Below are 57,267 nucleotides of genomic sequence, written 5' to 3'. Positions count from 1 at the left end.
ATCAACCGGGTGGGCCGTTGCCGCTGCTGAGTCGGGATTTCCCTGAAGATTCGGCGATCCGGTCCGGCATGTCGACTGGAAGACCATGAAGCTTCGCGACCTCCTCGATCAGGACGTTCAGGGCAATGACGCCGCAATCGAGCCCGCGGTCGCGGCGCTCGACGTGAGCGGCGTTGCCCTCGACAGCCGCGCGGTCAATCCAGGCGATCTCTTCTTCGCACTTGCGGGCAGCAAGACCGACGGTGCGCGCTTCATCGATGCCGCGATTGCCGCAGGCGCGGTGGCGGTCGTCGGCGACCATGCGCCTGATGGCTGCAAGGTGCCGTTCATCACAGTCGCCAATCCGCGCCGCGCGCTGGCGCTGGCCGCGGCAAGATTTTTTCCCGCGCAACCCGCGACAATTGCGGCGGTGACCGGTACCAGCGGCAAGACCTCGGTCGCCGCATTCACCCGGCAGATATGGGAACGGCTCGGGCACGCCTCCGCCAGTATCGGAACCATCGGCCTGGTCTCGCTGAAGCGTACCGTCTACGGCTCGCTGACGACGCCCGATCCGATCGCGCTGCACCGGCAGTTGGACGAGATCGCGCGCGAGGGCGTCACGCATCTCGCCTTCGAGGCCTCCTCGCACGGGCTCGATCAGTACCGCCTCGACGGCGTGCGCGTGTCCGCCGGCGGCTTCACCAATCTCTCGCGCGACCACATGGATTACCATCCGACCGTTGCGCATTACCTCGCGGCCAAGCTCAGGCTGTTTCGCGAACTTGTCCCGCCGGGGGGCGCGGCCGTGATTTCCGCCGATCATGATTGCTCGGCGGAGGCGATCAGTGCTGCGAATTCGCGCGGCTTGCGCGTCATGGCGGTCGGTCGCAACGGCGACGGGGCGGGCGAGGGCATTCGTCTCGCCGGTGCGGAGGTCGAAGGGTTTTCGCAAGTGCTCGCGCTCGACCATCGCGGCAAGCGATATGCGGTCCGGCTGCCGCTGGTCGGCGAATTCCAGATCGAGAATGCGCTTGTGTCGGCCGGTCTCGCCATCGGCACCGGCAGCGACGCCGCAGACGTGTTTGCGAGTCTCGAACATCTCGAGGGCGCCAAAGGCCGGTTGGAGCGTGTCGGCGAGCGCAACGGTGCGCCGATCTTCGTCGATTACGCGCACAAGCCCGATGCGCTGGCGAAGGCGCTGCAGGCGCTGCGTCCCTACGCCAGGCGCAGGCTGGTCGTCGTATTCGGCGCCGGTGGCGACCGCGATGCCGGCAAGCGTCCGATCATGGGCGAGATCGCGGCTGGCAATGCCGACGGCATCATCGTCACCGACGACAATCCGCGAAGCGAGAAGCCGGAATCCATTCGCGCCGAAATCCTCGCTGCCGCCAAGGGTGCCCGCGAAATCGGCGACCGCGCCGTTGCGATCCGCACCGCGATCGCGGAATTGGAAGATGGCGATGCGCTGCTCATCGCCGGCAAGGGCCACGAGACCGGGCAGATCGTCGGCGGAGAGGTTTTGCCCTTCAGTGATCACGAGGCGGTCGCCGCCGCATTAGCGTCGAGGATTACATGAGCGCGCCCATATGGACGGTGGCCGAAGTGGCGCGCGCGCTGGGCGCTGCCGGATCGTTCCCGGACACGCCGATCGACTTCGTCACCCAGGACAGCCGGCTGGTGAAACCGGGCAGCCTGTTCGTGGCGCTGAGCGGCACCCCGAGCGGCGGCTTCATCTCGGCCTTCGCCAGCGCGCGTGACGGTTGGGAGTTCGCGGACAAGGCGGAAGCCTCGGGCGCGGTCGCGATGATCGTGCCGCACGAGATCGCGGGCGTCCGCATTCCCCAGATCGTCGTCAAGGACACGCTGATCGACGGTCTCTGGGGTCTAGCGCGCGCGGCACGCGCGCGCTTCAACGGGCCGGTGATCGGGCTCACCGGCAGCGCGGGCAAGACCAGCACCAAGGAATTCCTCGCGGCCTACCCCAATGCCTATGCCAGCCCGTCGAGCTTCAACAATTTCTGGGGCGTGCCGCTGACGCTGTGCAATGCGCGGCCCGATGCCATTCTCTGGGTCGTCGAAATGGGCATGAACCAGGCCGGCGAGATCGCGCGGCTCAGCGAACTGACGCGGCCGACGGTCGCGCTCGTCGTCAACGTCCAGCCGGTGCATCTGGAGAAGCTTGGCTCGCTCGAGGCCATCCGCCGCGAGAAGGTGTCGATTGCCCTCGGCCTGCCTTCGGAAGGCGTGCTGGTGCTGCCCGCCGGGATCAGGGCGCCGGATTGGAAGGGCAAGGTCATACGCTTCGGCGACAAAGCCGAGGTGCACGAGGTCGCGCACGCGCCACATGGCGACAGCTGGCAGGTCGTGGCCGCGCTCGGCAAGAAGGAGATCGCGTTTAGCCTGACGCCGGGCGCGCCGCACCGCGTTCAGAATGCGCTCGCCGCGCTCGCATCGATCCGTGCGGCCAACCTCGATGCGGCGACGCTTGCGATCAAGCTCGACCGGGTCGGCATCATGACCGGCCGTGGCGTCGAGCAGGCGGTCGGCGGCGTCACCGTGATCGACGACAGCTTTAACGGCAATCCGGCCAGCGTGGCTGCCGCGCTGCAAAGTCTGCAGGCGCGCAACACGACCGGCGGCCGCCGCATTGCGGTGCTCGGCGACATGCTGGAGCTGGGCGACGGCGCGCCGGCCTATCACACCGATCTCGCCAGGCATCTCGACGGCATCGACGGCGTCTATTGCGTCGGGCCCCTGATGCGTCACCTCTTCGAGGTGCTTCCAGCCGGTAAGGGTCTCGGCTGGCACGACGACCCCGTCACGCTGAAGCCGGGCGAGGTCGCAAATCTGCTGAGGGCAGGCGATGTCGTGGTTGTCAAGGGCAGCAAGAAGATGTTCTGGGTCAACAAGTTTGTGCCGGGCCTAGTGGCCGCCTTGCAGGCAAGGGCGTAAACTGCTTGGAAGGCGCTGTTCCCGAATCCCACCCTTTCCGGCGCGAAGCCGTTCGTTTTCTTTAGAGGTCGCCCGACCCCAGGATGAAGACCAGCGAATGCGCGTGAGACAGGTTGATAAGGCCAAGATCAAGGCGCGTGCAAAGGCGCCATAGGACCGTCTGAATGTTTTACTGGCTGATCGAGCTCTCCAACACATTTCCGGGCTTCGGTGCCGTTCGCACCTTCCTGAACGTCTTCCGCTACATCACCTTCCGCACCGGCGGCGCCGTCGTCACCGGCGCGCTGTTCGTGTTCCTGTTCGGCCCCTGGATCATCGACCATCTGCGCATCCGGCAAGGCAAGGGTCAGCCGATCCGGGCCGATGGTCCGCAATCGCATCTCGCCAAGAAAGGCACGCCCACCATGGGCGGGCTGATGATCCTGTCCGGGCTCACGGTGGGCACGGTGCTGTGGGCCAATCCGCTCAACCCCTACGTCTGGATCGTGCTGGCGGTGACGCTCGGTTTCGGCTTCGTCGGCTTCTATGACGATTATCTGAAGGTGACCAAGCAGACCACGACCGGGTTCGGCAGCAAGCTTCGCCTGCTGATCGAGGCGGCGATTGCGCTGGTTGCCTGCTACGCGCTGGTGCGGCTGAACCGCGATCCTGCGTCGACCGCGCTGACGATTCCTTTCCTGAAGGACACCGTGCTGCATTTCGGCTGGTTCTTCGTCGGGTTCGGCGCCTTCGTCATCGTCGGCGCCGGCAATGCGGTGAACCTGACCGACGGTCTCGACGGTCTTGCCATCGTGCCCGTGATGATCGCGACCGCGAGCTTTGCGATGATCGCCTATCTCGCCGGCAACGCGGTGTTCGCCGATTATCTCCAGATCAAATATGTCGCCGGAACCGGCGAGCTCGCCGTGCTCTGCGGCGCGCTGCTGGGCGCCGGTCTCGGCTTCCTTTGGTTCAACGCGCCGCCGGCCTCGATCTTCATGGGCGACACCGGCTCGCTCGCGCTCGGCGGCATGCTGGGTGCGATCGCGGTCGCGGTGAAGCACGAGATCGTGCTCGCGGTGATCGGCGGCCTGTTCGTGCTGGAGGCGGTCTCCGTCATCGTGCAGGTGGTGTCGTTCAAGATGACGGGAAAGCGCATCTTCCGGATGGCGCCGATCCATCACCATTTCGAGCAGCTCGGCTGGACCGAGCCGCAGATCGTGATCCGTTTCTGGATCATCTCGGTGATGCTGGCGCTGGCCGGCCTGTCCACGCTGAAGCTGCGGTGATCGGTCGATGATCCCCGTCACGTCCTTTGCCGGCAAGACGGTCGCGGTATTCGGCCTCGGCGGCTCGGGGCTCGCGTCCTGCCATGCCTTGAAAGCGGGCGGCGCCGAGGTGATCGCCGCCGACGACAATGCCGAGAACGTCGCCAAGGCGGCGCAAGCCGGCTTCATCACGGCTGATTTGCGCAACGTCTCCTGGGCCAATTTCGCTGCGCTGGTGCTCGCGCCCGGCGTTCCCCTGACCCACCCGGTGCCGCATTGGAGCGTGTTGAAGGCGCGCGAGGCAGCTATCGAGGTGATCGGCGACATCGAGCTGTTCTGCCGCGAACGGCGCCGGCACGCGCCGGATGCGCCGTTCGTCGCCATCACCGGCACCAACGGCAAGTCGACAACGACGGCTTTGATCGCGCATCTGACCAAGGTCGCCGGCTACGACACCCAGATGGGCGGCAATATCGGCACCGCGATCCTGTCGCTGGAGCCGCCGCGCATGGGCCGTGTCCACGTCATCGAGATGTCGTCCTACCAGATCGACCTCACGCCCTCGCTCGATCCCTCCGTCGGCATTCTGCTCAATGTCAGCGAGGACCACATCGATCGCCATGGCACCATCGCGCATTACGCCGCGGTGAAGGAGCGCCTCGTTGCCGGTGTGCAGGCCGGCGGCACCGCGATCGTCGGGGTCGACGACGGTTTTTGTCGCGACATCGCCGACCGGCTCGACCGTGCCGGCAAGAATGTGGTGCGCATCTCGGTCAAAAACCCGCTGGCCAGCGGCATCCATGTCGAGCATGGCAATATCGTGCGCAATTCCGGCGGCGCCCGCAGCGAAATCGCCAGGCTCGGCGGCATCGGTTCTCTGCGTGGCCTGCACAATGCGCAGAACGCGGCGTGCGCCGCCGCCGCCGCGCTCGCGATGGGCATCGGCCTCGATATGCTTCAGAACGGCCTGCGCAGCTTTCCCGGCCTTGCGCATCGCATGGAGCAGGTCGGCCGCCGTGGCAACGTGCTGTTCGTCAACGATTCCAAGGGCACCAATGCGGACGCCACCGCGCATGCACTGTCGTCCTTTTCGGACATCTTCTGGATCGCGGGCGGCAAGCCGAAGGCCGGCGGAATCACTGGCCTCACCGGCTACTTCCCGCGCATCCGAAAAGCCTATCTGATCGGCGAGGCCGCGCAGGAATTTTCCGGTACGCTCGGCACGAAGGTGCCGCACGAGATCAGCCAGACCCTCGACGTCGCGGTCGAGCAAGCCGCAGGCGATGCGGAGGCGTCGGGCATCACCGACGCGGTGGTCTTGCTGTCACCCGCCTGCGCCTCCTTCGACCAGTACCGCAATTTCGAAATTCGCGGCACTAGGTTCCGCGAGCTGGTGCAGGCGCTGCCGGGTGTGAAGCCGGTGGTGTGAGGCAATTCCAATCATCCGCGATTTCTTAACCTCCCGGTAACCAACCTCGGCGACCAATGGACCGACCTCTGTCCGAAAGTGGCCGCCATGCTCTCCCGTGAAGAACGCACCCCCTTTTCCGAGTGGTGGTGGACCGTCGACAAGCCGCTGATGGGAGCCATCCTGGCGCTGATGCTGACCGGCGTGATCCTGTCGCTGGCAGCGAGCCCGCCGGTTGCGACCCGCATCGGGCTCGATCCCTTCCATTTCTTCAGCCGCCACGTGATGTTCCTGGCGCCGTCCGGCCTGGTGCTGCTCGGGGTGTCCTTTCTGTCGCCGCGGGCGATCCGTCGCTCGGCGCTGATCATTTTCGCGGCCAGCATCGTCCTGATCGTGCTAACGCTCGCGATCGGTCCTGAGGTGAAGGGCTCGCGGCGCTGGATCACGCTGCTCGGCGTCAACATCCAGGCCTCCGAAATCGCAAAGCCGTCGTTCGTCGTCATCGCCGCCTGGCTGTTCGCGGAATCGACCAGGCGGCCGGAGATGCCGGCGACCTCGATGGCGCTCGCGCTGCTCTTGATGCTGGTCTCGCTTCTCGTCATGGAGCCGGATTTCGGCCAGACCATGCTGATCCTGATGGTGTGGGGCTCGTTGTTCTTCATCGCGGGCATGCGGATGATCTGGGTGTTCGGGCTCGCCGGCCTCGGCGCCGCCGGACTGTTCAGCGCCTATCTTTTTGTTCCGCACGTCGCCGGCCGCATCAAGCGCTTCATGAATCCGGCCTCTGGTGACACCTTCCAGGTCGATACCGCCATGGAGGCCTTCTACAATGGCGGCTGGTTCGGGCTCGGACCGGGCGAAGGCATTGCCAAGCGCAGCCTGCCGGACAGCCACACCGACTTCGTGTTCGCGGTTGCCGCCGAAGAGTTCGGCATCATCCTGTGCCTCGCGATGCTGGCACTCTTTGCTTTCGTCGTCATCCGCACGCTGTCGCGCGCCTATGCCAACGAGGACATGTTCTCACGCTTCGCGGCCTCGGGTCTTGCGATCCTGTTCGGCGTGCAGGCCGCGATCAACATGTCGGTCAATCTCCAGCTCATCCCCGCCAAGGGCATGACGCTGCCCTTCATCTCCTATGGCGGCTCCTCGATCGTGTCGCTGGCCTATGGTGTCGGCATGATGCTGGCGCTGACGCGGCTGCGTCCGCGCACTGAAGTCGAGGCGAGCGGCCACGCCGAGGCGATGCGCAGCTACGCGTAGTTTTTCGTCACTGCGAGCAGCGAAGCAATCCAGAATCCCTCCGCGGTAGCAGTCTGGATTGCTTCGCTTCGCTCGCAATGACGGGGGAGACACTGTAAAACTCCCCACCATGGACACCTCCCCCCTGATTCTTCTCGCCGCGGGCGGCACCGGCGGCCATCTGTTTCCGGCCGAGGCGCTCGGCGTCGAGCTGATCCGGCGCGGAATCCGCGTCCGCCTCGTCACGGACGAGCGCGCGCTGCGCTACAGCGGCCTGTTCACCAAGGACATGATCGACGTCGTCTCGAGCGAGACTGCGCGTGGACGCAATCCGCTGCAGCTCGCCTATGCCGGCCTGACGCTCGCAGCCGGCACGTTGTCCGCCTACAGCCTGATCAAGCGATTGAAGCCGGTCGCTGTCGTCGGCTTCGGTGGCTATCCGACGCTGCCGCCGCTGGTCGCGGCAAAATTCGCGGGCGTGCCCGGCATCATCCATGACGCCAATGCCGTGCTTGGCCGCGCCAACCGGTTCCTGTCGAGCCGCGTCCGCGCCATTGCGACGTCATTGCCCGGCGTGCTCGACCGTGATCCGGCGCTATCAGGCAAGACCACGACGGTCGGCACGCCGATGCGGCCGGCGATCCTCGCCGCAGCTGCCGTGCCATATGCTGCGCCTGAAGTGAACGGCCCGCTGCGCCTGCTCGTCGTCGGGGGCAGCCAGGGCGCACGCATCATGGCCGACATCGTGCCGGGCGCGATCGAGCGCCTCGAGCCCGCGCTGTGGAGCCGGCTCGTCCTTACCCAGCAAGTGCGCGACGAGGACATGGCGCGCGTGCGTGCGGTCTACGACAGGCTGAAGATCAAGGCCGAGCTTGCGCCGTTTTTCACCGATCTGCCGGCGCGGCTCGCCTCCAACCATCTGGTGGTGTCGCGCTCAGGCGCCGGCACCGTGGCCGAACTCGCCGCGATCGGACGGCCCTCGATCCTGGTGCCGCTGCCGGGCGCGATCGACCAGGACCAGTTCGCCAATGCCGGCGTGCTGGCCAAGGTCGACGGTGCGATCCGCATTCCGCAAACCGAGTTTTCCCCCGATCGCCTCGCCGCCGAGATCTCCGCCTTCGCCGCCGAGCCCGCGCGCCTTGCCGCCATGGCGCAGGCCGCCCGTGGCGCCGGCCGGCTCGACGCAGCGGAGCGGCTGGCCGATCTGGTGGCCAAAATCGCGGGAATCTGACGCGAAATCAGCCAGAATTCCTACTTTTGCCGTCATAGCCGGGCTTGTCCCGGCCATCCACGTCTTGCAAGAAGTGGTAAGGATTCGTGGATGCCCGGGACAAGCCCGGGCATCACGAGGGAACTGCGGGATACGCCATGAGACTGCCGCGCGAGATCGGACCCATCCACTTCGTCGGGATCGGCGGGATCGGCATGAGCGGCATCGCCGAGGTGCTGCTCAATCTCGGCTATTCCGTGCAGGGCTCGGACGCCTCCGACAATTACAATCTCGACCGTCTCCGCGAGAACGGCGCGAAGGTCTCTGTCGGCCACAAGGCGGAGAATGTCGATGGTGCCGAGGTTGTCGTGGTCTCCACCGCGATCAAGCGTGACAATCCGGAACTGACGGCGGCGCGCGAACGGCGCATTCCGGTGGTGCGCCGCGCCGAGATGCTGGCCGAGCTGATGCGGCTGAAGAGCTGCGTCGCCATCGCCGGCACGCACGGCAAGACCACCACGACCACGATGGTCGCGACGCTGCTCGACGCCGGCGGCCTCGATCCCACCGTGATCAACGGCGGCATCATCAACGCCTATGGCTCGAATGCGCGTCTCGGTGCGGGTGACTGGATGGTGGTCGAAGCCGACGAGAGCGACGGCACGTTCCTGAAGCTGCCGACCGAAGTCGCGATCGTCACCAATGTCGATCCCGAGCATCTCGATCACTTCAAGACCTTCGAAGCGGTGCAGGACGCGTTCCGCCATTTCGTCGAGAACCTGCCGTTCTATGGCTTCGCCGTGATGTGCATCGATCATCCCGTGGTGCAGACTCTTGTCGGCAAGATCGAGGATCGGCGCATCATCACCTATGGCGAGAATCCGCAGGCCGATGTGCGCTTCGTCGACCTGGCCCCGACGGGCGGCGGATCGAAGTTCAAGGTTGCGTTCCGCGATCGCAAGACGGGCGCCGTGCACGAGATTGCCGATCTCATGCTGCCGATGCCGGGGCGCCACAATGCCTCCAACGCGACGGCCGCGATTGCGGTCGCGCGCGAGCTCGGCGTCTCGGACGAGGCGATCCGCAAGGCGATCGCCGGCTTCGGCGGCGTCAAGCGCCGCTTCACCAAGACCGGCGAGTGGAATGGTGTCACCGTCATCGACGATTACGGCCATCATCCGGTCGAGATCGCAGCGGTGCTGAAAGCGGCGCGGGAATCCACCAACGGCAAGATCGTCGCCGTGGTGCAGCCGCATCGTTATACCCGGCTGCAGTCGCTGTTCGAGGAATTCTGCACCTGTTTCAACGATGCCGATGCGGTGATCGTCGCCGAGGTCTATGCCGCGGGCGAGACGCCGATCGAGGGCATCGATCGCGACCATTTCGCCGCGGGCCTGCGCGTCCACGGCCACCGCGAGGTGATCCCGCTGCCGGCGGCGTCCGATCTCGCCGGCATCGTCAAGGGTGTGGCGAAGTCCGGCGATCTCGTCGTGTGCCTTGGCGCCGGCAACATCACGCAATGGGCATATGCCTTGCCGGATGAGTTGAAGGCGCTGGGGTAGGGCAGTGGGCTTCCCCGACATCACACCCGATCTCAAATCCGCGATGCCCGATCTTCGCGGCCGGCTGCTGGCGAACCAGTCGCTCGCCGAGCTCACCTGGTTTCGCGTCGGGGGGCCCGCGCAGGTGCTGTTCACGCCGGCGGACGAGGACGATCTCGCTTATTTCCTCGCGCATCTCGCAAGCGACATTCCCGTCTATGTCGTCGGTGTCGGCTCCAACCTGATCGTGCGCGACGGCGGCATTGCGGGCGTGGTGGTCCGTCTGGCGCCGCGCGCCTTTGGCGAGGCGAGCGCGAGCGGCGATGTCGTCACCGCAGGCGCGGCCGCGCTCGACAAGCGCGTGGCGGAAGTCGCCGCGGGCGCGAACATCGGGGGGCTCGAATTCTACTTCGGCATTCCCGGCACGATCGGCGGCGCGCTGCGCATGAACGCGGGCGCCAACGGCGGCGAGACCAGGGACGTGTTGATCGAGGCGCGAGGCGTCGGGCGCGACGGCAAGAAGCACGTCTTCTTCAATGTCGACATGAAGTTCGTCTACCGCAACAGCGGCGTCGATCCCTCCATCATCTTCACCTCCGCGCGTTTCCGTGGCGAGATCAGGGATGCCGACGCAATCCGCGCGCGCATGGCGGAAGTGCAGAGCCATCGCGAGACCGCGCAGCCGATCCGCGAAAAGACCGGCGGCTCGACCTTCAAGAACCCGCCCGGCCATTCCGCCTGGAAGCTGGTCGATGCCGCCGGCTGCCGCGGCCTGCGCGTCGGCGGTGCAGAAGTCTCTGAGATGCACTGCAATTTCCTGATCAACACGGGCAATGCCACCGCGCACGATATCGAGGCGCTGGGCGAGACCGTTCGTGAACGGGTGAAGACGAATTCCGGAATTGAGCTACACTGGGAAATCAAGCGGATCGGAATTCCCGGCTAATCTGGACAAGCGACGAGAGAACATGCGCATCACCATCCTCTTCGGCGGCTCCAACCGCGAACGTCTGGTTTCGGTCGCCTCAGCCCAGGCGCTGCATCAGGCGCTGCCCGAGGCCGATCTCTGGTGGTGGGACGTTGAGGACAAGGTGCATGTCGTGCAGTCCAGACAGCTGCTCGAACATGCCCGCCCGTTCGAGGACGAGTTCAAGCCGGGCACGTCAGGCATTCCGTTGGAGCAGGCGCTCGACCAGGCTAGGGCGGAGAACCGGGTGCTGGTGCTCGGCCTGCACGGCGGGCGCGCCGAGAACGGCGAATTGCAGGTGATGTGCGAGGCGCGCGGCGTGCCGTTCACCGGATCGGGCTCGGCCTCCTCGCACCTCGCGTTCGACAAGTTCGCGGCCAAGCATTTCGCCGCGCTCGGCGGCGTGACGCCGCCGGCCAACATTGCGCTGGACCAGATCGACGAGGCCTTCGCGGAATACGGCCGGCTGATCGCAAAGCCCGCCAGGGATGGCTCGAGCTACGGCCTGATCTTCGTCAACGCCAGGCAGGATCTGGTCGCCGTCCGCAATGCCGCCAAGCACGAAGAGTACGTGATCGAGCCCTACATCGCCGGCGTCGAGGCGACCTGCGGCGTGCTGGAGCGGCCGGATGGCTCGATCATCTCGCTGCCGCCGATCGAGATCATCCCGGGCGAGGGCAGTTTCGACTACGCGGCGAAATATCTTTTGAAGTCGACCCAGGAGATCTGTCCAGGCCGCTTCACGGCGGAGATCACCGCCGCACTGAAGCAGCAGGCGATGCTGGCGCACCGGGCGATGTCCTGTACCGGCTATTCGCGTTCGGACTTCATCGTCTCGGACAAGGGGCTGGTCTATCTCGAAACCAACACGCTACCCGGCCTGACCAAGTCCTCGCTCTACCCCAAGGCGCTAAAGGCCGAGGGCATCGCGTTCGTCGAGTTCCTGCGCGGCCTGGTCGAGCTCGCCGTGGCCGGTGTGCGAAAATAATTAGGACTGGTTAACGGCCGAACTGGCGAAACGGCCGGTTTTGGAACCCAAAACCGGTAAAATGCCGGATATTGCGGCATAAATGCCTCACAGGCCTGGGCAAAACGCTCACGTCGTTAACGAACTTTACCTTTTGTTTACCAGGACGTCCGAAGGTTAACGCTGGCGGCGCATATGACGCTTTGGCTGCCGGCGCGTGGACCGTTGCGGGTGTTGTCACTCCCAGCGAACGCTCTGAAGGGGAGAGGTTTTCTTCTGCTGAAGACCAGCACCCGGCCCGGCAAGTCCGAGACGTCATGTTCGCCAGGACCCGCGCGATGTCGCGGGCAAACTGTTGACGAGCTCGTGCAATGGATGGAGCAGGAAGCCTCACTCGGTCGCTTTTCAGATCGCTGAGGCCCCAAGCTGACCTGAAGGCGGCCGCTATCGGAGCGGTCGTGCTTCTGCGCGAGTGGGTGCAGGACAAGCGTCTGGAACGAGTTCACGGCGCGCGTGCTGCGGCCAACGAAAAGATTAAAACCAAAGCCCGGGCCAAAGCCATCATCGAGCGCGAGCCGACGCCGCGGTTGGTCGCGCTGGTCGAGCGCTATCTGCCGCGCCGGGTCGGGATCAGCATGACGGTGCTGCTCCTGATCGGAAGCTGCGGCTTCGGTATCGTCAAGGGCGGCCATCTCCAGGATTTCATCACGGCGGTCAACGACACCCGCAACGCGCTGGCCAATTCCGCCGGCTTCCGCATCACCTCCGTCGTGATCAACGGCCGCAAGCAGCTCAGCCAGGACGAGATCCTCGCGATCGGCGGCGTCAGCGGCCGATCCTCGCTGCTGTTCCTCGACGCCGACGCCGTGCGCGACAAGCTCAAGGCCAATCCCTGGATCGCGGACGCGACCGTGCTGAAGCTCTATCCGGGCCAGCTCATGATCGAGCTCACCGAGCGCAAGGCTTTCGCGCTGTGGCAGGAGGCCGGCCGGCTCTCCGTCATCGCCGACGACGGCGCCGTGCTCGAACCCTATGTCTCTCGCCGGTTCCTGTCGCTGCCGCTCGTGGTCGGCAAGGGCGCCGATACGCAGGCCCGCGATTTCCTCGCTTTGCTGGCGCGCTATCCGCAGGTCAATTCGATCACAAAGGCCGCGATCTTCGTCGGGGAGCGGCGCTGGAACCTCAGGCTCAAGGACGGCCTCGACATCCGCCTGCCCGAGCAGGACGTCGGCAACGCGCTTGCGATGCTGTCCAGGCTCGACAAGGAGGACAGGCTGTTCTCCCGCGACATCGTCGCGGTCGACCTGCGCCTGCCCGATCGGTTGGTGGTGCAGCTGTCCGAGGACGCCGCCAAGGCGCGCGACGATTTGTTCAAGGACAAGAAGAAGAAAAAGGCCGGGGACGCTGCATGACCGGTCTTGATCGCACCCAGACACCGAAGACACGCCCGATGCCGCACAAGCGCGGCGGCCTCGTCGCCTGCCTCGACATCGGCACCAGCAAGATTGCCTGCATGATCGCGCGGCTGAAGCCGTCGGCGCCGAGCGAAGCCCTGCGCGACCGGACCCATGCGGTGGAGCTGATCGGCTACAGCCAGATCCAGTCCCGCGGCATGAAGGCCGGCGCCGTGATTGATCTCGGCGAATGCGAGCAGGCGGTACGACAGGCCGTCGGGCTTGCGGAGAAAATGGCCAAGGTGCGGGTCGAGTCCGTGCTGCTGTCGGTCTCCGGCGGTCGGCTCTCCGGTCAGCTGGTCGAAGCCGCGGCCGACATCCGCGGCGGCGCCGTGACACCGGCCGATGTCAGCCGCGTCACCTCCACCGGCATGCGCCACGCCACCGGCGAAGGCCGCACCGTGCTGCACGCGCTGCCGGTCGGCTACACGCTCGACGGCGTCAAGGGCATCCGCGATCCCCGCGGGATGGTCGCGCATCAGTTCGGCATCGACATGAACGTCGTCACCTGCGACGCCACGGTGGCGCGGAACCTGATGCTGGCGGTCGAACGCTGCCACATCAACGTCGAAGCCATGGCAGCAAGCCCCTATGTGGCTGGCCTGTCGGTGCTGACCGACGACGAGGCCGATCTCGGCGCTGCCGTGGTCGAGATGGGCGCGGGCACCACCACGATCGCGGTCTTTTCCGGCGGTCGCTTCGTGCATGCCGCCGGTTTTGCGGTCGGCGGGCAACACATCACGATGGATCTGGCGCGCGGACTCTCCGCGACCATTGCCGATGCCGAGCGAATCAAGACGTTATACGGGACCGTCATCACCGGCGGATCGGACTCGCGTGAGCTGATGTCTGTACCGACAGCCGGTGACGAGCAGGATCTGCCGCAGATCGTCTCCCGCGCTACCATCGCCAACATCGTCAAGCATCGTGCCGAGGAAGTCTTCGAAATGGTTCGGGACAAGCTGAAGGATTCGCCCTTCACCTCGGAGCCTAACGGCCGTGTCGTGCTCTCGGGCGGGGCCTCGCAGCTCACCGGTCTGGTCGAGCTCGGAACGCAGATTCTCGGCCGGCCCGTGCGGGTCGGACGTCCGCTCGGTTTCGGCCGGCTGCCCAACGAGGCGAAGAACGCCGCCTTCGCGGTGCCGGCCGGACTGCTCGTCTACCCGCAATATGTTCATCACGAACATGTCGAACCGCGGCATACGCGGCAGCAGGTCAGGACGGGGACCGGCGGGTATTTCGGAAAGGTCGGACGATGGCTACGCGAGGGCTTCTGATGACTCCTTCCCGCAATATTCGATTTTCACCAACTCCCGCGGCCGCCGGCCGGGGCGAACCCACGCGCGCGTGATCGAGAGGCAAACATGACCATCAGCATCAATGTTCCTGATATTCACGAACTGAAGCCCCGCATCACCGTGTTCGGCGTCGGCGGCGCCGGTGGTAACGCTGTCAACAACATGATCACGGCGGGCCTCCAGGGCGTCGATTTCGTGGTCGCCAACACCGACGCGCAGGCGCTGACGATGTCGAAGGCGCAGCGCATCGTGCAGATGGGCACGGCCGCCACGCAAGGGTTGGGCGCAGGTTCGCAGCCGGTCGTCGGCGCGGCCGCAGCCGAAGAAGTGATGGACGAACTCCGCGACCATCTCTCGGGCGCCAACATGGTGTTCGTCACCGCCGGCATGGGCGGCGGCACCGGCACCGGTGCGGCTCCCGTGATCGCCAAGATCGCGCGCGAGATGGGCATCCTCACCGTCGGCGTCGTGACCAAGCCCTTCCACTTCGAAGGCGGCCGCCGCATGCGCACCGCGGAAGCGGGTATCAACGAGTTGCACAAGGTCGTCGATACGCTGCTGATCATCCCGAACCAGAACCTGTTCCGGGTCGCCAACGAGAAGACCACCTTCGCCGACGCTTTCGCGATGGCCGACCAGGTGCTCTATTCGGGCGTTGCCTGCATCACCGACCTGATGGTCAAGGAAGGCCTGATCAATCTCGACTTCGCCGACGTTCGCGCCGTCATGCGCGAGATGGGCAAGGCGATGATGGGCACGGGCGAAGCCTCCGGCGACAAGCGCGCGCTGACCGCCGCCGAAGCCGCGATCGCCAACCCGCTGATCGACGATAGCTCGATGAAGGGCGCCAAGGGCCTCCTGATCTCCATCACCGGCGGCAAGGATCTCACGCTGTTCGAGGTCGACGAAGCTGCGACCCGCATCCGCGAGGAAGTCGACCAGGACGCCAACATCATCGTCGGCGCCACCTTCGACGAAGCCCTCGACGGCCTGATCCGCGTCTCGGTCGTCGCCACCGGCATCGAGCAGGCCGCGATCGCGCGTAACAGCCAGGCCACCAGCGCTCCCGTGGCGAATCCTGCTCCGCAGGCGCAGCAGGCTCCCGCTGCTCCGGCCGCGGCTGCCGAGAGCCGTCTTGCCGATTTGACCGCACGGCTGCGCGCCGACAATCAGCGCATGGCCGAGCGCGCCCAGAAGTTCGAAGGGCAGACCCCGGCCGCAGGAACGGGCCAATTTGCCGCCGCTCCCACGGCTCCGCGTCCGAACGTGGAGCGCGCTGCGCTTGCCGCCATCGCCGCCGCCGTTGCGGACGTCCCGCAGGCTCCCGCGCCGATGCAGACCTATGGCGACGTCACAGTGCGGCCGATCGCGCAGAAGCCCACGCTGTTCCCCGAGCCCGAGCAGGCGCCGATGGCCATGCATGAGCCGATGACGCCGGAAACCTTCATCCCGCCGCAGGCCGAGCGTGCGCCGGTCCGCACACCGCGGATGCCGCGGATCGAGGAACTTCCGATGCCCGCCCAGGCCGAGCTTCGCCAGGCCCGCGGCGAGGTCGAGGAGGAGACCCCGCAGAAGACCCGGCTGTCGCTGCTGCAGCGCCTCGCCAATGTCGGCCTCGGCCGTCGTGACGAGGAGAGCGAGGCGCCGATCGCGGCCCGCACCGCCGGTCCCGCGATGCCGCCGCTGCCCGATCGCCGGCCTCAGAAGACCGTGGCGCAGCAAATCGCTTCCACCGAGCCGGTGTCGGAGTATGCCCGTCGTCCCGCGCCGCAGGGCCTGGACATGCACGGCCGTCCCGCGCCTGTTGCCCCGGCGCCACAGGGAGACGACCATCTTGATATCCCGGCCTTCCTGCGGCGGCAGGCGACCTGAGGATTGTTACAATAAGGCAGACAAAAAAAGGTCCCGGCGGGAAGCTTGCCGGGACCTTTTCTTTTGCCCCGTGCGTATCCGGATTGCGTCGCCAAGCAACTGATTTTAAATAATTAATTACATATTCGATGGTTCAGTAAAACTACCGAAAACGGTCCCAAACTCCGGTCCAATTTGGTTAAGCCTTGGCGCGAATACGGCGGGTTTGGGGTAACAATCGGTAAAAAAGCGTGAGTTGGCGCTGTTTGAGGCAGTGACTATGGTTTGCCGTGACTTGGGGATACGGATTCGGAAGCGAGCGGTCTGGGCCGCTCAGTCGGGTTCAGTATAAGTCGCAGTGGTCGTAGTGGGGCGGTTCCTGATGAAATTTAGCCGGCAAACAACGCTTCGAGCGCAAGCCAGTGTGGCAGGCGTCGGCGTTCATTCCGGTCTTCCCGTCACGCTCACGCTTGGACCCGCGCCTGTCGACGCGGGCTTTGTTTTTATCCGTACCGGGCTTGAGGGAAGTGACCGCGAAGTTCAGGCCACCGCCGAGCAGGTGATCGCGACCGATTTCGCCACCGTCCTCGGAGATCGCAACGGCCCGCTGGTTTCCACCGCCGAGCATGTGCTTGCTGCGCTGCGGGGCATGGGCGTCGACAACGCCATCATCGAGATCGACGGGCCGGAAGTGCCGATCATGGACGGCAGCGCGGCGGCCTTCGTCGCGGCGATCGACCAGGCCGGCATCGTGACCCAGCCGGCACAGCGTCGCTTCATCCAGGTTTTGAAGCCGATCTCGGTCAAGATCGGCGACTCCTTCGGCGAGATCAGGCCCTATGCCGACGGGTTCCGCGCCGAGGTCGAGATCGACTTCACCAATCCTGTCATCGGCCAGCAGAGCTACGCCTTCGACCTCAACCCGGAGCGTTTCCGCCGCGAAGTCGGCCGGGCCCGGACTTTCGGTCTGATGTGCGACGTCGCACGGCTCTGGAGCGCGGGGTATGCGCTCGGCGCCTCGTTCGACAACACCGTCGTGTTCGACGAGGAGCGGCTGCTCAACACCGAAGGCCTGCGCTACGCCGACGAATGCGCCCGCCACAAGGTGCTGGACGTGATTGGCGACCTCGCGCTGGCTGGTCTGCCGCTGCTTGGCGCCTACCGCTCGGTGCGTGGCGGCCACAAGCTCAACCACGCCGTCCTGACCGCGCTGCTCGCCGACCGTACAGCGTGGCGGGTGGTCGAGGGCGAGGCAGCCCGCCGTACCACGCGTCCGGTGGCTGAAACCGGTCGCGGCATCGTCGGCGGCCGGATCGCCGCGGTCTACGGGCCGGACGTTTCCTGAAGCGAGACGTTTCCTGAAGCGGACATTTCCTAAAGGAGAGACGGGCCTGAAGAGACCCGTCGCCGCAGGCGTTTGGCGGCGGCTTTCCCCGGGAAACTCCTGGTAACGATGATCGGCTAGGATTGCGGCGCGTTCGCCTTAATCCGGGCGGAATGCCTGCCTATCCGGTTGGTTGAAGATCGTTTTTCGGTTACACCGGCGTGGTCGCACGGCAGGCACCACAGCTATATTTCGCGCCCAGGACGGGGTTCATGGGCTGGCGGACACCGCACCACAGGGCGTCAGGGCAATATTCATGTCGGCACAGCGTATGACGCGCGGATATCTTCAAGTCCCGTCTCGAGAGGTCTCATCTCGAGAAGTCTCGTCTCGTGCCCGTGGGCTGATTCAGGCTGTCGTCCTCTTTGTGCTCGCGCTGCCGCTGGCCGGCTGCGGTACCGGCGCGCTGTGGGACAAGTTCACCGCCAAGGACGACACCTTCGTCGAGGAGCCCGCCGACAAGATCTACAATGAGGGCCTGTACCTCATGAACGAGAAGAAGGACATGAAGGCGGCGAACAAGAAGTTCGAAGAGGTCGACCGCCAGCATCCTTATTCCGACTGGGCCCGCAAATCATTGCTGATGTCGGCCTACGCGTCCTACCAGGGCGGCGACTATGACAATTGCATCGGCGCGGCCACCCGCTACGTCACGCTGCATCCCGGCAGCCCGGATGCGGCTTATGCGCAATATCTGATCGCCGCCTCGCATTACGACCAGATTCCGGACATCAGCCGCGACCAGACCCGCACCGAGAAGGCGATCGCCTCGCTGGAAGAGGTGGTGCGCAAATATCCGACCTCCGAATACGCGACCTCGGCCAAGGCCAAGATCGAAGGTGCGCGCGACCAGCTCGCCGGCAAGGAAATGAACGTCGGCCGCTATTACGCGCAGAAGCGCGACTACACGGCGGCGATCAACCGCTACAAGGCCGTGGTGACGCAGTACCAGACCACCCGCCATGTCGAAGAGGCGCTGTACCGCCTGACCGAGGCCTATATGGCGATCGGGATCGTCGGCGAGGCTCAGACGGCCGCCGCCGTGCTCGGGCATAATTTTCCTGACAGTCGCTGGTACAAGGACGCCTATAATCTTGTAAAATCGGGCGGTCTCGAACCGAGCGAGAATCAGGGGTCCTGGATTAGCAAGACCTTCAAGAAAATGGGTCTCGGCTAGGAAATAGAGTTCCATGCTGGCGCGTCTGTCGATCCGTGACATCGTCCTGATCGAACGGCTCGATATCGAATTCGCACCGGGCCTCGCGGTTTTGACCGGCGAGACCGGTGCGGGCAAATCCATCCTGCTCGATGCCTTTGCGTTGGCGCTCGGCGGCCGCGGCGATGCCGGCCTCGTGCGCCATGGGGCGGAGCAGGGGCAGGTCACTGCCGTATTCGATATCCCAAAAAACCATCCCGCGGCCAAAATCCTCGCGGAGAACGGGCTGGAGGATACCGGCGAGATGATTCTCCGCCGGGTCCAGCTCGCCGACGGCCGCACCCGCGCCTTCATCAACGACCAGGCGATCAGCGTGCAGACGCTGAAGGCGGTCGGGGCTGCCCTGGTCGAGATCCACGGCCAGCACGACGAGCGCGCGCTGGTCGATGCCGCCACCCACCGCCGCCTGCTCGACGCCTTCGCCGGTCTCGAAAAGGACGTTTCGGCGGTCGAAGCGCTCTGGGACGCCCGCCGCACCGCCAACACTGCGCTGGAGGAGCATCGCGCCGGCATGGAGCGCGCTGCGCGCGAAGCCGATTACCTCCGCCACGCCTCCGACGAATTGAAGCAGCTCGCGCCCAAGGACGGCGAGGAGACCTCGCTGGCTTCGAGGCGCACGACCATGATGCAGGGCGAGAAGATCGCCTCCGACCTGCGCGAGGCGCAGGAGGCGGTCGGTGGCCACCATTCGCCGGTCGCCTCGCTGTCGGCGGCCGTGCGCCGGCTGGAGCGTCGCGGCGTCAACTCGCCGGCGCTGGTCGAACCCGCGGTGAGGGCGATCGACATCGCGATCAACGCGCTGGAGGAGGCCGACCAGCATCTCCAGGCGGCGCTTGCGGCAACCGATTTTGATCCCTCGGAGCTCGAACGCATCGAGGAGCGCTTGTTCGCGTTGCGCGCCGCGTCGCGCAAATATTCGACGCCGGTCGACGGGCTCGCCGCGCTTGCTGCAAAATACGCCGCCGACGTCGTCCTGATCGATGCCGGCGCCTCCCGGCTGAAGAAGCTGGAGCAGGCTGCGATCGAGGCCGATGCGCGCTATGCGGCGGCCGCCAAGAAGCTGTCGATGGCGCGGCAGAAATCGGCGGAGAAGCTCAACAAGGCCGTCAATGCCGAGCTCGCGCCGCTCAAGCTCGAACGCGCCAAGTTCATGACCCAGGTCCAGACCGACGAGGCCGCTCCAGGCCCGCAAGGGTTCGACCGCGTCGAGTTCTGGGTGCAGACCAACCCGGGCACCAAGCCGGGGCCGATGATGAAGGTCGCCTCCGGCGGCGAGCTGTCGCGTTTCCTGCTGGCGCTGAAGGTGGTGCTGTCCGACCGCGGCTCGGCGCCGACCTTGGTGTTCGACGAGATCGACACCGGCGTCGGCGGCGCGGTCGCGGACGCGATCGGCGGACGGCTGGCGCGGCTCGCCGGCAAGGTTCAGGTGATGGCCGTAACCCACGCCCCGCAGGTCGCCGCCCGTGCCGACCAGCATTTGCTGATCTCCAAGGACGCGCTGGACAAGGGCAAGCGCGTCGCCACCCGCGTCAATGCACTCGCCGCCGACCACCGCCGCGAGGAGATCGCGCGGATGCTCGCCGGCGCCGAGATCACCGCCGAGGCGAGGGCTGCCGCGGACCGTCTGCTCAAGGCGGCGACGGCTTGATTTCGTGTCCCGGACGCGCGCAAGCGCCGGGGCCCTAAACGTTATGTCCGGGGTACGAAACTGTAACCGCCTTTACCCTCCCGCCCGCTCCATCGTATCCAAGCACCATGGCCAGAGCAGCAAAATCGAAACCAGCACCGCTTCGCGACGTCGCCGACCTCACCAAGGCGCAGGCCAAGGTCGAGCACATGCGGCTCGCGCTCGAGATCGAGGGGCACAACGAGCGCTACTACCAGGACGACGCGCCCACCGTCACCGATGCCGAGTATGACGCGCTGCGCCAGCGCTTCAACGCGATCGAGAAGCGCTTTCCGGAATTCGTCAGCGCGGACTCGCCGTCGCAGAAAGTCGGCGCTGCACCGTCGGGCCGCTTCAAGAAGGTGCGGCATGCCGTCCCCATGCTGTCGCTCGATAACGCCTTTGCGGAAGAGGATCTGCGCGACTTCGTCGGCCGCATCGTGCGGTTCCTGAAGCTCGACGACGACAGAATCGATTTCTCGGCCGAGCCGAAGATCGACGGCCTCTCGATGTCGCTGCGCTATGAGGGTGGTGAGCTCGCCACCGCCGCGACGCGCGGTGACGGCGCGGTCGGCGAGGACGTCACCGCAAACATCCGCACCCTCGAAGACGTGCCGCAAAAGCTGAAGGGCCGCAATGTCCCCGACATCTGCGAGGTGCGCGGCGAGGTCTACATGACCAAGAAGGCCTTCCTCGCGCTCAACGAGCGGCAGAAGGCGGAAGGCAGCACCATCTTCGCCAATCCGCGCAACTCGGCCGCGGGTTCGCTCCGGCAGAAGGACCCGACCATCACCGCCTCGCGTCCCCTCGGCTTCTTCGCCTATGCCTGGGGCGAGATGAGCGCGATGCCGGAGGGCACGCAGAGCGGCATGATCGGCTGGTTCGAGCGCTGCGGCTTCAAGACCAACCCGCTGACCAAGCTCTGTCACTCCGTCGAGGAACTGCTGGCGTTTCATCGTGCGATCGAGGAACAGCGCGCAAAACTCGACTACGACATCGACGGCGTCGTCTACAAGGTCGACCGCATCGACTGGCAGGAACGGCTCGGCTTCGTCTCGCGCACGCCGCGCTGGGGCATCGCCCATAAATTCCCCGCCGAGCGCGCCACGACGGTGTTGCGCGACATCGAGATCCAGGTCGGCCGCACCGGCTCGTTCACGCCGGTGGGCAAGCTCGAACCGGTCGGCGTCGGCGGCGTGATCGTGCAGAACGTCACGCTGCACAACGAGGATTACATCAAGGGTATCGGCAACAAGGGCGAGGTGCTGCGCGAGGGCCGCGACATCAGGATCGGCGACACCGTCGTGATCCAGCGTGCCGGCGACGTCATCCCGCAGGTGGTCGACGTCGTCCTCGACAAGCGGCCGAAGGCTGCCAGGGAATTCCAGTTTCCGAAGAAGTGCCCGTGCCCGTTGCATACTGATGTCACGCGCGAGGAGACGGCGGCGGGCGAAGAGGGCTCACGCGCTCGCTGCACCGGCGAGTTCGCCTGCCCCTACCAGAAGATCGAGCATTTGAAGCTGTTCGTGTCGCGGCGCGCCTTCGACATCGACGGCCTTGGCGAGAAGCAGCTCCAGTACTTCTTCGACGAGGGTTTTGTGAAGGAGCCAGCCGACATCTTCACGCTGGAAAAGCGCAACGCAAAACTCAAATTGGAGGACATCGAGGGTTACGGCGCAACCTCGGTGCGCAATTTGTTCGGCGCGATCGAGAGCCGTCGCAAGATTGCACTGGAGCGCTTCATCTACGCGCTCGGCATGCGCCATGTCGGCGAGACCACGGCGCTGGCGCTGGCACGCGGCTACGGCTCCTGGGACGCCTTCCACGACGCCAGCCTCAAGGTTGCCAAGGGCGACGAGGAGGCAATGGCCGAGATGGATGCGCTCGACCAGATCGGCGAGACCGTGATCAAGAGCATCGCCGATTATTTCGGCGAGAGCCACAATCGCGGCATCGTCGAGCGGCTGACGAAGGAGGTCGAGATCATCGACGCCGAGAAGCCGAAGAGCAACTCCGCCGTCGCCGGCAAGACCGTGGTGTTCACGGGCTCGCTGGAGAAGATGACGCGCGACGAGGCCAAGGCCACCGCTGAGCGGCTAGGCGCAAAAGTGTCCGGCTCGGTGTCCAAGAAAACCGATCTCGTCGTCGCCGGCCCCGGCGCGGGTTCGAAGCTCGCGGAAGCCAACAAGCATGGCGTCAAGGTGCTGACCGAGGACGAGTGGCTGACGCTGATCGGGGAGTGAGGGCTTCTTTCGTCATTGCGAGCGAAGCGAAGCAATCCAGAATCTTTCCGCGGGTCGCAGTCTGGATTGCTTCGCTTCGCTCGCAATGACGGAGGACGCGGCGTGCCATCCCTCACATCATCCCGCTCTCTTCCTCTTCCGCCTGCTCGATCAGCGTCTCGCTCACCATGACCTCGCGGCGGGGGACGACGAAGATCATCGTGCAGGCGCACAGCAGGGAGATCGCCAGCACTGCGGCGGTGAGCGGCAGCGTGGTCGCGGAATGGCCGCCGAGATAGGCGCCGAATTGCGACATCAGCGCGCCGATGCCCTGCTGGAGAAAGCCCATCGCACCTGATGCGGTGCCGGCGGCCTCGGGACGGACGCTGATGGCGCCGGCGGCCGAGTTCGCCATCACGAAGGCATTGCCGACCATCACGATCATCTGCGTGCCGAACAGCCAGGCGGGTGTCTCGTTCCAGCCGGTGAAACTCCACAGCAGGTTCAACAGGCTGCCGCAAAGCTGGAGCGCGAGGCCGAACCAGATCAACTTCTCCAGGGAGTGCCTGGGCGCAAAGCGCACGCAGAGCAGATTGCCGACGAGATAGGCAAAACCCGTCGTCGCGAACCACGCGCCGTATTCGGCGCTGGTCCTGCCCATCTGCGTCACCACGATATAGGGGCCGCCGCCGGCGAACGTGAAGATGATCTGCGAGGCCAGCACCTGGCACATCACGTAGCCGACGAAGGCGCGGTTGCGGATCAGGATCCCGACATCGCCGCGAAAGCCGCTGCCGGCGGCGCGGTCTCGGCGCGTCTCGGGCAGCGCGAACGCGATGCCGACGGCGACGATGATCGCGGCGACGGTGATGGCGTAGAAGATCGCGCGCCAGCCGAATGCTGTCTCGATCAGGCCGCCGGTGAGCGGGGAGACCATCTGCCCGATCATCAGCGCCGCGACCACGAGGCTGATCATCGAGGCGACGCGATCGCGCTGCTAGATGTCGCGGATGATGGCGCGGCTCACCACCATGCCGGCGGCGCCGCCCAGCGCCTGGAAGAAGCGCGCGGCGATCAGCTGCGGCAGGGTTTCCGCGAAGATACAGGCGACGCTGGCGACGACCATCAGCGCCAGACCTCCAAGCAGCACCGGGCGCCGCCCGAAACGGTCCGACAGCGGGCCCATGATGAGTTGCGATAGCGCGATGCCGACCATGTACAGCGACACCGTCATCTGCGCGACCGAGATGTCGCTGCCAAAGGTCGTCGCCAGCACCGGTAGCGCCGGAACCAGCATGTAAAGCGAGATCGGCGCGATGCCGGTCATGACGACGAGCAGCAGCAACACCACGCGCGAGGTCGCGATGTTTTTCGCCGTTTCCGGCGGCTTGCTTATCATGCCGTGCATGCCTGACCGTCTCATAGAAATTCGAATCTGACTGTAGCGCTCTCGCGCAAGACGGATATCGGCGTTTCGGAATGCGGCTATACGGATTCCGGGACGGTGATAATGGCGGCGCGATGATGATGAATTGGGCGCGTTGCTCATGCCGCGTGATAGGTGTCATTCCCCGCGGAGGCGGGGAATCCAGTATTCCAGAGGCAGCAGTGATTGAATCGAGAGGCCGCGGCGTACTGGATGCCCCGCCTTCGCGGAGCATGACAGCTGTGGTGGAGAGACAGCCTTGCACAAAACACGTAGTGCCATGCGACGACGCGCTTACGCCTTCAACTCCGCCGTGGCCTGGTCAAGCCAGGCCTTCGTCGTCTCGTCCAGGGCCGGCCGCACCTCGGCCCTGACGCGCGCGTGGTAGGCGTTGAGCCAGTCGAGTTCGTCTTTGCTGAGCATGCCGACATCGATCAGCCGGCGGTCGATCGGTGCCAGGGTCAGCGTCTCGAAGGCGTTCATCGATTTTTCCGCGCCCTTGATGTCGGCAGCGACCACCAGTTCCAAGTTCTCGATGCGGATGCCGAAACCCTCGGTCTTGTAGTAGCCGGGCTCGTTGGACAGGATCATGCCTCGCTTCAGCGGCGTGGTGCCGAGCTTCGATATCCGTGCCGGTCCTTCGTGCACCGAGAGATAGCTGCCGACGCCGTGGCCGGTGCCATGCTCGAAATCGACGCCGGCGGCCCAGAGATATTGCCGTGCCAGTGTGTCGAGTTGCGCGCCGGTCGCGCCGTCGGGAAAGATCGCGCGGGCGATTGCGATGTGGCCGCGCAGCACGCGCGTGAAGCGGTCGCGCATCTCATCGGTCGGCTCGCCCACGGCCATGGTGCGGGTGACGTCGGTGGTGCCGTCTTCGTATTGTGCACCTGAATCGATCAGCAGCAGATCGCCGGGCACGATCCGGCGGTTGCTCTTGCGGGTGACGCGGTAGTGCACGATGGCGCCATTCGGGCCGGTGCCCGATATGGTCGGGAACGACACATCCTTGAGCGCGCCGGTATCGCGGCGGAACGTCTCCAGCGCCTCGACCGCGTCGATCTCGGTGAGCTTGCCGCTTGCCGCCTCGCGGTCGATGAAGGCGAGGAAGCGCGCCAACGCCACGGCGTCGCGCCGGTGCGCGGTTTGCGTGCCCTTGATCTCGGTCGTGTTCTTGACCGCCTTGAGCAGCGCGATCGGATCGCTGCCGCGCACCGGCTTGCCACCGGCACCCGTGATCAGCCGGCTGAGGGCATCGGCCGCGGTCGCATTGTCGAGCGCGATCGATCCACCGCTCTTGGCGAGCGCCATCAGCGTCGGCGCCATCGCATCGGGCTCGCGCACGTCGGCGGACTGCTCGAGATGGTCGCGGGTCAGATTGGAGAGCTTGCGGTGATCGATGAAGATTGTGGGACGGCCGTCCTTCGGCACCAGCGCATAGGACAGTGGCAGCGGCGTATGCGCGACGTCGGCGCCGCGGATGTTGAAGGTCCAGGCCACGGCATGGCTGTCGGACAGCACCAACGCATCGACGCCGAGCTTGCCGATCTCGCTCCTGATCTGTGTCAGCTTCTCGGCTTCAGTCACGCCGGCATGTTGCATCCCGTGCACCGTGACCGGCGCAATCGGCGGCTGTGGGCGGTCCTGCCAGATCGCATCGACCGGATTGCTGTCGACGGCGACCAACTCGGCACCGGCCTTGGTGCAGGCGGCGGACAAACGCTCGGCTGCCGCAAAAGTGTGCAGCCACGGATCAAATCCTAGGCGGTCGCCGGCCTTCAGGTGTGCCGACATCCAGCTTTCCGGCGGGGGATCGATCAGAGATTCCACGGCCCAAGCCCTTGAATCGACCTGCTTGGCCGCCTGGATCGTGTAGCGGCCATCGACGAACACCGCGGCCTCGTGCGTCAGCACCACCGCCAGTCCCGCCGAGCCGGTAAAACCGGTCAGCCAGGCCAGACGCTCTTCCGACGGCGGCACATACTCATTCTGCTGCTGGTCGGCGCGTGGAATCACGAAACCGGTCAGCTTGCGGCGGGCGAGTTCTTCACGGAGCGCGGCCAACCGGGCCGTCAATGCGACGCCCGCCTCGGGCTCCTCGAATGTCTGGAAGTGCGCTTCGAACATGGTGGATCACTTTAGGATCATGCGGATCAGTCCGCAATGTAGACGCATTTGAGGTCGTATCTGGCATGGACTGTGCTTGAACAAGTTCCATTCGAATTGAGTGGAGTACAGGATGCGGCAGTTGCGCTTCGTCTGGATAACAGGGAAATTCGAGCAAGTTGTTCATCTCAATGACGAGGGGACACTCGATGCCAGCGTTCACGTTTGAGAAGATTACGCCGCCGGTGCGCCGCGCCCCGGCTGCGGCAACACCGAAGAAACCGCGCGGCCTCATCAACCAGATGATCGACCGTTTCGCCGAACGCCGCGCGAGGCGCGCCTCGCGGGCCGAGCGCGCGATGCGCCCGGACGAGAAGGCGGCAAAGTAGCGGCATCTACAGCAGCACCCGTACTCACCACATCTTCCGCAGCAACAGGCTGCTCCACCCCTCGATCCGCAAGTGCTTCAGAGGCACTAGGCCGCGCGCGCGGTAGGCGGCGATCACGGCGGGGACTTGGGGCGTCAACAGGCCCGAGAGGATGACGCGCCCTCCGGTCGCGAGGTGCCGCGTCAACGGGCCCGCCAATTGCCGTAACGGATTGGCCAGGATGTTGGCCAGCACCAGGTCGAACGGGCCGCATCTGCCAAAATCGGCCGCAGCGAATCCGGTGGCGCGGATCACTCGCACATGGTGACCGACTTCGTTCAACAAGGCGTTCTCGGCTGCCACCTTGACCGAGGCCGGGTCGATGTCGGAGGCCAGCACCGCGCGATGCAGCGCCTTCGCCGCCGCTATCCCCAGCACGCCGGTCCCGGTGCCGAGGTCGAGCACGCGGCCGGGCCGGGTGCTTTTCAGGACATGGTCAAGCAGGAGTAAACAGCCGCGTGTGGTGCCGTGATGGCCGGTGCCGAAGGCGAGAGCCGCCTCGATCTCGATGGCGAGCTTGTTTGGCGCCACGCGGTCGCGGTCATGGCTGCCGTGGACGACGAAGCGCCCGGCCGGCACCGGGACGAGATCTTCCAGGCTCGACTTGACCCAGTCCCTGGCTTCGACGGTGTCGAAGGCCAGCGTGTCCGCGATCTCATTTCCTGCTGAGGTTGCAACGAGTTCGCGCAGCCAGGCCCGGTCCGGCGCGTTCGCGAAATGCAGCGCGACGTCCCACTGTCCGTTCGGCTGCTCGAAGGCGGCGACCGCCGCATCGTCCTCGAAGAACATTTCGGTGAGGACGTCGACAATGCGCCTGGCGGCGATCTCGCTGCCGATCGAAAAACTGGCGCGATGGGTGGGGGAGGGCTGCATTCTCAGGGTTCCGTCCGGTTCAATTTTTGGAACTTTTGTTCCAATTTTTTCCAATAACTTGCATTCACGAGGTTAACCCGACCGCAGGTTGTACCACGTAGATTTGCGGGTGTTGGGCAACCCACACAGCTTGAAATGGAATAGGAGGCGAGACTTGAAGCGCATGATTTTGAAGTTCTGGACCGACGATTCAGGTGCAACCGCAATCGAGTACGGCCTGATCGCAGCCGGCATCGCGCTGGCGATCATTACCGTGGTGAACGGCCTGGGCACCACCATGAACGACAAGTTCACTTCGATTAGCAGCTCCTTGAAGTAATTTCCGCCTCCCATTTCACGGCGGGGCCAATTCTCTATCCGACTGCTTTCGAGCCGCGCCCGTCGGGGGAATTGCCCCCTGGCGGGCGCAGTCGTGTTTGGGAATTGGCTTGCACAGAATGCCCACTGGCTTACCCGCTGGTTTTTCCGGGCTTTGTCCACGGATTATCCCGCCGTTCATCCCCGGATTTTCCACCGACTTGTACTGGCTTTGGAGGAGCGTAACCCACCGCGCCTTCACAGCTTTGCCAACAGTCTGTCCACAGCCCATCCACAGGCTTATCCACGGCTTCCGAACAACGACCGGTGATCCCTCAAAATCGCCTGCGCGGCGTTGTGGCCGGGGGCGCCGGTGACGCCGCCGCCGGGATGGGCGCCGGAGCCGCAATGATAGAGGCCCCTCACGGGTCCGCGATAATCGGCATGGCCCAGCATCGGCCGGGCCGAGAACAGCTGGTTCAGCGTCAGCGCGCCGTGGAAGATGTCGCCGCCGAGCAGGCCGAACTGCCGTTCGAGGTCGAGCGGTGACAGGATCTGGCGGCCGAGCACGCTTGTCGCAAAACCCGGCGCGTATTTGTCCACCGTCGCGATCATGAGGTCGGCAACTTCTTCACGATGGTCGTCCCACGACTTTCCATCGGGAAGCTCCGGCGCCACGTGCTGGCAGAACAGGCTCGCGACATGCTGTCCTGCGGGCGCGAGCGTGTCGTCGAGCGTCGAGGGGATCAGCATTTCCACGACCGGCTCTCGGCTCCAGCCGTGCGCCCGGGCATCGAGAAAGGCGCGGTCCATGTAGCCGAGATCAGGCGCCAGGATGATGCCCGAGGTGAGATGATCGCCGTCGCCCGGCAGCGCCGTGAAGGAGGGCAGGCGGTCCAGCGCCACGTTCATGCGGAAGGTGCCGGAGCCGTTCTTCCAGTGCCGGATGCGATCGAGGAAAGTTTGGGGAAGCGCATCGGCGGCGACCAGCCGCGTATAGAGCAGCTTCGGATTGACGTTGGCCGCGACATATTTCGCGCGGACGGTCGTGCCGTTCTCCAGCGCCACGCCGACCGCGCGGTCGCGCTCGACGATGACCTCGCGCACGCCTGCATCGGTGTCGATCACGACGCCGCGGTCGCGTGCGGCGCGCGCCATGGCTTGCGTGATCGCGCCCATGCCGCCGATGGCGTGACCCCAGACGCCCTTCTTGCCGTTCACCTCGCCGAAGGCGTGATGCAGCATCACATAGGCCGAGCCCGCGGCGTAGGGGCTGGCATAATTGCCGACGATGGCATCGAAGCCGAACAGCGCCTTGACCAGATCATGCTCGAAACGTTCATCCAGCATCTCGCCGGCCGAGCGGGTGAAGAGATCGAGCAGGCTGCGGCTCTGCTCCAGAGACAACCCGCGCAGGATGTTGGCACTCTGGAATGCGTTCACGGCCTCGCGGATCGAGGCCGTGCCGAAGCCATCGAGCAGGTTTGGCGGCGCGCGCAGCACGAATTGCCGGAGCACGTCGGCGATATCTTCCAGCTCGCGCGAAAACCCGTCGAGCGCGTTTGCGTCGCGCGCGCTCAGCCGTGCGACGGATGCCTGCGTCCGCCCCTCGCCAATGAGGAGATAGCTGCCGTCGGGAGCAGGCAGAAAATTCTGCGCGCGTCGTTCAACGATGCGCAGGCCCTGTTCGGCCAGCTTCAAGTCGCGGACCACTTGCGGATTAAGCAGGCTCACGGTGTAGGCCGCGACCGAATTGCGGAAGCCCGGATGAAACTCCTCCGTGACCGCGGCCCCGCCGACCACCTTGCGGCGCTCGACCACGCGCACGCGCAAGCCGGCCATCGCGAGATAGGCCGCGCAGGTGAGGCCGTTATGGCCAGCGCCGATGATGATGACGTCGGTTTCGATCATGAAGGTGCAAGCTGTTCCACGGTCATTCCGGGACGGTCTGAGCGCCCCGGTTCGGAATGACATCTGTATATGAAGCATTCCCCGCTGCAACATCACGAGAGCCTTTATTGCTCGTTCAGGCGCCTTGTGCTCCATTGCGCGCGCCCGGCGCCCGCCGGGATATGCTGGAGCTTCCATGGATTCGATCGTGCAACCCGCCGCCACGGAGCAGCCGTCCTCGTCACGCAACCGGCTGCTGCTGACGGTCTACACCGCCGCGATCTTCGTCAGCGCGCTGTTGCTGTTCTCGGTGCAGCCGCTGTTCACCAAGATGGTCCTGCCGCGGCTCGGCGGCTCGCCGGCGGTGTGGTCGGTGGCGATGGTGTTCTTCCAGTCGCTGCTGCTGGCGGGCTACGCCTATGCGCATTTGTTGATGCAGGTGAGGAACCGCATCGTTCCCGTGCTGGTGCATCTCCTGCTGCTGATCGCGGCCTTCGCCACGCTGCCGCTCGGCATCGCCTCCGCCTATGGCGATCCGCCCGCTTCGGGCTACGCGATCTGGCTGCTCGGCCTGTTCGTGATCTCGATCGGGCTGCCGTTCTTCGCGCTTGCCGCCAACAATCCGTTGCTGCAGGCCTGGTTCGTCCGCACCGGGCATCCTGCCGGACATGATCCCTATTTCCTCTATGCGTCCTCCAACATCGGCAGCTTCCTCGCCCTGCTGTCCTATCCGTTCCTGCTGGAGCCGATGTTCACGCTGCACACTCAGAACCGGCTCTGGACCGGCGGTTACGGCATTCTGATCCTCCTGATCGCAGCATGCGGCGTGCTGCTGTTGCGCTCGCCGAAGCTTGCCATGGTCGATGCACGAACCGAGGATTTGAATGCGCCGGCGCCCGGTTTCATGACGCGGCTGCGCTGGATATTCCTCGCCGGGGTGCCGTCCGGCCTGCTCATCGCCGTCACCGCGCACATCTCGACCGACGTCGCGGCCGCGCCGCTGCTGTGGGTGCTGCCGCTGTCGCTGTATCTCCTGACCTGGGTGGTGGTGTTCCAGTCGCGGCCGCTGCTGCCGCACAAATGGATGCTGATGCTGCAACCGGTCGCGATCGCGGGCGTCGTCTTCCTGCTGGCCTTCGGCGGCGAACAGAACCTGCTGCTGACGCTCGGCGGCCATCAATTGTGCTTCTTCGTCATCGCCATGGCCTGCCACGGCGAATTGGCGCGGACCCGGCCGGCCGCGAAATATCTCACCGGATTCTATGTCGCGCTGTCGTTCGGCGGCATGGTCGGCGGCCTGTTCGCAGGGCTCGTCGCGCCGTTCACATTCTCCTGGATCGCGGAATATCCGATCCTGGTTGCGCTTGCCGCGCTCTGCCGGCCGCCGGCGAACGAGCGGTTGCCGGGCATCGTCAAATGGTATTGGCTGGCGCTTGCCGCGCTGGTCGTCGTGCTCGTTGCGCCCTTTGCCACGACGGGCGTCCTGTCGAGCTGGTTCGAGGATCACCGCGTCTGGCTGGCCAGCGGCGTCGGCGTGCTCGCCGCGCTGCTGGCGCTGGCGGTCAACGCCGGCCGCTGGAAGATATTCGCCACCGTCGCGCTGGCGCTGGCGTTGATCCGGGTTTATCCGGCGGACGAAGGCCGCGTCACCACGGTGCGCAGCTTCTTCGGCGTGCACAAGATCGTGGTGACGCCCGGCGGCTATTTCCACGTGCTGATGCACGGCACCACGATCCACGGCGCCGAGCGTTTCCTCAACAATGACGGCACGCCGGTCACCGGCCGGCCCGAGCCGATTACCTACTATCACAAGGATGGCGGCATCGGTCAGGCCGTCAGCGCGATGCGCGAGCGCAAGGGCGCGCCGCTGAAGGTCGCGGCGATCGGCGTCGGATCGGGCACGCTCGCCTGCGCCGCCGAGCCCGGCGAGAGCTGGACCTTCTTCGAGATCGATCAGTCCATGGTCGACGCGGCAAGCGATCCGAAGAATTTCCGCTACATTTCGAGCTGCATGCCGGGCCTGAAGCCGGTGATCGGCGATGCCCGCCTTACCTTCGCGAAGGAGCCGGACGGCGGCTATGATCTCATCATCGTGGACGCCTATTCGTCCGATGCGATCCCGATCCATCTTGCGACCGAAGAAGCGATGAAGATCTACAAGGACAAGCTCGCTCCGCACGGTGCCGTGGTGATGCACGTCTCAAACCGCCACCTCGATCTCGAGACCGTCGTGGTCGGCATCGCCGATGCCAACGATCTCAAGAGCTGGGTCTACAACGAGGATTCGGGGCGCGATGGCGACTACATCTTCTCGACCGACGTCGTCATCTCCGCCCGCGAGGATGCCGACGTCGGCAGGCTCGCATCGTCGAAATCATGGGAGCAGACCGAAGCCGACGACAGGGTGCGGGTCTGGACCGACGATTACTCCAACATTTTGGGCGCGCTGTACCGGCGCTTGCGGGACGGGGAGTAAGGCCCGCTTCTACGGCTCCACCGGCGTCGCCGCGGGCAACGCAATTGCTTTCTCGCCCGCGACCTGTCGCAACAAATCGGGCCTGTCGGAGATGATCCCGTCGACGCCGATCTCGATCATGCGCGCCATGTCCTCGGGCTTGTTGACCGTCCAGACCACGACACGCAGCCCGAGCGCATGGGCCTCGACGATCAGCGCCGCGGTCACATCGCCGAAATAGGGCGACCAGACCGTGCCGCCCGCAGCCTTGATGGTCCGGGGCAGCGACCCGCCATGATCGGCCGGGCTGAATCCTGCTGTCCAATTGGTCGCCTTGTCCAGCGCCACCGTCTGGCTCGAGCCGCGCTGGAGCGTCAGGTACACCGTCGGCATCTTCGGTGCCCGCTGCTGGACGAGCAACAGAGTCCGCCAGTCGAACGACTGGATCATGACGCGGTCGGAGAACTTTTCGGCTTCGATCAGGGCGAGCAGCCTGGTGACGAAAGCTTGCGGATCGAGCGTCTCGTCCGGATGGTTCGGATCGATCTTGGTCTCGATGTTGAAGCGCACGCGCGTATTGCCGGATTTGCGCACCAGCGCGAACAGCTCGCTCAAGGTCGGAATGCGGGTCCCGGGCATGGCGCGCTGGTCGGGGAATTGCTTCGCGTAAGGGCTGTCTGGCCGGATCTCGCCGACGTCATAGGTCCTGATATCGGCGAGCCGCAGTTTCACGAACGGCGTGCCGGGGGCCGCGACATAGGCGCCGCTCGCATCCCGCGTGATATCAGGGTTGAGCCCGCGCTCATGCGACACAACCACTTCGCCATCGGCGGTGGTGCCGACGTCGAGCTCCAGCGTGTCCACGCCCATCGACAACGCATTGGCGAAGGCCGGAAGCGTGTTTTCCGGCAGCAGCGCCCGTCCGCCGCGATGGGCCTCAAGGTCGAAAGCCGAATCAAATGCCATGGCCGGTCCCGCAATGAGAAGTGTCAGTACGGTCAAGATCGTCGCAGCACGTGACGGCATGGCGGCTCGTGGGGCAAGGGGAAAGGGGCGATATTTCAACGCGTTTTGGCGCGTCCGGACGATTGTATAGGTTTTCGTGGCTGTTGAAACCTTGGGCGGTGGCTTGGGTTGCGGCCAGCGCGGGGGTATGTACTCATAGTCGGTGCCTTGGAATCCCGCCCGTGCAGCAGCAACGCGACCATCGAATTATCCGCAGCCGGCATTTTCGCCGGATGCAGCGCCGGCATTTCGTCATCTTGGACGTTTTGCCCTTCGTCGGCACGCTGCTGGCGCTGGTCCTTCTGTTCTACCGCCCGATCGGCGCGATGGAGCTTGGCCTGTTCGCCGGCTTCTGGCTGGTTACCGGCCTCGGCCTTACCGTTGGCTATCACCGGCTCTTCACCCACCGCGCCTTCGCGACCTCCACAGCGATGAGTGCGATCCTGGTCGTGATGGGATCGATGGCCGGCCGCGGCCCCATGCTGTCCTGGGCGGCAATGCACCGCCGGCACCACGAATTGTCCGATCACGACGGCGATCTGCATTCACCGCGGCTGCACGGCGAGGGCGCGTTCGGCCGCCTGCGCGGCTTCCTGCACGCGCATTTGACCTGGATGATCGAGCACGATTATCCCAATGTTGCGCACTATGTCCCGGATCTGATGGCGGATCGCAGGCTGGTTGCCGTCAACAGCTACTATTACAGTTGGGTCGGTCTCGGCCTGGTGCTGCCGGCCGCGATCGGCGGCCTCGCCACCATGAGCCTGTGGGGCGCAGTGACCGGCTTGCTCTGGGGCGGCGTGGTGCGCATGTTCGTGGTCGAGCAGACCATGTCCGCCATCAACTCCGTCATGCATAGCATTGGCGCGCAACCTTTCGTCACCCGGGACGACAACAGCCGCAATCTCGGCGTGATGGCCTGGCTTGCCTGGGGCGAGGGCTGGCACAACAACCACCACGCCTTTCCCTATTCCGCGGCCTTCGGCCTGCGCTGGTTCGAGTTCGATCCCGGCTTCATCTTCATCAGGGCGCTGGAAGCGCTGGGACTGGCCTGGGACGTCAAGGTGCCGAGCGAGGAGAAGATTGCGCGACGCATGCTGCGGCAGCCGGGTGACGTTGCGCCCGACCTCGAAACGGGCTGAGCATCATCCGCCGGCTCACGCCGGCGATGGCGCGGCTTTGAACCGATGCTGTTCAACGACTATCCCTTTCTCCTGGTCTTCCTGCCCGCGGCGCTGCTGATCTATCGCTTGGCCGATCCCTATCCGCATCTGCGCATCGGCGTGCAGGTCGCGCTGTCGCTCGCCTTCTATGCCTGGGGCAGCCCGTCCTTCATCCTGCTCCTGATCGGCTCGATCGCGATCAACTGGCTCGCCTCGGTCGCCTATGGGCGCGTGAAGTGGCCGGCGGTGCTGACACTGGTGATCATGCTCGATCTCGCGGTGCTGGCGTTGTTCAAATACGCCAACTTTCTTCTCGCCAATCTAGGTCTCGCGCTGGGTACGACGTTGCCGGTGCTCGACGTCGGGCTACCGCTCGGCATCTCCTTCTTCACCTTCCACCACATCATGTATCTGGTCGATCTGAAGCGCGGCAGGGCGCCGCTCTATGCGCTCGACCGCTACGCGCTCTACATCGCCTTCTTCCCGCAGGCGATCGCCGGCCCCCTGGCGCGCTGGTCGGAGGTGATGCATCAGTTCGGCAGGCAGATCTACGTTCCGGGCTGGCAGCGCCAGTTCTGTGTGGCGACCTGCTTCATTGCGATCGGCCTGTTCGAAAAAATCGTGATCGCCGACGGCCTCGCGCATCTGCTCGATCCCATCTACGCGCAGGCAGCGAACGGGCCCTTGCCCAGCGGCGATGCCTGGCTTGCCTTCTGCTTCTCCTTCCAGATACTGTTCGATTTCTCCGGCTATTCCGACATCGCGATCGGCCTTGGTCTGCTGTTCGGCGTGCAGCTGCCGTACAATTTCAATGCGCCGCTGCGCTCGACCAATATCCAGGATTTCTGGCAGCGCTGGCACATCACCTTGATGCTGTTCCTGCGCGACTACGTGTTTTATCCGCTGGTCAACCTGCGTCTTTTGCCGCGGCACTGGCTACCGATCCAGTTCTTCGGCGCGATGATGATCACGATGGCGCTGTGCGGCCTGTGGCACGGCGCGAGCTGGACCTTCGTGTTGTGGGGCGTGCTGCACGGGCTTGCGCTGGTTGCCTGCACGCTGTGGCGTCGCTATGGCCCGGAGTTCCCGTCATGGCTCGGCTGGACGCTCACCGTGCTCTTCGTGCTCGCGACCGGCGTGATTTTTCGCGCGGGCTCCGTGGAGGCGGCATGGCATGTCTTCTGTGGGCTGGTTTCGCCGCTGCCGCTCGAGCGCGGAAAGCATTTGTGGCCGCTGATTGTAGCGCCGCTGTTCGCCTTCCTGCTGCCGGCGAGCCAGGACATCGTGGCGGTGCTCACGCGTCGCCCCAATCCGTGGCTCGCGGGTCTGCTCGGTCTTGGGCTATTCGCATCGCTGCTTCACATGGGTGGTCGGGATCTCCATGACTTCGTCTACTTCAAGTTCTGAGACCGACCCCGGCTGGGGCCGGAGCTTGCTCGCGTGTCTGGGCACGCTGATCGGGGCTGCGCTGCTGGTGCTCGCATTCATGGTGGTGGTCGATCCCTATGACAGCGGCAAGCTCGGCCTGCTTGGCATCGACGGCGTCGATAATCGTCTGACTCAGATCACGGCGGCGAGCCGCGCGCGAAATCCGGATTTCAATGCCGCGATCCTGGGCAATTCGACGGCACAGATGATCGAGCCGATGGAACTGTCGCGCGCGACCGGCCTGCGATTCGTGCAGCTCTACATGACCGGTGCGGTTCCCCGCCAGGAGCTCGCGGTGCTGGACTTCTTCCTGCGGAATCACCGCGAGGTCGGTGCCCTGGTGGTCGTGACTGATCCCGGCTGGTGCGTGCATGCACGGCTCAAGGAGGAGGGCGGCGTCCCGTTTCCCGACTGGCTCTATGACAGAAGCGTCGTCACCTACGCTGCGCGTCTGATCTCATGGCAGGCGATCGAGCACGCTTTTCAACGCATCAGCATCGGCCTTGGCCGGCGACCACGGATGAACCCTGACGGCTTTGTCAGCTACGAGGACATCTGGCCGCCGGGCCAATTCAAGGAAGTCGGCTGGCCCAGGGATCCGGCGCCGTCCTTGTCCGCCGAGATGCGGGCGACATTTCCCGAGATCGCTGCGCTGGCAGATATCGTCAGGACATTGCCGGCCGGTGTGCCCGTCGTCATCATCGTGCCGCCGACCTTCGCGACCACCGTGCCGAAGCCCGGCACGGAAGCCGCCCTGGAGCGCAGCGCCTGCGACGCGGCGCTGAAGAAAGTGGTCGCGGGCCGACCGCGCAGCAATTTCATCAACTATCGCGTTGATAACGATCTTACGCGCGACCGCGCCAATTTTGCCGACTTCATCCACTATCGCGCCATCCTGGCGCGCAAGATCGAGCAGGGGATCGTTGCGAGCCTGCGCGATGGGGAGAACGCGAAGATCGATTTCTGAGCGGTCCTCAGCCGAGCTGCTCGAAACCGCCATCGAGCCAGAGTTTGCGCGCCAGCTTGCGCTGGATCTTGCCGCTGGTGGTCTTCGGCAGGGTGCCGGGCCGGATCAGCGCGATGTGGCGCGCCGAGAGTTCGTGGTTGTCGGCGATGGCCTCCCGAATCCGGCCCCTGATCGTTTCGGTGTCGATCGAGTGACGCGCGGTGCGCTCGATTTCCTGGACGATGACGAGTGCCTCTTCGCCGGTCTCGTCGGGCACCGAGAACGCCGCGCCGCAATTTTCGCGCAAAGCTCCATCGAGCGATTGCACGGTGCGCTCGACGTCTTGGGGATAATGGTTGATGCCGCGGACGATGATGAGGTCCTTGATCCGCCCGGTGACGAACAGTTCGCCGGTGACGTCGAGGAAGCCGAGGTCGCCGGTGCGCAGCCACGCCCCGTTTTCGCGGGCAATCTGCGCATTGAGCCCCTCGCGCGTCGCCTCGTCGTTGCGCCAATAGGCGCGGGCGATATTGGCCCCGTTCACCCATATCTCGCCGACGCGGTCCGCGGGCAGGCGCGTGCGGTTGTCCGCGTCCACGATGGCGATCCGCTCGCCGGTGAGCGCGCGGCCGCAGCCGACGACGATCTGCGTGTCTTCAGCGCTGGAAGGCGCTTCCGCTGCGTGCGCCTGAAGCGCCGTGCGGCTCAGGCTGCGTGTGACATGACCGCCGTCGCGGCGTCCGCCGGAAATCAGGAGCGTCGCTTCCGCCATTCCGTAGGCGGGATACTTTGCGCGCGGATCGAAGCCGTGCGGCGTAAATGTCTGGATGAACCGTTCGATGGTTTCCGCATGCACCGGCTCTGCGCCGTTCAGCGCGATCCTGAGCGAGGACAGGTCGACGCCCTCCATCTGGTCGGCGCGATAGCGGCTGACGCAGAGGTCGAAGCCGAAATTCGGGCTGCACGCCACTTCCGCGCGGTAATGAGAGATCGCGCGCAGCCAGCCGAGCGGCCGCTGCATGAACGCATTCGGTGCCATCAGCACGCAAGTCGCCCCAACATAGAGCGCCTGCAGTGCGTTCAGGATCAGCCCCATGTCGTGATAGAGCGGCACCCAATTGACGTAAGTCGATTGCCGGGTGTTGCCGAGCGCGAGCCGGATCATCTCGAGATTAGCGAGCAGATTGGCGTGGCTCACCATCACGCCTTTGGGCGCGGACGTCGAGCCGGAGGTGTATTGCAGGAAGGCGATGTCGTCCGGCGCCGGCTCGGGCAGTTCGATTGTCTCATCATCGGCCGCGCCGAGATCGACCTCGATCCAGCGAATGTGCTCGTGCGCGAGGCGTGCCCGCAGATCACCGCGGAGCGCGACGGCCGAATTGGTCAGCGCCACCGCCGGCGTGCAATTGGCGAGTATCGCGGCGCTCGCATCGCGCGCGCTGTTTCGCCGTGGCGTCATCATCGGCACGGCGATGATGCCGGCGATCAGACAGCCGAAGAACGCCACCATGAATTCGATGCCGGGCGGAAACACCAGGATGGCGCGGTCGCCGGGACGCGCGGCCACGGTCAATCGCTGCGCGAGGGCGGATGCGGAGTGATGCAGTTGGCGGAAGGTGAGGACAGCTTCCTCCGTCCCGCGATCGGATACGAAGATGTAGGCCCTATCGTCGGCCTGCTCCGCCGCACGTCGGGCCAGCAGTGCCACGAGCGAGCGGAAGGTTTCCATGGGTTGCGCCGGCTTCTGCCGCCCTCAGGCGGCGGGACGGATTGCGCCCTTGTCGGCGAGAAATTGCGACAGCGCCTCAACGGTCGGATGGTCGTAGAAGTCGTCCGTCGATAGTTCGAGGTCGAGCTTCTCCTCGAGTTCCATCATCAGGTAGACCAGCATCGCCGAATCGAGCCCAAGGCGGCTGAATTTCGTGCCGATGTCGACCCGGTCCTTCGAAATTCGCAGGATATTTGCCAGGGCGGCAACGCAGAAATCCGAAATCTGCTCGCGTGTCATGTCATGTCCCAAAAACAATGGGACGACAATACGGGTGACCCCCTGGTTGTCAATTTGGCCGGAACGCCGCTGCGTTGAAGGTTGTGGACTGTTGCTTCCTTGCGTCGGCCGGTGCCCAATCCGTGCACAGGCTGGCGCTGTTTCCTGCGGTCGACTGCGGCAAGCGCCCGTCGCAGCAGCGGCTTTCTGATTCGCTGGCGCGGCAACGCCGCGTTCAGATAGGGTCAGTTCTGGTAGTAATAGCCACGGGGTTGGTAAACCTGCCGGGGCTGCGGCTGATAGTAGGTGCCGTTGCCCTGATTGTAATATTGCTGCGGCTGCTGCTGATAGACCTGTGCGTCATAGAGCGGGCGGCTGCCACGCGGCGCCGGGTAGCGCGCGCCGGTGTCGGTGCCGTCGGCCGGATAGATGTAGTTGTCATCCTGCGGCATGTAGCGGCGGGCAGGTGCGGCCTGAGGCGTCAGGTTCACGGGATCGCCTGATGTGGCGTACTGCTCTTCGGCGGGCTGCGGCGCGCGGGCCACTGCCGTGGGGTTGCGGCCACGCGGATTGCGCGCCAGGGCCACCTGCGCCGAGCCGGTCAGCGTCACCGTGGTGTTGAGCACGCCCTGCTGCTGCACCAGCGCGTAAAGAGTCGTGGCATTCTGGCGCGACAGCCGCACGCAGCCATGCGAGGCGGGCGTGCCGAGCCGGCCGACCGAGTCGGTGCCGTGGATGGCGTGCCCGACCTTGGTGAAGAAGATCGCGTGCGGCATCGGCGCGTCGTCGAATTCCTTGGAATAGTGATCCTCTTCCATGCGGAAGGTGCGGAACGCGCCGTTCGGCGTCTCCCGCGAGGGGATGCCTGTCGACACCGGCCAGTGGTAGCGCGCGACGCCGTCGACAGCGACGGTCATCTGCTGATTGTCCTTGTCGACGGTGATCTCGACCTTGGCCTGCGCGGTGCCCGCGCTCAAAAGCATCAGGGAGGTGAAAGCAATAAAAAACGAACGCATCTGACTTGTGGCCTCCGGCCTGTTCACACTAGGCGCCGCGGCTCTCCGTCCCCCGGCGTGCACTATGCCTGCAATCCGGCTTTCGTTCCAGCGGCCTGCCCGCCCATCGTTAACGGGACGCCCGGCGTAAGCAAGGCCGCTTTGTGCCGCAAAGCCAGCGGTAGCGCTGACATTTTCGCGAGCGGGAGATGCGTTCATAATGCCGACAATTCATCAGAATGGCGCAACCATCCGGGGCGCAACCATTTGGCCGCATCGGCGTTGATGATCGCTGCCTCGACCGGCGGCTTCCGCCGCCGGTTTTACCTTTGGGAATGAAGATGAACAAAGTTTGCGTCGCCGCCGCTTCTCGGCCGGCCGGTCTGCCTTTCCGTCTGCTCTTTGCTGGCGCCGCCGTTCTGGCCGCGCTGTCCTGCATCCCACAGCCTGGCCATGCCCAAGGCATCGTTCGGGGCGCCCAGGAAGGTTCTTATGAAGGCAACCGGATAGCCGGCCCCGTGGGTGGCGTGGTTGGAGGCGCGGTCGGCGCGGGTGTCGGCGGTGCCGTCGGCGCGGTCGAGGGGGTGTTCGGCATTCCTCATCGCGGCCACCGTCGCTGCCGCGGCTATTACGACGGATACAACCGCTTCCACTGCTATCGGTGATGTCCCCGTAGCCCGGATGGAGCGAAGCGCAATCCGGGCTACGCCTCTCGATCAGTTCTTCAACCGATACCCCGTGCGGAAAATCCACCAGATCACGACCAGACAGATCACCAGGAAGGCCGTCGTCATGCCGATGCTGACGGCCATGCTGACGTCCGCGATCTCGTAGAAGCTCCAGCGGAAGCCGGAGATCAGATAGACGACCGGATTGAGCAGCGCCACCGTGCGCCAGGCGGGTGGCAGCATGTCGATGGAATAGAAGCTGCCGCCGAGGAAGGTCAGCGGCGTCACCACAAGCATCGGGATCATCTGCAGCTTTTCGAACCCGTCGGCCCAGATGCCGATGATGAAGCCGAACAGGCTGAACGTCACCGCCGTCAGCACCAGGAAGGCCAGCATCCAGGCCGGATGGTGGATGTGCAGCGGCACGAACAGGCCAGCTGTGGCGAGGATGATCAGGCCGAGGATGATCGATTTGGTCGCGGCCGCGCCGACATAGCCGAGCACGATCTCGAAATAGGAGATCGGCGCCGACAGGATCTCGTAGATCGTGCCGGTGAATTTCGGGAAGTAGATGCCGAACGAGGCGTTGGCGATGCTCTGCGTCAGCACCGAGAGCATGATCAGGCCCGGCACGATGAAGGTGCCGTAGCTGACGCCCTCGACCTGGCTGATGCGCGAGCCGATCGCGGCGCCGAACACCACGAAATACAGCGAGGTCGAGACCACCGGCGACACGATGCTTTGCAGCAGCGTGCGCCAGGTGCGCGCCATTTCGAACAGATAGATGGCGCGGACAGCGCGGTAGTTCATGACGCCCTCACGAGATCGACGAAGATGTCCTCGAGCGACGATTGCGTCGTGTCGAGATCGTTGAAACGGATACCGGCGGTGCGGAGGTCGCCGAGCAGGCTGGTGATGCCGGTGCGCTCGCCCTTGGTGTCGTAGTCGTAGACCAGCGTCGCGCCGCCGTCGCAGAGGTCGAGCTCGTAATGCCTGAGGCTCTCCGGCAGCGCATCGAGCTTGCCTTGCAGATGCAGCGTCAGCCGCTTCTTGCCGAGCTTCTGCATCAAGGTAGCCTTGTCCTCGACCAGCACGATCTCGCCCTTGTTGATGACGCCGATGCGGTCGGCCATCTCCTCGGCTTCCTCGATGTAATGCGTGGTCAGGATGATGGTGACGCCGGATTGCTGGAGCGTGCGCACCACCTCCCACATGCCCTTGCGCAGCTCGACGTCGACGCCGGCGGTCGGCTCGTCGAGGAACAGGATCTGCGGCTCGTGCGACAGCGCCTTCGCGATCATCACGCGACGCTTCATGCCGCCGGAGAGCGTGATGATCTTGCTGTCCTTCTTGTCCCACAGCGAGAGGTCCTTCAGCACCTTCTCGATATGATCGGGGTTCTTCGGCTTGCCGAACAGCCCGCGGGAGAAGCTCACGGTCGCCCACACGCTCTCGAAGGCATCGGTGTGCAATTCCTGCGGCACCAGCCCGATCAGCGAGCGCGCCTTGCGAAAGGAGGTCTGGATGTTCTCGCCGCCGACGAGGACCTTGCCTTCGCTCGGATTGGCAATGCCGCAGATGATCGAGATCAGCGTGGTCTTGCCGGCGCCGTTGGGGCCGAGCAAGGCGAAGATCTCGCCGCGCTTGATGTCGAGATTGACGTTCTTGAGCGCCTTGAAGCCGGACCCATAGGTCTTCGACAAATTGGCGACGGAAATGATGGAGGACATGATGGCCGCAAGTCTGAGGGGGCGAAGGCTGGGGAGGGGAGGCTGGAACCTTGCCGGGAGGGGCGGGTCAGCGGAGCCCTGAGATAGGAATGCCCTTGCGCGGCTGCAATTAGCCGGACAAAAATGGCCTCGAAACAGGCCCTTCCGAGGCAGGTTTCAGGCAAGTGTTGCGCGATGGTCACGACTAGCTGCTAAGATCGTCGTTCACGCGGCTCTTTGTTGCGTCTGCGAGCAGGCCATGGCTACGATTCTGGCCGAAGCATATTCCCAGGGAAAAGATCGATGAGACCGAACGGCCGTCACACCGCTGGCGCCAGCCAGTTGTCCGCCCTCCGTGCCTGGGCGATGGGCCTGCTCCTGCTGTCAGCTGTTGCCATGAGCCCGACCACCGCCAAGGCGGCGCCGAGCCAGGCTGCGGTCGCGACCACGCATGTCTACCTGCTCCGCGGCGTGCTCAACATCTTCTCGCTCGGGCTCGACACCATCGGCGCCCGGCTCCAGGCGCAGGGCATCCCGGTGACCGTCTCGAATTTCGTGTCCTGGTCCTCGCTCGCCGATGAGGCCGCCACCGCCTACAAGGCCGGCCGGCTCAGGACCATCGTGCTGGTCGGGCATTCCTCCGGCGCGACGGCGCTGCCGGACATGATCGCCAAGCTCAACCGTCTCGGCGTGCCCGTGAAACTCGCGATCGGGCTCGATTCCGTGTTCAAGACCAAGCTGTCGACCGGCGCGGAGCGCTACATCAACATCTATATCGGCGACGGCCCCGGCGAGCCGGTAAAGCGCGCGGACGGTTTTCGCGGCAAGCTCGACAATGTCGACGTCCGCGGGTCCGGCGTCGGCCACATCTCGATCGACAAGAACGAGGCGATCCAGCGCCGCGTGATTGCCGAGATCGACGCTGCAATCATGCGCTCGCGCGCACCTGCTCCGGTTGCCGAACCCGGCACGCCCAGGCCGGCGCGGTCGGCGGCGGCAACGGCTCCCCGGAATTAGCCTTTCGCCGCAAGCCGCTGAATTGACAATGCCGCCGTCATGCCGACGGCGGCATTGTCGTATCTGCACAAGCCAAGCTCGATCACCCGCCGGTCGAGTGAAGGGAACTCTGCACACGATCTGGTGTTGTCACACCATGACAAGGAAACGAAACGTCGGTCCCATGGCGGTTCAGCCCGAGCGGGCGTGGGCCGGTCGGCCTGTTTCCGAAAACGTTCTTGAGAAAAAGCTGCAGCCTCAATCGAGCCAGTTGAGCACAACGCGAGCCGGCCTTCTGAGGCAGCACGCGCTGCGAACGCAGCGGGCGTTGCTCGCCGGCAACCGCGATGGTCGCAAGAGTTAAGAGTTCCTCGAATCGACAGGCCGTTTTTCCGGTGTGCCGTCTGTCTGGGGCCAGTCCACGTGAAGATTTATCAGTGCCCGTCATGCCGCCATCCTGTCTCGTTCGAGCACGTCGCGTGCGCGAATTGCAGCAACGAGCTGGCGTTCGATTCCTCTCGCATCGAGATGACGAAACTTGCATCCCATCAATCTTGCCGTAACCGGGAGATCATCGGTTGCAACTGGTGTGTCGAGGGCGCCGACTGGTATTGCGACTCGTGCCGCCTCACGCGCACGATTCCGAATCTCGGCAGCACCAGAAACATCATGCTCTGGCGCCGGATGGAGGAAGCCAAGCGCCGTCTTCTCTATGATCTCAGTCGCCTCAGGCTTCCGCTTGCATCGCGCACCGGCGCACCATTGGCGTTCGACATTCTCTCGGACGAGGTCAGTCCGATCCTGACGGGGCATCTCTCGGGTCTGATTACGCTCAACCTTGCGGAGGCCGATGATGTCGAGCGAGAAGCTCGCCGCGTGGCGTTCCGGGAGCCGTATCGCACGCTGCTCGGGCATTTCCGGCACGAGATCGGTCACTTCTATTGGGACCTGCTCGTTGACGGCACGACGTTCCAGGCCCCGTTCAAGCTGATCTTCGGTGACCAGGCGCAGGACTATCAGGCCGCGATCAACACCTATTACAGCCGCGCCGATCGTTCATACGACCGAAGCGGCTTCATCAGCGAGTACGCCACGTCCCACCCCTGGGAGGATTGGGCGGAAACGTTCGCGCATTTCCTGCATATCGTCTCGACGCTCGACTCGCTGGCAGGTTTGCCGTTATCGCTGGACGAGCGCGCCCGTCAGACCCTGACGGATCCCTATCTCGAGAGCGACTTCGAGGCACTTTTGGCCCTGTGGATGCCGCTTGCTCGCAGCATCAACGAACTCAACCGCTCGCTCGGGATGAGCGACGCATATCCGTTCGACATATCGCCGGCGGTCAAAGGCAAGCTGCATCTCGTCCACATGGCGATCAGCGCATTCCGCGATCAGCAGAGTTTGGCGGCGTAAAGGTCGCGGCGGACAGCCCCGTTCGAAGCAAGAATCTAGGGCTGCGGTTCTGATTCGATCAGAACCAATCATGCTCTAGGCAGCCGTCACCCGCACGGGCATGCTCTTCAGCCCACGCAGGGAATTGTTGAGCCTGCGCCTCGGCTCTGCCGTGAGCTCGATGGTCTTCACGCGCCTTGCGAGCTCGCCGAAGATCAATTCGCCTTCCAGGCGTGCGATCATCTGGCCGACGCAGGCGTGGATGCCGGCGCCGAAACCGACATGCCCGGTCGCCAGCCGTTCGACGTCGAAACGGTCGGCTCGGTCCCAGCGCGCGGGATCGCGGTTGGCGGAGGCCATGAACAGCAGGACCTTGCGGTGTGCGGGGATCACGCCGCCGCCGATCTCGACATCGCGCGTGGTGGTGCGGAAGAACGTCTGTACCGGTGAATCATAGCGCAGCCCTTCCTCGAAGGCATTGCGCGCCAGCTCCGGCTTGTGGTGCAGCTTGCGATATTCATCCGGGTGAGCGGCGAGCGCGAGCAGCGTATTGCCGATACCGTTGACGGTGGTGTCGATCCCGGCGGTGAGGAACGGTCGCACCAGATGGGTTGCTTCATGCTCGCTGATCTCGCCGTCGTCAGCCGCCTGGTAGATCATCATGCCGAGCCCGTCCGGTTGCAACGCATCTCGCGCACAGCATTCCATGATCCAGCTCTGCGCCGCGAGGCCGGCTTGTCGTGACGCCGCCAACGTTTCGTTCTCCGGGCCAAAGCTGTCGAACACGAACGTGCTCCAGGCGAGCAGCCTGTCGCGGCCGTCCGGCCGGATGCCAATCGCATCCGGAAACACCTTCATCGGGTAGGCCTCGGCGAGATCGGTGACGGCATCGAACGTGCCCTTGTCGATCAGCTCCGAAACCTTCTTCTCCGCTTCCTTCTGAAACGTCTCGCGCAGTCGCCGCGCGACACCCGGGGACAGGGTGCGACCGAGCACGCGGCGGCCCTTGTCGTGGTCGGGAGGATCGATCTGGAGCGTCAGCGGCTTTGGCAGGGCCGGGTTCATCCCGTGCAGCCCGACACCCTCGCCGCTGATGAACGTCTTCCAGTCCTTCAGGGCCGGCTCGACTTCGGCATAGCCTGCCATGGCCCACACGCCGTAGCGCTCCAACGCGAACGCGGGACCGAGCGCGCGCAACGCCTCATAGGCGGGATAGGGGTCCATCAGGAAATCTGGCGCAAACGGGTCGGCCGGACTGGATGCAATGCCGTTCATGGTCAGCTCCCGTCCACTATTGCCTGGTTAGCGGACACTGGCCTTCGCTCTCGGGGCGGAACGCGTCCTCACCCTTGATCGTGGCGACCACCTTCAGCAGGTCCCAAGTCGATGTCGACTCTTCCGGCGCCTTGACCTGGAGCAGATAGAGCGGGTGGATCTTGCGGCCGTCCTTGCGGATGTAACCCTTGCCGAACAGCGGATCGTCGGTCGGCATCTCCTTCATCGCCGCCACCACCGCCTTGCCGTCCTTGGCACTGCCGACCTTGTCGACCGCTTTGAGGTAGTGAATCACCGAGGCGTAGACGCCGGCCTGCATGTCGTTCGGATAGGCTTTCGACGGAATGCGTTCGGCGAACCGCTTGGCGAAAGCCCGCGTGCCGTCGTTCAGATCCCAGTAGAACGGGTTCATGATCTGCGCGCCTTGCGCAAACTTCAACCCGAGCGCGGGGAGGCCGTTCATGCCCAGGATCAACCCGACCAGCTTATGGTCCTTGGTCAGACCGAACTCGGCGGCCTGCTTCATCGACGTGATGGTGTCGTCACCGGCATTGGCGAAGCCGACGACGTTCGCGCCCGACGCCTGGGCCTGGAGCAGGAAAGAGGCGTAGTCGGCCGTTCCCAACGGATGCCGGACGCTGCCGAGCACCTCGCCGCCGGACGCCTTGACGGCCTCCGCCGCCTGTTTTTCCAGATCGTGACCGAAGGCGTAGTCAGCGGTGATGAAGAACCATTTCTTGCCACCCTGCTGGACGATCGCCTTGCCGAGGCCGCGCCCGTAGGCATAGGTGTCGTAGGTCCAGTGCACGGTGTTCGGCGTGCATTTTTCGCCGGTCAGCAGCACCGTACCGGCGCCCGATCCGACGAAGACCTTGTTCTTCTCGGCGCTCATGCCGGCGACGGCGAGCGCGATCGACGAGTTCGGAATGTCGAAGATCGCGTCGACGCCGTCGTTCTCGTACCAGCGCCGCGCGATGCCGATCCCGATGTCCGTCTTGTTCTGGTGGTCCGCGGCGACGACCTCGACCGGCTTGCCGCCGGCCTTTCCGCCAAAATCCTCCACCGCCATCTTGGCGGCGACGACGGAGCCTATGCCTTGATAGCTCGCGAACGGCCCCGACTGGTCGTTCAGGATGCCGATCTTCACCACGTCCTGAGCGAGGGCCGGCCCCGCCGCAGCCAGCATCAAGGCCGAAATGCACAATTTATGCAGAAATTTGCTGTTCATTGTCTCCCTCCCGTGGGCGGTCTTGGTGCCGCTAAATAATAGTTATATTTTATATCTATTTTCGGGAGAGTCAATTCGGCGGATTCTTGGGCCGCCGCGGTTCGAGGATCATGAGTTCGTGAAACCCGCAGGGAAGTCCGGCCAGCAGCCGGAGAAATCGTTGAATTTGCAGGCGCTCCAGCGCACGCCGGGCTTCATGCTTCGGCTCGCACAGCTGAAATTCTTTGAGGGCTTCTACGAAGCGTTCGCCGCATTGGGCGTGACCCCCGCGACCTATGCGATCTTCGTCGTCATTCGCGACAATCCCGGCGTTCCGCCAAGCAGCCTCGCAAGCCTGCTGCGGCTGCGCCTGCCCAATCTGATCAAGATCCTGAATGAGCTGGAGTCGTCGGGCTTCATCAAGCGCAACCGCTCCAAGGCGGATCGCCGCGCCGTCGAGCTCGTGCTGACGCCAAAGGGCGCCAAGCTCATCCACGAGGCGACGAGCCTGACGGAGCCGTACAACAAGAAGATGCTCGTGCCGCTCAGCGAAGCCGAGCAGCGCACCCTGCTCGAACTATTAAACCGGATCCTGCCGCTCTAGGTGGCCCGCATCGGCGGGCGTGCCGCCCGACAAGGGCCATGGCCGTTGCTCCTGCTAGGTCAAGAACGCGCGAATGCTGTCCGCGATCTCCTTCGCGTGCGTCTCCAGCGCGAAATGGCCGGTGTTAAAGAACTGCACCACGGCGTTCGGATTGTCGCGTTTGAACGCTTCGGCGCCGGGCGGAATGAAGAACGGATCGTTCTTGCCCCAGACCGCGAGGAACGGCGGCTGGTGCGTGCGGAAATACTCCTGGAAGACGGGATAAAGCGCGACGTTGCTCTTGTAGTCGCCGAACAAATCGAGCTGCACGTCGTCCGAGCCTGGACGCGCGAGGTAGAAATTGTCGAGGTTCTGACCGTCCGGTGACACGGTCATCGGATCGGGGACACCATGCGTGTACTGCCAGCGCGTGGCTTCCGGCGTGAGGAGCGCGCGGAGCGCCTCGCGATTGGCCGGCGAGGGATCCTGCCAATAGGTCTTGAGCGGAGTCCAGTTGTCGCTGAGGCCATCCTCATAGGCGTTGCCGTTCTGCGAGATGATCGCCGTGATCCGCTCGGGGTGGCTGAGCGCAAGCCGGAAACCAGTCGGCGCGCCGTAGTCGAAGACGTAGACCGCGAACCGGTCGAAACCGATCACTTCGGTGAAGCGTTCGATCACACGTGCGACGTTATCGAACGTGTAACGGAAGCTTTCGCGCGAAGGCATGTCGGACTGGCCGAAGCCGGGAAGGTCGGGCGCCACAATATGAAACCTGTTAGCAAGCAGCGGAATGAGGTCACGAAACATGTGGCCTGCGCTGGGGAAGCCGTGCAGCAGCAGGATTTTTGGCGCTCCGATAAGGCCGGCTTCGCGATAGGCCACCTTGAATCCGTCGACATCCGCGCTGCGGTACGTGATTGAGGCCATGACATTCTCCAGTTGCAGTAACCTTATAAAAGCTTTTAAGAGGTTACTTGCAGGCGTCGTAACTTGTCAATGACGTTTTAACAGGTTATCTATATTCATGTTCTCCCGACCGGCCAAGGACCGCTCATGGACCGCCCGCCCGCCATGTTCATCGCCGACTCGCTCGGCCTCGACTTCCTCAACTCGGTGGCGACGCCGGTCGATACGCCCGTGGACTGGATCGACGACGGCGATGGCCTGATCGACTGGCTGGCACAAGCGAAGCTGGTGCCGGCGGATGATCTGCACGCGCTGACAGCACGTGCCACGCCGGACGAGCTGGACAAGGTCGCGGATCAGGCGCGCGCCTTGCGCGAATGGTTCAGGGGGTTCGTGCGCAAGCATGCGGGCCGGCCGCTCACGACAGATGCCTTGCGCGAGCTCGGTCCATTGAACAGCCTGCTGGAGCGCGACGAAGCCTTCAGCCGGATCGAGCCCGGGCCTCACGATGGCGGCGCTCTGGCATTGCGAATCAAGCGGCGCTGGCGATCGCCGGAAGCGCTATTGCTGCCGGTTGGCGAAGCCATGGCGAAGTTCGTCTGCGATGAGGACTTTTCGAACGTCAAGGCGTGCGAGGGGCATAACTGCACCATGCTGTTCGCCGACCACACGCGCCGGCGCGCGCGGCGATGGTGCATCATGGCGGTCTGCGGCAACCGCGCGAAACAGGCCGCCCACCGCAGCAGGCTCAAGAGCATGCAGTGATTGGGTGTCGAGATGCTGGAATGAGCGTGGATCGAGCCCCGGTTCCGTGCCCCAAATTCCACCCAATCGACCGTCACTAAGCGCCTTTGGGGGAGGCTGCAGCCTCCCGGAGTGGGACTGCTGGACTGATGATCGATTTGAGGCGACTTCTCGCGCTGGCAGCCGTTGCGCTGCTCGCCTTCAGCACCGGGACGGCCGTTGCCTCACCTGCCAAGACGAAGCCCGCCGCGGCCGCACCGGCCGCGCCGCCGCCCCCACCGTTCGAGCCATTGCCGCCGCCGAAAATCTACCTGTTCCGTGGCGCCATGGGGCCGTTCTTCTCCACCGGCATGGACCGGCTCGAAGAGAAGCTGACGCAAGCCGGCTTTTCCGCCAACGTCTATGAATTCACCATCTGCCGATGGATCGGTGACCGCGCCATCTCCAGCTACAAGGAAACGCCGGCGCCGATCGTGCTGATTGGGCATTCGATGGGCGGGCTTTGCTCGATCGTCATCTCCGAGATGGCGGCCAAGGAGAACGTCCCGATCAGCCTCGTCATTACCATCGATCCCGCGCATGCGACCGGCGACGTGCCGCTCAATGTCGAGCGCTTCATCAACATCTACCTCTCCGACAGCGTGCTTGGCGGCGGCAACGTGGTCGCGGTGCCGGGTTATCGCGGTCACTATGCGAGCTATGACCTGAAGGAGAACGCGCGGGTCAGCCACATCAACATCGAGAAGTCCGACGACATCCACCGTCAGATCGTCGACATGGTCACGCAGTTGCCGCGCATCCCGCCCCAGACGCAGGTCGATGCCGTGCCGCTGCGCTATCTCGTGCCGGCGAATACGCTGGTCGAATTGTGGGACAGTGGCGTGCGGCTACCGGTACGCCGCGGCGACACCATGGAGAGCATCGCGGCAGCCAATCGCGTGCCGTTGTGGTCGCTGGCGCAGAGCAACTCGCTGCCGGAGAACGCAACCCTCACCCCCGGCCAGTCCATCATCGTTCCGCGCCATTTGACGCCGCCGGAGCCGACAGCCGCCATGGCGACCCCGCCGCCCGGACGGCGGTAAGCGGTCAGCAACGGAGATCGCCGGAATGGAGCTTGGCTGATGCCAGGCACCATCCCTCGCGGCGCCTGTCATTCACGCATCTTGTGCCGTGGCAGCCATCTTGAGGCGGGTGTCGCCAAGGAGGAGCGAGCCGTGGCGGATGCCCGGCCCGCCGGGCGATAAGGCGCGGCGAGAAGCATCAGAAACAATGCCCGCTCGGCCGCGTATTTGGCGGCGGGTCGGCCGTTTTCGCAGCCGTGCATGACCAGGCGTCCTTCCGTCGTGCAGACACGCCACCGCCATGTCCTTCGACCGCATTTCTTCAGGAACACTTCGAATGTCGGGAGCTGTTCGGGCATGTCGATTACCCGTGGCTGCTCGCCGTCAGGCGCGTGGCTGCGTTCCCCATCGCCCGGTTCGGAGCCTGAAAGGTGAGCGGAAAGGCGGAGACGGCGACCTTCTCGATCGCCGAGCGCTCCTCGGACACGCGTCGCTCGATGAACCGCCGTTCGAACTCGGTCAGCTCGGTCTTGAGCAACCGCTGATAGCGGCTGATGTTGCTGCGGTGGCCGCGCAACAAGGCCAGCTCTTCATCGACCCTCATCGCAATCTCCGTAGAGCTGTCGTTGCCTAGGCTGCGAGGCCGGTTCGCTCGACCGATCGCGTGCGGACCGGCTTGCCGCCCGGAGGGCCCTTCGGATGGTGGTCGAGGCTCGCGAGCGCTTCCAGGATTTCGTCGATGGTGACGGCTTTGCCCGAGCCGGGCAGCTCCCGCAATGTCGGACTCGAGGCGACACTGGCTGCGTCCGAAGCCCAGGACGCAAGGATCGCGCGCTTCTCGCCGATCGACAGAGTTGGGTCGGCTATGACGTCACGGGGATGATCATAGACAGAGCCAGGGTGCAATATCGCGTTCAGATCGATGATGTTGTCGACATGATCGAGCATGAGAGGTCCTCCTCCTTTCTCTAAACCTCCGACTTGCATCCGGTACGCGGTCGAAGGCCATGGCCGATCCCGCCCGACCATCGGGCGGGATCACCGGGTCTCCGACAGACCGAATTCAGGCGGCTTTGCCTTCGAGTTGATGCACGTTGCCGGACGGCGCGGCATTGATGGCAATTCGCCGCGGCTTCATGGCTTCAGGGATTTCCCGGACCAGTTCGATCTTGAGCAGGCCGTTCTCGAACGAGGCGCTGTGCACCTGAACATAATCGGCCAGGTTAAACTGCCGCTTGAACGGCCGCGCGGAAATGCCCCGGTAGAGATATTCGCGTTCGGTTCTGTCCGGCTTGTTTCCCTCGACGGTCACCGCGTTCTGCTCGGCCGTCACCGTGACTTCGTTGGGTGAGAATCCCGCAATCGCAAGCGAAATCTGGTAGCGATCCTCGCTGAGGCGTTCAATGTTGTAGGGGGGATAGTTGTCCTCGCCGGCACGCTGTGCCGTTTCAACGAGGTCGAAAAGGCGGTCGAAGCCAACCGTCGAACGCCACAAGGGAGAAAAGTCGCAAGTGCGCATAGCCAGATCCTCCAAGGAGCAAAATGGATACGAACGACACCGGACACGACCGGTGCCCGTCTCAGTTTCCCGACCCACCAGGCGTCGGGAACGCCACCTCTCGGCGGCAGCGGAAAAATAAAAAAAGCCCGTTTTGGTTTCAAGAGGGGGTCCAAAATTTTTTGGAATCCCTGGCGCCTCCCGACCCAACCCTCTCCCCGCAAGAACGGGGGAGGGAGGAGACGCACCGCGGACTACACCTTGGATCCCTGGATCGCCTCGATCACGGCATCCGTCACCTCCTTCGTCGTCGCCGTGCCACCGACATCGGGTGTCAGCACGCCGGCGGCGCATACTTTCTCCACCGCCGCCATCAACCGCACCGCCGCGTCTTTTTCGCCGAGATGCTCCAGCATCTGCGCGCCGGTCCAGAATGTCGCAACCGGGTTGGCGATGCCCTTGCCGGTGATGTCGAAGGCCGAGCCGTGGATCGGCTCGAACATCGAGGGGAAGCGGCGCTGCGGATCGATATTGCCAGTCGGCGCGACGCCGAGGCTTCCTGCCAGCGCGCCGGCGAGGTCGGAGAGGATGTCGGCGTGCAAATTGGTCGCGACGATGGTGTCGAGGCTCTTCGGATGCAGCGTCATGTGCACCGTCATGGCGTCGACCAGCATCTTGTCCCAGGTCACATCGGGGAATTCGGCCGCGACCTCGGCCGCGATCTCGTCCCACATCACCATGCCATGGCGCTGCGCGTTCGACTTGGTCACAACGGTCAGGAACTTGCGTGGGCGCGACCGCGCGAGCTCGAACGCATAGCGCATGATCCGCGTGACGCCGACGCGGGTGAACACCGCGACCTCGGTGCCGACCTCTTCCGGGAGACCCCGGTGGGCGCGGCCGCCCATGCCGGCATACTCGCCCTCCGAATTCTCGCGCACGATCACCCAGTCGAGGTCGCCGACGCCGACATTGCGCAGCGGCGAGGCGACGCCCGGCAAGATCTTGGTCGGCCGCACATTGGCGTATTGGTCAAAGCCCTGGCAGATCGGCAGCCGCAGCCCCCACAGCGTGATGTGATCGGGCACGTCGGGCGCACCGACCGCGCCGAAATAGATCGCGTCGAACTTCTTCAACTCGTCGAGGCCGTCGGCCGGCATCATGACGCCGTGCTTCTTGTAATAGTCCGAGCCCCAGTCGAACGTCTTGATGTTGAAGGCGAGGTCGCCGCTGCGTTTGGCCAGCGCCTCCAGCACGCGAACGCCGGCGGAGATGACCTCGGGGCCGATGCCGTCGGCGGGGATCGCTGCAATCGAATGGGTACGCATGAGGATGCTCCGTTGGGTGTCAGTGGGATTGCGTGACGAGTTCGACGCGGGCGGTCTGCGCCCGCGACAATAGCAGGGTCAGGACCGCGGAGAGAACCAGCAGGCCTGCAACGCAGTAGAGCCCGCCGACAAAGCTGCCGGTCTGGTCCTTGATCCAGCCGATCATGGCGGGCCCCACGAAGCCGCCGAGGTTGCCGATCGAGTTGATGGTGGCGATGCCCGCCGCGGCCGCGGGGCCGGAGAGGAATAACGTCGGCATGCTCCACAGCGGTGGCTTCGCCGAGGAGATGCCGATGTTGACGAGCGCCAGCGCGATCAGCACGGTCACGACGCCGGTCGCAAGTCCGGCAAAGGCGAGCCCCGCCGCCGCGAGCAGGCAGGCCAGAACGACGTGCCAGGTGCGCTCGCCGGTGCGATCCGAATGGCGCGCCCACAGCACCATGGCGACGACGGCGGCGCTCGCCGGCAGCGCGTTGAGGAATCCGACCTGGAGCGAGGACAAGCCGAACTGCTTGATGATCTGCGGCGCCCAGACGCCGAGCGTGTAGAGGCCGGCCGAGGTGCCGAAATAGATCAGTGCCAGCGCCAGCACCCGCGGATCGGCGAGCCCTCGCCAGATGCTATGCTTCGCGGTCGCAGCTTTGCTGGTGGTCTCTACGTTCATGGTCTCGACCAGCCAGCGCCGCTCGTCATCCGCGAGCCATTTTGCTTTCTCCGGGCGGTCTGTGAGGAATGCCAGCACCACGAACCCCAGCAGCACCGCCGGCAGCGCCTCCAGCACGAACAGCCATTGCCAGCCCTTGAAGCCGAGCATTCCATCCATCTCCAGCAGCGCGCCCGAAACGGGCGATCCCAGCACGGTCGAGAGCGGCGCCGCCGCCATGAACAGCGCAGTCACGGCCGCACGCTGGCGTGCCGGGAACCAGTAGGAGAGGTAGAGAATGATACCGGGAAAGAACCCGGCCTCGGCGACGCCGAGCAGGAAGCGCAGCGCGTAGAAGCTGGTCGGGCCCTGCACGAAGGCCATCGCGGCCGACACAATGCCCCAGGTGATCATCACCCGCGCGATCCAGATCCGTGCGCCGACCTTGTGCAGGATGATGTTGGAGGGTACCTCGAACAGGAAGTAGCCCCAGAAGAAGATGCCGGCGCCGAAGCCGTAGACGGTCGGCGACAGGCCGATGTCCTTGTTCATCGTCAGCGAGGCGAAGCCGATATTGACGCGGTCGATGAAGGCCACGAAGTAGAGCAGCATGATGAAGGGAACGATGCGCCATGTGATCTTGCGCAGCACGCGCGTCTGAATCTCGTTCGCCATCTCAGCCTCCCTGATTCCGTTGTGACGGCGGACCCTGAAGGTCCACTTCGGAGCCAAGCTAGGCGGGAGTGGCTGGGGGACTCAATTGGCGCTGGTTTATACAAAAAAATGATATAATCCTCGCCGGGAAGGCCAAGAGGACTGCGAATGGAATTGCATCAGTTGCGATGCTTCGTGGCCGCGGCCGAGCAGCTGCATTTCGGCCGCGCGGCACAGCATCTCCAGATGCTGCCCTCCGCACTGGGCCGCCAGATCAAGCTGCTGGAGCATGATCTGGATACGCGGCTGTTCGCGCGGACGACGCGGGCGGTGTCGCTGACGGAAGATGGCGCGACGCTGCTGCGCGATGCCCGTGCCATCCTTGCCCGCGTCGAGGCGGTCGAGAGCAATCTGCGCAATCGCGCGCGCGCGGGGGCTGCTCGAAAACTCCGGGTCGGCGCGATCGACAGTGCCGCGGCGGGGCTGTTACCGGCATTGCTCCGCGACTTCCGCGCAAAGCACCCGGAGGTCGGGGTGCAGCTTCTGGAGGAGAAGACCGTCCGGCTGCTGCCGAAGATCCTGACCGGCGCGCTCGATCTCGCCTTCGTGCGTCCGCCGGCTCAGCGGGACAAGCGGCTCGAATTCCGCGATCTGCTGCAGGAGACAGCCATCGTGGCCTTCTCGCAGCGCCACGCGCTGGCCAAACGCAAGTCGATCACGCTGGTGGAGATCGCCGACGAAGCGATGCTGGTGCCGGACCGCCGCTCGCGGCCGCACAGCCACGACCTCACGATAAGACTGTTCGAGCAGGCAGGCCTCACGCCACGCATCGTGCAGGTCGCCGACGAGAAGCAGACCATCATCAATCTCGTCGCAACCCGGCTCGGGGTCGCGATCGTGCCACGCTGGAGCACGCGGATGGCGGTGTCAGGCGTGCGCTTCGTGCCGCTGCGGCCAAAGCAGATCGGACCCGTCGGCCGGCTGCCGCTCGCTGCCGCATGGCTGCGCGGCTCGCGTGACCCGACCCGCGACGCGATGCTGTCCGTGCTCGAGACGCGTCTGCGCAGCTATGCGCGCGACGCCTGAGGCGCTATGACATCGGCTGTGCGAGAGGGGTAATGCGATGACTGAACGGCAAGCTTCGAACGAATTGCGGGTTGCCATTGCAGGGCTCGGCTCGATCGGCACCAAGATCGCGACCGCGCTCGATCAGGGCATCGAGGGATTGACGCTCTCCGCCGTGGCGGTGCGCGAGCCCACAAAGCATCAGAAATTGCTACGCGGCCTGCGTCGTCCGCCATCCGTATTGCCGCTCGACCAGCTCGGCGACGCCGCCGACATCGTGGTCGAATGCGCGCCGAGCAGCCAACTGCGTGCGATCGTCGAGCCCGCAGTGAAACGCGGCAGGGCCGCGGTCGTGGTCAGCGTCGGCGGGCTGCTCGACAATTTCGACCTTGTCGATCTCGCCCGCGCCAATGGCGGCCGCATCCTGGTGCCGACCGGCGCGCTGATCGGGCTCGACGCCGTCAACGCGGCTGCGATCGGCACCATTCATTCGGTGAAGATGGTCACGCGCAAGCCGATCGACGGCTTGAAGGGCGCGCCGTTCATCGTCCAGAACAACATCGATATCGACAATCTGCGCGAGCCGCTGAAGCTGTTCGAGGGCACCGCGCGCGAGGCCGCGAAAGGCTTTCCGGCCAATCTCAACGTCGCGGTCGCGCTGTCGCTCGCGGGCGTCGGGCCGGATCGCACCCAGGTGCAGATCTGGGCCGACCCCACCGTGACCCGCAACGATCACCGCATCGAGGTCGAGGCGGATTCCGCGCGCTTCTCGATGTCAATCGAGAACGTCCCGTCCGAGAATCCCAAGACCGGGTTGATCACGGCGCTGTCAGTGATCGCGCTGCTCCGCAAGCAGCGCGCCACGCTCAGTGTTGGAACATAACCCTTCAAGCGCCCGTCACGCGCCAGATCACGTTGCCGACGTCGTCGGCCATCAGCAGCGACTTCTTGTCGGGACCGATCACGACGCCGACCGGGCGGCCGTAGGATTCTTTCTCGTCGGGCGCGAGGAAGCCGGACAGGATGTCGCGTGCGGGACCCGAAGGCTTGCCGTTCTCGAACGGGATGAAGACCAATTTGTAGCCTGACAGCTTGCTGCGATTCCACGAACCGTGCTGGCCGATCGCCATGCCGTTCGGGAAGCCGGGCAGCGTGCCCGCCGGCATCCAGCACAGGCCGAGCGAAGCGGTATGGCCGCCGAGCGCGTAGTCCGGCGTGAGCGCCTTGGCGACCATCGCCGGATCCTGCGGCACGCGATCGTCCACCGTCTTGCCCCAGTAGCAATAAGGCCAGCCGTAGAAGCCGCCATCGTGCACCGAGGTCAGATAGTCCGGCGGCGTTTCGTCGCCGAGGCCGTCGCGCTCGTTGACGACGGTCCAGAGCACACCGGTCGTTGGTTCCCAGGCGAGACCAACGGGGTTGCGCAGGCCTGCGCCGAAGATGCGGTGCGTGCCGGCGACGAGGTCGAGCTCGTAGACCGCGGCGCGGCCTTCCTCGACCTCCATGCCCATCTCGGCGATGTTGCTGAGCGAGCCGACGCCGGCATAGAGTTTTTTGCCGTCGGGGCTCGCGAGCAGGCTGCGGGTCCAGTGGCCGCTTGGCTTGAAAGTGGTGAGGCGCTTGCCCGGCGCGGTGATGCGATCGGCATTCGCCACGTACGGGAAGGCCATCACGCCGTCGGTGTTGCCGACATAGAAGGTGTCGCCGACCAGCGCCATGCCGAACGGCTGGCTGAGATTTTCCATGAACGCGCCGCGATACTCCGCGACGCCGTCGCCGTCCTTGTCGCGCAGCAGCGTGATGCGGTTGGCGCTGACGCCGAGCGCGGCGGCGCGTCGCATCGTGGCCTGCATTGCGTAGTGAAACACGGACCGCGGCGCCCCCGCGATCTGCGTCGCCTCCGCGATCAGCACGTCGCCATTGGGCAGCACCTCGATC

The 57,267-nt window shown here is 64.7% G+C and carries 49 protein-coding genes and 1 pseudogene (2 of these 50 only partly in view); 31 read left to right on the top strand and 19 right to left on the bottom strand.

Features of this window, described 5'->3' with window-relative positions; genetic code table 11:
* The 17 genes from IVA75_RS31785 to ligA all read left to right on the top strand — a co-directional run.
* Position 1, top strand: partial view of a penicillin-binding protein 2 gene (locus tag IVA75_RS31785; RefSeq protein ID WP_247287994.1) — a 1-nt sliver only. It extends 1,754 nt beyond the left edge of the window; a 1-nt sliver of its 1,755-nt coding sequence is all that appears in the window; its start codon lies off the left edge, out of view; the stop codon is cut by the window's left edge — 1 of its three bases falls inside, at position 1.
* A gap of 84 nt (positions 2-85) precedes the next feature.
* Positions 86-1,558: a UDP-N-acetylmuramoyl-L-alanyl-D-glutamate--2,6-diaminopimelate ligase gene (locus tag IVA75_RS31780; protein ID WP_247287995.1), complete on the top strand. Its 1,473-nt coding sequence runs from the start codon at positions 86-88 to the stop codon at positions 1,556-1,558.
* Positions 1,555-2,934 carry a UDP-N-acetylmuramoyl-tripeptide--D-alanyl-D-alanine ligase gene (murF, locus tag IVA75_RS31775; protein WP_247287996.1) on the top strand — a complete coding sequence of 460 codons (1,380 nt, stop codon included), beginning with the start codon at positions 1,555-1,557 and terminating at the stop codon, positions 2,932-2,934. The genes IVA75_RS31780 and murF overlap by 4 nt, the downstream gene beginning before the upstream one ends.
* Before the next feature lie 164 nt (positions 2,935-3,098).
* Complete coding sequence (gene mraY, locus IVA75_RS31770; protein WP_027570700.1) at positions 3,099-4,202, top strand: phospho-N-acetylmuramoyl-pentapeptide-transferase; 1,104 nt, start codon at positions 3,099-3,101, stop codon at positions 4,200-4,202.
* A 7-nt stretch (positions 4,203-4,209) separates the two neighbouring features.
* Positions 4,210-5,610, top strand: a complete 1,401-nt coding sequence (gene murD, locus IVA75_RS31765) for a UDP-N-acetylmuramoyl-L-alanine--D-glutamate ligase (RefSeq protein WP_247287997.1) — start codon at positions 4,210-4,212, stop codon at positions 5,608-5,610.
* Between the two features lie 87 nt (positions 5,611-5,697).
* Positions 5,698-6,849 carry a putative lipid II flippase FtsW gene (gene ftsW, locus IVA75_RS31760; protein WP_247287998.1) on the top strand — a complete coding sequence of 384 codons (1,152 nt, stop codon included), beginning with the start codon at positions 5,698-5,700 and terminating at the stop codon, positions 6,847-6,849.
* 109 nt (positions 6,850-6,958) lie between these two features.
* Positions 6,959-8,059, top strand: coding sequence for an undecaprenyldiphospho-muramoylpentapeptide beta-N-acetylglucosaminyltransferase (gene murG, locus IVA75_RS31755; RefSeq protein ID WP_247288000.1), 1,101 nt, complete (start codon positions 6,959-6,961; stop codon positions 8,057-8,059).
* A gap of 137 nt (positions 8,060-8,196) precedes the next feature.
* Positions 8,197-9,600, top strand: coding sequence for a UDP-N-acetylmuramate--L-alanine ligase (gene murC / locus IVA75_RS31750; protein WP_247288002.1), 1,404 nt, complete (start codon positions 8,197-8,199; stop codon positions 9,598-9,600).
* Between the two features lie 4 nt (positions 9,601-9,604).
* A complete protein-coding gene (gene murB, locus IVA75_RS31745; protein ID WP_247288004.1) occupies positions 9,605-10,525 on the top strand; it encodes a UDP-N-acetylmuramate dehydrogenase in 921 nt (306 codons plus the stop codon).
* Between the two features lie 22 nt (positions 10,526-10,547).
* Entirely contained in the window at positions 10,548-11,534 is a 987-nt protein-coding gene (locus IVA75_RS31740) for a D-alanine--D-alanine ligase (protein WP_247288006.1), read from the top strand.
* Positions 11,535-11,884: 350 nt separating this feature from the next.
* Positions 11,885-12,925, top strand: coding sequence for a cell division protein FtsQ/DivIB (locus tag IVA75_RS31735; RefSeq protein WP_027570707.1), 1,041 nt, complete (start codon positions 11,885-11,887; stop codon positions 12,923-12,925).
* Positions 12,922-14,244: a cell division protein FtsA gene (gene ftsA, locus IVA75_RS31730; protein WP_247288008.1), complete on the top strand. Its 1,323-nt coding sequence runs from the start codon at positions 12,922-12,924 to the stop codon at positions 14,242-14,244. Before IVA75_RS31735 ends, ftsA begins: the two co-directional genes overlap by 4 nt.
* An 87-nt stretch (positions 14,245-14,331) precedes the next feature.
* A complete protein-coding gene (gene ftsZ, locus IVA75_RS31725) occupies positions 14,332-16,137 on the top strand; it encodes a cell division protein FtsZ (protein ID WP_027570708.1) in 1,806 nt (601 codons plus the stop codon).
* A 361-nt stretch (positions 16,138-16,498) separates the two neighbouring features.
* Positions 16,499-17,461, top strand: a complete 963-nt coding sequence (lpxC, locus tag IVA75_RS31720; protein WP_026232696.1) for a UDP-3-O-acyl-N-acetylglucosamine deacetylase — start codon at positions 16,499-16,501, stop codon at positions 17,459-17,461.
* Between the two features lie 295 nt (positions 17,462-17,756).
* Positions 17,757-18,677 carry an outer membrane protein assembly factor BamD gene (locus IVA75_RS31715; protein WP_247288010.1) on the top strand — a complete coding sequence of 307 codons (921 nt, stop codon included), beginning with the start codon at positions 17,757-17,759 and terminating at the stop codon, positions 18,675-18,677.
* Positions 18,678-18,690: 13 nt separating this feature from the next.
* On the top strand, positions 18,691-20,364 hold the full coding sequence (gene recN, locus IVA75_RS31710; protein ID WP_247288011.1) for a DNA repair protein RecN: 1,674 nt from the start codon (positions 18,691-18,693) through the stop codon (positions 20,362-20,364).
* A gap of 107 nt (positions 20,365-20,471) precedes the next feature.
* Positions 20,472-22,625, top strand: coding sequence for an NAD-dependent DNA ligase LigA (ligA, locus tag IVA75_RS31705; RefSeq protein WP_247288012.1), 2,154 nt, complete (start codon positions 20,472-20,474; stop codon positions 22,623-22,625).
* Between the two features lie 112 nt (positions 22,626-22,737).
* On the opposite strand, the pseudogene IVA75_RS31700 reads toward ligA, so the two are convergent.
* Together IVA75_RS31700 and IVA75_RS31695 are read right to left on the bottom strand one after the other, a co-directional pair.
* A pseudogene (locus tag IVA75_RS31700) lies at positions 22,738-24,012 on the bottom strand (multidrug effflux MFS transporter).
* Between the two features lie 312 nt (positions 24,013-24,324).
* Positions 24,325-26,154, bottom strand: coding sequence for an aminopeptidase P family protein (locus tag IVA75_RS31695; protein WP_247288013.1), 1,830 nt, complete (start codon positions 26,152-26,154; stop codon positions 24,325-24,327).
* A 188-nt stretch (positions 26,155-26,342) separates the two neighbouring features.
* On the opposite strand from IVA75_RS31695, the gene IVA75_RS31690 reads away from it, so the two are divergent.
* A complete protein-coding gene (locus IVA75_RS31690; protein ID WP_027570714.1) occupies positions 26,343-26,522 on the top strand; it encodes a hypothetical protein in 180 nt (59 codons plus the stop codon).
* A gap of 24 nt (positions 26,523-26,546) precedes the next feature.
* Here the strand turns inward: IVA75_RS31690 and IVA75_RS31685 are convergent, their stop codons facing one another.
* On the bottom strand, positions 26,547-27,434 hold the full coding sequence (locus IVA75_RS31685) for a 50S ribosomal protein L11 methyltransferase (RefSeq protein ID WP_027570715.1): 888 nt from the start codon (positions 27,432-27,434) through the stop codon (positions 26,547-26,549).
* Between the two features lie 154 nt (positions 27,435-27,588).
* Here IVA75_RS31685 and IVA75_RS31680 point away from each other — a divergent pair, with 154 nt between their 5' ends.
* On the top strand, positions 27,589-27,753 hold the full coding sequence (locus tag IVA75_RS31680; protein WP_018454254.1) for a Flp family type IVb pilin: 165 nt from the start codon (positions 27,589-27,591) through the stop codon (positions 27,751-27,753).
* 278 nt (positions 27,754-28,031) lie between these two features.
* Here the strand turns inward: IVA75_RS31680 and IVA75_RS31675 are convergent, their stop codons facing one another.
* Complete coding sequence (locus tag IVA75_RS31675; protein ID WP_247288014.1) at positions 28,032-29,642, bottom strand: NAD(P)/FAD-dependent oxidoreductase; 1,611 nt, start codon at positions 29,640-29,642, stop codon at positions 28,032-28,034.
* A 175-nt stretch (positions 29,643-29,817) separates the two neighbouring features.
* Here IVA75_RS31675 and IVA75_RS31670 point away from each other — a divergent pair, with 175 nt between their 5' ends.
* Entirely contained in the window at positions 29,818-32,097 is a 2,280-nt protein-coding gene (locus IVA75_RS31670; RefSeq protein WP_247288015.1) for a fused MFS/spermidine synthase, read from the top strand.
* Positions 32,098-32,106: 9 nt separating this feature from the next.
* Here IVA75_RS31670 and IVA75_RS31665 read toward each other — a convergent pair whose 3' ends face one another.
* Positions 32,107-33,042, bottom strand: coding sequence for a glycerophosphodiester phosphodiesterase (locus tag IVA75_RS31665; protein ID WP_247288016.1), 936 nt, complete (start codon positions 33,040-33,042; stop codon positions 32,107-32,109).
* 221 nt (positions 33,043-33,263) lie between these two features.
* Between IVA75_RS31665 and IVA75_RS31660 the strand changes: the two genes are divergently transcribed.
* From IVA75_RS31660 to IVA75_RS31650, 3 genes are read left to right on the top strand one after another with little or no spacing between them, the layout of a single operon-like run.
* Entirely contained in the window at positions 33,264-34,223 is a 960-nt protein-coding gene (locus tag IVA75_RS31660) for a fatty acid desaturase (protein WP_247288017.1), read from the top strand.
* 45 nt (positions 34,224-34,268) lie between these two features.
* The gene (locus tag IVA75_RS31655; protein WP_247288018.1) at positions 34,269-35,651 is read left to right on the top strand and encodes an MBOAT family O-acyltransferase; all 1,383 of its coding nucleotides are present in this window, start codon (positions 34,269-34,271) and stop codon (positions 35,649-35,651) included.
* Between the two features lie 25 nt (positions 35,652-35,676).
* A complete protein-coding gene (locus tag IVA75_RS31650) occupies positions 35,677-36,639 on the top strand; it encodes a hypothetical protein (RefSeq protein WP_247288019.1) in 963 nt (320 codons plus the stop codon).
* Positions 36,640-36,646: 7 nt separating this feature from the next.
* On the opposite strand, the gene IVA75_RS31645 is transcribed toward IVA75_RS31650, so the two are convergent.
* The 3 genes from IVA75_RS31645 to IVA75_RS31635 form a co-directional block, all read right to left on the bottom strand.
* A complete protein-coding gene (locus IVA75_RS31645; protein WP_247288020.1) occupies positions 36,647-38,347 on the bottom strand; it encodes a fatty acyl-AMP ligase in 1,701 nt (566 codons plus the stop codon).
* Between the two features lie 24 nt (positions 38,348-38,371).
* Positions 38,372-38,626, bottom strand: a complete 255-nt coding sequence (locus IVA75_RS31640) for an acyl carrier protein (RefSeq protein ID WP_247288021.1) — start codon at positions 38,624-38,626, stop codon at positions 38,372-38,374.
* Positions 38,627-38,850: 224 nt separating this feature from the next.
* Positions 38,851-39,621, bottom strand: coding sequence for a L,D-transpeptidase (locus tag IVA75_RS31635; RefSeq protein WP_247288022.1), 771 nt, complete (start codon positions 39,619-39,621; stop codon positions 38,851-38,853).
* A gap of 320 nt (positions 39,622-39,941) precedes the next feature.
* Here IVA75_RS31635 and IVA75_RS31630 point away from each other — a divergent pair, with 320 nt between their 5' ends.
* On the top strand, positions 39,942-40,265 hold the full coding sequence (locus tag IVA75_RS31630) for a hypothetical protein (RefSeq protein WP_027519597.1): 324 nt from the start codon (positions 39,942-39,944) through the stop codon (positions 40,263-40,265).
* A gap of 51 nt (positions 40,266-40,316) precedes the next feature.
* Here IVA75_RS31630 and IVA75_RS31625 read toward each other — a convergent pair whose 3' ends face one another.
* Both IVA75_RS31625 and IVA75_RS31620 read right to left on the bottom strand, forming a co-directional pair.
* Positions 40,317-41,078, bottom strand: a complete 762-nt coding sequence (locus IVA75_RS31625; RefSeq protein WP_247288023.1) for an ABC transporter permease — start codon at positions 41,076-41,078, stop codon at positions 40,317-40,319.
* The gene (locus IVA75_RS31620; RefSeq protein WP_247288024.1) at positions 41,075-41,998 is read right to left on the bottom strand and encodes an ABC transporter ATP-binding protein; all 924 of its coding nucleotides are present in this window, start codon (positions 41,996-41,998) and stop codon (positions 41,075-41,077) included. Before IVA75_RS31620 ends, IVA75_RS31625 begins: the two co-directional genes overlap by 4 nt.
* A gap of 282 nt (positions 41,999-42,280) precedes the next feature.
* Here IVA75_RS31620 and IVA75_RS31615 point away from each other — a divergent pair, with 282 nt between their 5' ends.
* Positions 42,281-42,994, top strand: a complete 714-nt coding sequence (locus tag IVA75_RS31615; protein WP_027570728.1) for a hypothetical protein — start codon at positions 42,281-42,283, stop codon at positions 42,992-42,994.
* Between the two features lie 402 nt (positions 42,995-43,396).
* Positions 43,397-44,386, top strand: a complete 990-nt coding sequence (locus IVA75_RS31610) for a putative zinc-binding metallopeptidase (RefSeq protein ID WP_247288025.1) — start codon at positions 43,397-43,399, stop codon at positions 44,384-44,386.
* Between the two features lie 75 nt (positions 44,387-44,461).
* Here the strand turns inward: IVA75_RS31610 and IVA75_RS31605 are convergent, their stop codons facing one another.
* Positions 44,462-45,640, bottom strand: coding sequence for a cytochrome P450 (locus IVA75_RS31605; RefSeq protein WP_247288026.1), 1,179 nt, complete (start codon positions 45,638-45,640; stop codon positions 44,462-44,464).
* Between the two features lie 16 nt (positions 45,641-45,656).
* Positions 45,657-46,868, bottom strand: coding sequence for an ABC transporter substrate-binding protein (locus IVA75_RS31600; protein ID WP_027570732.1), 1,212 nt, complete (start codon positions 46,866-46,868; stop codon positions 45,657-45,659).
* Here IVA75_RS31600 and IVA75_RS31595 point away from each other — a divergent pair.
* On the top strand, positions 46,858-47,451 hold the full coding sequence (locus IVA75_RS31595) for a MarR family winged helix-turn-helix transcriptional regulator (RefSeq protein WP_245287888.1): 594 nt from the start codon (positions 46,858-46,860) through the stop codon (positions 47,449-47,451). The genes IVA75_RS31600 and IVA75_RS31595 overlap by 11 nt on opposite strands.
* Positions 47,452-47,505: 54 nt before the next feature.
* Here the strand turns inward: IVA75_RS31595 and IVA75_RS31590 are convergent, their stop codons facing one another.
* A complete protein-coding gene (locus IVA75_RS31590) occupies positions 47,506-48,357 on the bottom strand; it encodes an alpha/beta hydrolase (protein WP_247288027.1) in 852 nt (283 codons plus the stop codon).
* Between the two features lie 126 nt (positions 48,358-48,483).
* Between IVA75_RS31590 and IVA75_RS31585 the strand changes: the two genes are divergently transcribed.
* Positions 48,484-49,101, top strand: coding sequence for an ABATE domain-containing protein (locus tag IVA75_RS31585; protein ID WP_247288028.1), 618 nt, complete (start codon positions 48,484-48,486; stop codon positions 49,099-49,101).
* A 128-nt stretch (positions 49,102-49,229) separates the two neighbouring features.
* Complete coding sequence (locus IVA75_RS31580) at positions 49,230-50,162, top strand: LysM peptidoglycan-binding domain-containing protein (protein WP_247288029.1); 933 nt, start codon at positions 49,230-49,232, stop codon at positions 50,160-50,162.
* A gap of 343 nt (positions 50,163-50,505) precedes the next feature.
* On the opposite strand, the gene IVA75_RS31575 is transcribed toward IVA75_RS31580, so the two are convergent.
* The 5 genes from IVA75_RS31575 to IVA75_RS31555 all read right to left on the bottom strand — a co-directional run bounded on the left by IVA75_RS31575 (position 50,506) and on the right by IVA75_RS31555 (position 54,285).
* Entirely contained in the window at positions 50,506-50,745 is a 240-nt protein-coding gene (locus IVA75_RS31575; RefSeq protein WP_247288030.1) for a hypothetical protein, read from the bottom strand.
* 26 nt (positions 50,746-50,771) lie between these two features.
* Positions 50,772-51,089: a hypothetical protein gene (locus IVA75_RS31570; protein WP_027570738.1), complete on the bottom strand. Its 318-nt coding sequence runs from the start codon at positions 51,087-51,089 to the stop codon at positions 50,772-50,774.
* Positions 51,090-51,204: 115 nt separating this feature from the next.
* Positions 51,205-51,660: an Hsp20 family protein gene (locus IVA75_RS31565; RefSeq protein ID WP_027570739.1), complete on the bottom strand. Its 456-nt coding sequence runs from the start codon at positions 51,658-51,660 to the stop codon at positions 51,205-51,207.
* Positions 51,661-51,893: 233 nt separating this feature from the next.
* Positions 51,894-52,967: a tartrate dehydrogenase gene (locus IVA75_RS31560; protein WP_247288031.1), complete on the bottom strand. Its 1,074-nt coding sequence runs from the start codon at positions 52,965-52,967 to the stop codon at positions 51,894-51,896.
* Positions 52,968-52,986: 19 nt separating this feature from the next.
* Positions 52,987-54,285: an MFS transporter gene (locus IVA75_RS31555; RefSeq protein WP_247288032.1), complete on the bottom strand. Its 1,299-nt coding sequence runs from the start codon at positions 54,283-54,285 to the stop codon at positions 52,987-52,989.
* 147 nt (positions 54,286-54,432) lie between these two features.
* Here IVA75_RS31555 and IVA75_RS31550 point away from each other — a divergent pair, with 147 nt between their 5' ends.
* Both IVA75_RS31550 and IVA75_RS31545 read left to right on the top strand, forming a co-directional pair.
* Positions 54,433-55,350 carry a LysR family transcriptional regulator gene (locus IVA75_RS31550; protein ID WP_247288033.1) on the top strand — a complete coding sequence of 306 codons (918 nt, stop codon included), beginning with the start codon at positions 54,433-54,435 and terminating at the stop codon, positions 55,348-55,350.
* A gap of 37 nt (positions 55,351-55,387) precedes the next feature.
* The gene (locus IVA75_RS31545) at positions 55,388-56,212 is read left to right on the top strand and encodes an aspartate dehydrogenase (protein WP_247288034.1); all 825 of its coding nucleotides are present in this window, start codon (positions 55,388-55,390) and stop codon (positions 56,210-56,212) included.
* 4 nt (positions 56,213-56,216) lie between these two features.
* Here the strand turns inward: IVA75_RS31545 and IVA75_RS31540 are convergent, their stop codons facing one another.
* Positions 56,217-57,267: the 3' portion of a sorbosone dehydrogenase family protein gene (locus IVA75_RS31540; RefSeq protein ID WP_247288035.1), read on the bottom strand. Its footprint extends 254 nt past the window's final position; the window shows 1,051 of its 1,305 coding nt (coding positions 255-1,305); its start codon lies off the right edge, out of view; its stop codon occupies positions 56,217-56,219.

This window comes from Bradyrhizobium sp. 134, from assembly GCF_023074155.1.
Taxonomy (GTDB): Bacteria; Pseudomonadota; Alphaproteobacteria; order Rhizobiales; family Xanthobacteraceae; genus Bradyrhizobium.
This window is presented reverse-complemented; position numbering and strand designations above follow the sequence as displayed.

Excerpts from the sequence above, each read along its gene's own strand:
- IVA75_RS31780 (WP_247287995.1), top strand. The coding sequence starts at position 86 with ATGAAGCTTCGCGACCTCCTCGATCAGGACGTTCAGGGCAATGACGCC.
- murF (WP_247287996.1), top strand. The coding sequence starts at position 1,555 with ATGAGCGCGCCCATATGGACGGTGGCCGAAGTGGCGCGCGCGCTGGGC.
- mraY (WP_027570700.1), top strand. The coding sequence starts at position 3,099 with ATGTTTTACTGGCTGATCGAGCTCTCCAACACATTTCCGGGCTTCGGT.
- murD (WP_247287997.1), top strand. The coding sequence starts at position 4,210 with ATGATCCCCGTCACGTCCTTTGCCGGCAAGACGGTCGCGGTATTCGGC.
- ftsW (WP_247287998.1), top strand. The coding sequence starts at position 5,698 with ATGCTCTCCCGTGAAGAACGCACCCCCTTTTCCGAGTGGTGGTGGACC.
- murG (WP_247288000.1), top strand. The coding sequence starts at position 6,959 with ATGGACACCTCCCCCCTGATTCTTCTCGCCGCGGGCGGCACCGGCGGC.
- murC (WP_247288002.1), top strand. The coding sequence starts at position 8,197 with ATGAGACTGCCGCGCGAGATCGGACCCATCCACTTCGTCGGGATCGGC.
- IVA75_RS31740 (WP_247288006.1), top strand. The coding sequence starts at position 10,548 with ATGCGCATCACCATCCTCTTCGGCGGCTCCAACCGCGAACGTCTGGTT.
- IVA75_RS31735 (WP_027570707.1), top strand. The coding sequence starts at position 11,885 with ATGGATGGAGCAGGAAGCCTCACTCGGTCGCTTTTCAGATCGCTGAGG.
- ftsA (WP_247288008.1), top strand. The coding sequence starts at position 12,922 with ATGACCGGTCTTGATCGCACCCAGACACCGAAGACACGCCCGATGCCG.
- ftsZ (WP_027570708.1), top strand. The coding sequence starts at position 14,332 with ATGACCATCAGCATCAATGTTCCTGATATTCACGAACTGAAGCCCCGC.
- lpxC (WP_026232696.1), top strand. The coding sequence starts at position 16,499 with ATGAAATTTAGCCGGCAAACAACGCTTCGAGCGCAAGCCAGTGTGGCA.
- IVA75_RS31715 (WP_247288010.1), top strand. The coding sequence starts at position 17,757 with ATGTCGGCACAGCGTATGACGCGCGGATATCTTCAAGTCCCGTCTCGA.
- recN (WP_247288011.1), top strand. The coding sequence starts at position 18,691 with ATGCTGGCGCGTCTGTCGATCCGTGACATCGTCCTGATCGAACGGCTC.
- ligA (WP_247288012.1), top strand. The coding sequence starts at position 20,472 with ATGGCCAGAGCAGCAAAATCGAAACCAGCACCGCTTCGCGACGTCGCC.
- IVA75_RS31695 (WP_247288013.1), bottom strand. The coding sequence starts at position 26,154 with ATGTTCGAAGCGCACTTCCAGACATTCGAGGAGCCCGAGGCGGGCGTC.
- IVA75_RS31690 (WP_027570714.1), top strand. The coding sequence starts at position 26,343 with ATGCCAGCGTTCACGTTTGAGAAGATTACGCCGCCGGTGCGCCGCGCC.
- IVA75_RS31685 (WP_027570715.1), bottom strand. The coding sequence starts at position 27,434 with ATGCAGCCCTCCCCCACCCATCGCGCCAGTTTTTCGATCGGCAGCGAG.
- IVA75_RS31675 (WP_247288014.1), bottom strand. The coding sequence starts at position 29,642 with ATGATCGAAACCGACGTCATCATCATCGGCGCTGGCCATAACGGCCTC.
- IVA75_RS31670 (WP_247288015.1), top strand. The coding sequence starts at position 29,818 with ATGGATTCGATCGTGCAACCCGCCGCCACGGAGCAGCCGTCCTCGTCA.
- IVA75_RS31665 (WP_247288016.1), bottom strand. The coding sequence starts at position 33,042 with ATGGCATTTGATTCGGCTTTCGACCTTGAGGCCCATCGCGGCGGACGG.
- IVA75_RS31655 (WP_247288018.1), top strand. The coding sequence starts at position 34,269 with ATGCTGTTCAACGACTATCCCTTTCTCCTGGTCTTCCTGCCCGCGGCG.
- IVA75_RS31645 (WP_247288020.1), bottom strand. The coding sequence starts at position 38,347 with ATGGAAACCTTCCGCTCGCTCGTGGCACTGCTGGCCCGACGTGCGGCG.
- IVA75_RS31640 (WP_247288021.1), bottom strand. The coding sequence starts at position 38,626 with ATGACACGCGAGCAGATTTCGGATTTCTGCGTTGCCGCCCTGGCAAAT.
- IVA75_RS31635 (WP_247288022.1), bottom strand. The coding sequence starts at position 39,621 with ATGCGTTCGTTTTTTATTGCTTTCACCTCCCTGATGCTTTTGAGCGCG.
- IVA75_RS31630 (WP_027519597.1), top strand. The coding sequence starts at position 39,942 with ATGAACAAAGTTTGCGTCGCCGCCGCTTCTCGGCCGGCCGGTCTGCCT.
- IVA75_RS31625 (WP_247288023.1), bottom strand. The coding sequence starts at position 41,078 with ATGAACTACCGCGCTGTCCGCGCCATCTATCTGTTCGAAATGGCGCGC.
- IVA75_RS31620 (WP_247288024.1), bottom strand. The coding sequence starts at position 41,998 with ATGTCCTCCATCATTTCCGTCGCCAATTTGTCGAAGACCTATGGGTCC.
- IVA75_RS31615 (WP_027570728.1), top strand. The coding sequence starts at position 42,281 with ATGAGACCGAACGGCCGTCACACCGCTGGCGCCAGCCAGTTGTCCGCC.
- IVA75_RS31605 (WP_247288026.1), bottom strand. The coding sequence starts at position 45,640 with ATGAACGGCATTGCATCCAGTCCGGCCGACCCGTTTGCGCCAGATTTC.
- IVA75_RS31600 (WP_027570732.1), bottom strand. The coding sequence starts at position 46,868 with ATGAACAGCAAATTTCTGCATAAATTGTGCATTTCGGCCTTGATGCTG.
- IVA75_RS31590 (WP_247288027.1), bottom strand. The coding sequence starts at position 48,357 with ATGGCCTCAATCACGTACCGCAGCGCGGATGTCGACGGATTCAAGGTG.
- IVA75_RS31585 (WP_247288028.1), top strand. The coding sequence starts at position 48,484 with ATGGACCGCCCGCCCGCCATGTTCATCGCCGACTCGCTCGGCCTCGAC.
- IVA75_RS31580 (WP_247288029.1), top strand. The coding sequence starts at position 49,230 with ATGATCGATTTGAGGCGACTTCTCGCGCTGGCAGCCGTTGCGCTGCTC.
- IVA75_RS31575 (WP_247288030.1), bottom strand. The coding sequence starts at position 50,745 with ATGAGGGTCGATGAAGAGCTGGCCTTGTTGCGCGGCCACCGCAGCAAC.
- IVA75_RS31570 (WP_027570738.1), bottom strand. The coding sequence starts at position 51,089 with ATGCTCGATCATGTCGACAACATCATCGATCTGAACGCGATATTGCAC.
- IVA75_RS31565 (WP_027570739.1), bottom strand. The coding sequence starts at position 51,660 with ATGCGCACTTGCGACTTTTCTCCCTTGTGGCGTTCGACGGTTGGCTTC.
- IVA75_RS31560 (WP_247288031.1), bottom strand. The coding sequence starts at position 52,967 with ATGCGTACCCATTCGATTGCAGCGATCCCCGCCGACGGCATCGGCCCC.
- IVA75_RS31555 (WP_247288032.1), bottom strand. The coding sequence starts at position 54,285 with ATGGCGAACGAGATTCAGACGCGCGTGCTGCGCAAGATCACATGGCGC.
- IVA75_RS31550 (WP_247288033.1), top strand. The coding sequence starts at position 54,433 with ATGGAATTGCATCAGTTGCGATGCTTCGTGGCCGCGGCCGAGCAGCTG.
- IVA75_RS31545 (WP_247288034.1), top strand. The coding sequence starts at position 55,388 with ATGACTGAACGGCAAGCTTCGAACGAATTGCGGGTTGCCATTGCAGGG.